Raw genomic sequence first — 54,773 nt, 5'->3', positions numbered from 1 at the left:
CACGCGCGGATGGGCCTGACCGAGGCCGCGTGAGACGGGCACCTGGACGTATGGGAATACGAGGAGAAACGAACCGCCGAAAAGGATAAAAGGCTACAAGCAATATATATACAGCACATCGTATCAAAAACAGCACTTTAATCACTTAATGGAACAAAAGGCCCGCCCGAGATTTCGGGCGGGCCTGGTGTTCGTCCGGCACCGCACACGAGTCGCGGCTCGCGTGATCAGCGGGTCGAACGGAGGTCCCGGGTCAGGGGAGGACGTTCACGTATCGGTGTCACCGTACGGCCACCGGGCGGATCCGCCGGAGACCCCGGGGTCACTCCTCGTCGGACTCGATCTCGTAGATGTAGCGCCACTTGCCGCACAGCGTCTTCTTGGCGTCGTGCCGGTCCCAGTAGCAGACCCTGACCTGCAGGTTGTCGATCTCGTCCGCGACGTAGTGGAAGCGCTGGTAGCCGCTGTTGCCACACTTGCGCGCCCAGGAGTAGTTCTCGTCGCCGTCGTGGGTCTCGAACTTGAACTGGGCGTAGCCGCAGAGCCAGTTCGGCGAGTGCTTGTCGTAGAGCCTGCCCTGGACGTGGAGGCGGTCGTCCTCGTCGGTCCAGACGCTGCCCCTGGCGCTGGCGCGGGAGTCGTCGTAGTACTTGGAGTAGTAGTAGCCCCAGGACTCCTCGTCGTAACCGCTCGAGGCGGCGGCGGGGGCGGCGGCGGTGGCCGCGGAGGCGGGGGAGGCGAGGGCGGGGACACCGATGGCGATGACGGCGGTGGCGGCGGCGAGACCGAGAAGTTTGCTGATCGAGCGGCGCATGGTGGTTCTCTCCTTGAGGGGTGCGGCTCCCGTCTTTCGGAGGAGCCATGGCTCATTGATAGGCGCCTGTGCCTGCATCGCGCTTACAGCGCCTTTATCCATACCTGCAATCCACTGACATGTCGGGCATGGCCGCCCCCGTATGGGGCCATGCCCGACAGCACCCAGCATTGGGCGCAGGACTCAACAGCCGATTGACGTGTAATCAACGTCTCGGCGAACAAGCAAGCCTCTACCTACGGGGTAAGCAAGGGAGGATCTATCATTTGGCCATAAAACTTCCCGTTGGGCGGAGATTCAAGAAATGGCTGTTCAGGGCAGCGGAGACGGATTGCGGTTCGCCGTGCTCGGTCCTGTCCAGGCATGGCGCGACGGTTCCGAGCTCGATCTGGGCACCCCGCTGCAACGTTCCATCCTGGCGATGCTCCTGCTCAGGGAGGGCCGGGCGGTCACGCCGGCCGAGATGATCGACGCGATCTGGGGGGACGACGCCCCTCCCCGCGCGCTCGGTGCCCTGCGCACCTACGTCTCCCGGCTGCGCGCGGTGCTGGAGCCCGGCAGGTCCCCGCGCACCCGCCCCGAGCTGCTCACCTCCGTCGGCAGGGGGTACGCGCTGCGGCTGAACGGCGGCTCCCTCGACCTGCTCCTCTTCGAGCGCGGCACCCAGGAGGCCGAGGCGGCGCGCCGCGAGGGCGACCTGGCGCGGGCCGCGGAGAGCCTGCGCGCGAGCCTGGCGCTGTACACCGGAGAGCCGCTCGCCGGGGCCGTCGGCCCGTACGCCGAGCACCAGCGCGGGCGGCTCGCCGAGCGCCGGATGAGCGTGCTGGAGGTCCTGATGGACCTGGACCTGGAGCTGGGCAGGCACGCCGACGTCCTGTCCGAGCTGATCGCGCTGACCGGCGACCACCCGCTGCGCGAGCGGCTCAGAGCCCAGCTGATGCTGGCCTACTACCGGTGCGGGCGTAAGGCGGAGGCGCTGGCGGCCTTCGCCGACACCCGCGCCACGCTGATCGAGGAGCTGGGCATCGAACCGGGCTCCGACCTGACGAGCATGCACCGGCGCATCCTCACCGGCGACCCGGCCCTCACACCGGCCCCGGCCCGCCCGTCGCCGCGGCCCGCGCCCGCCGAGGTCACCGAGGTCACCGAGGTCGCGGAAAAGGCCGCGCGGGAAGGCTCCGGCGCGAACCTCCCCGACCCGGGCCCGGAGCCCGCGAAGGCGTCGGAGGCGCGGGCGGCGGCGATGACCCCGGAGCTGCCGCGACCGGCGCAGCTTCCCGCCGCCGTGAACGACTTCACCGGCCGCCGCCAGATCATCGCGCGGCTGCGCACGCTGCTGTCGGCCCAGGACGGCTCCGAGGGCGTGCCGGTGGCGGCCATCTCCGGTATCGGCGGCGTGGGCAAGACGGCCCTGGCCGTGCACGTCGCCCACGCCATGCACGACCTGTTCCCCGACGGCCAGCTCTACGCCGACCTGCGCGGGTACGGCGAGGAGCCGACCGCGCCCGAGTCGGTGCTGGCGGCCTTCCTGCGCGGGCTCGGCCTGCCCGCCGACGCCATCCCCGACGGCCTGGCCGAGCGGTCGGCGCTTTTCCGCTCGCTCCTGGCCGACCGGCGGATGCTCGTGCTGCTGGACAACGCCCGCGACGCCGCCCAGGTGGGCCAGCTGCTCCCCGGCTCGGCCGGGTGCGCGGCCATCGTGACCAGCCGGGGCAAGCTCGCCGACCTGGCCTCGGCCAGGCTGATCGACCTGGACGTCATGGAGCCGGACGAGGCCCTCGCGCTGTTCGGCATCGTCGCCGGCATGGAGAGGGTGGAGGCCGAACGCGCCGTCGCCATGGACGTGGTCGCCGCCTGCGGTTTCCTGCCGCTCGCGGTACGGATCGTGGCGGCACGCCTGGCCGCCAGGCCGTCCTGGACGGTCGCCTCCCTGGTGCCCCGCCTGGCCGACGAGCGCCGCCGCCTGGACGAGATGCGCGTGGGCAACCTCGCGGTGGAGGCGACCTTCGCCCTCGGGTACGGCCAGCTCAACCCCGCCCAGGCACGCGCGTTCCGGCTGCTCTCCCTGCCCGGGGGCCCGGACATCTCGATCGGGGCCGCCTCCGCGCTGCTCGCGCTGGACCCGATGGACACCGAGGATCTCCTTGAGTCCCTGGTGGACACCAGCCTGCTCGAAGCTCCGGCCTCCGGCCGCTACCGCTTCCACGACCTGCTCAAACTCTTCGCCCGCCGCGTCGCGGAACGGACCGAGAACGCGGCGCAGGAGAGCTGTGCCGCGGGCGAGGTGAAGCGGGGAGAGCGGCGCGGGTCCGGGGTGAGCGTGACCATCGGCGGGGAGGGCGAGGCGGCGCTGCGCCGGCTGCTCGACTTCTACCTGGCGTCCGCGCGCTCGGCGCACCGCCTCGCCTACGAGGGCAGCACGATGGCCGACCGGCTGGGAGTCACCGGGACCGGTCACGCCTTCGTCTCCGCCGACGAGGCGGTGGCCTGGCTGTCGGTGGAGGCGGAGTCGCTGTTCGCGTCGATCGCCCAGGTGACCTGCGCGGAGGAGGCCGACGAGCTGCTGCCGGGGGCCGACCTGCTGCTCGCCATGGAGCCGCTGCTGGAGTCGGGGAGCCACGTCCGCGAGTTCGAGAGCCGGACGCGGGAGATGCTGGCCGTCGCGCGACGGCTCGGCGCCACCTCCAGCGAGCTGCGCTGCCGCTACGTGCTCGGAAGGGTGCTGTTCGGCGCCAACCGGCTGGCCGAGGCGGAGGAGGAGTTCCGTACGTCGCTGGAGCTGTCGGCCGGAGGCGACCGCGTCGTCACCGGTGAGGCGCTCAACGCGCTGGCCGTCGTGGCCGGGCGCCGTCGCCGTCACACGGAGGCCCTGGCCTGGTTCGGCTCGGCGCGCGAGGCGTTCAGGGAGGTCGGGGCGCGGGGCGGGGAGGCGCTGACGCTCAGTTACTCGGCCCGCGACCACCTGTTCCTGGAGCAGCCGAAGGAGGCGATCGCCGCCGCCGAGCACGGATTGGCACTGTTCATCGAGATGGGCTCCAGCGCGGGCACCGCCAGGGCCCGTTACCACCTGGGGATGATCCTGTCTCGGGTCGGCCGGCTGAACGAGGCTGTCCACCACCACGCCGAGTGCCTCGCCTTCTTCAGGGCCAGCAAGCAGCGGGTCTGGGAGCAGCGGGTCTGCTCCCGGCTGGCCGAGACGTTCATCAACGCGGGCCGCTTCACGGACGCGGCCCGTCACGCGGAGCAGGCGCTCACCGTGAGCCGGGAGATCAGCCACCCGTACGGCGAGGCGCAGGCCCTGTGGGTGTTAGGCAAGGCGCTCAACGGTCTCGGCAGTGCCGAGCGGGGCCGCGACTGCCTCGAACGCGCTCACGACCTGTTCGGCAGGCTCGGGGCGCCCGAGGCCGAGGATCTGCGTCTTCTGCTGGAGCGCGACCAGGTCGACAGCTGATCCCAGCCCGTCGTACAGGTCGTCGTCGAGACGCGTCATCCAGACGTGGTTGATCACCGGCATTCTCCTCGAAGTCAGGTCCCGCGACTCGGGATGGGCGTGGAGGTCCGGCCGGCCGTCTGACCCGGGCGACGCGTAGGGGGCCCGGTCATCCGGTGCGTCGCTCGCGGGTCGGCCGCCTCACTGTGACGGTCGGCCGGACGTGGCACGGACCCTTCACCCCCCGGGTCCGTGCCCCACGACCAGAGCTTCTCCCGTGGCGTTTGCCATCTGATTAACAAGCGATAGCGACGATATCCACAGCCTGTGGACAGTCACCCTGTGGATATGTGGAAAAACCCTTCGGCAATCAGTGGACGGAGGGCGCCGGGAGCCTTTGTCCGCAGGTCGTCGTGGTCCTCACCGGTCAGTTCCGCGATCGCGGCGAGCAGTGGATCCAGTGGATAGTCGCCGTCGCAGACCCCGGCGAGGGCGGCCTCCACCGTCCCGACCACCGCGCTGCGGCGCAGCCCGCCGGTCTGCCTCAGCACGATCCGCGATGGGTCCTCGGCGCCCGGCGGGCCGACCCGCTCCTCCAGCACCCCCTCGGCCACCGCGAGCCTGGAGCCGAGCAGCTCGGCGTCGGTCAGCCGGTGCGCCGTGGTGATCGCGCCGAGCACCTCGTCCACGTATCCGCCGACCGGCAGCTCCACCGGCCGTCCGTACTCCTCCACCCGCACGACCGGGTCGAGGCTCCCGGAGTCGTTCAGCGTGATCCAGCCGAAGCCGATCCCGGTGACGTTCTCGGCCTCGAACCAGCCGAGCCAGTCGTCGTAGAGGTCGCGGTAGCGCGGGGTGCCCTGCTCGGCGGCGTCCCTCAGCCACAGCTCGACGTACTCGGCGGGATCCTGGACGTCGCGCTGCACCACCCAGCCGTCGCAGCCGGTCCCGGTGAGCCAGCCGCCCACCCGGTCGCGCCAGTCCTCTCCGTCGACGTGCAGCCAGTTGGCCAGCAGGTGACAGGTGCCGCCGGGGGCGAGGTGGCGGGGCGCCCGCCGTACGAGGTCGCGGCAGAAGTCGTCGGCGTGGAAACCCGACTCGCGGTAGGTGAACCGGCCGGCCGGGGAGATCACGAACGGCGGGTTGGCGACGATCAGGTCGAAACGGTCGTCCTCGACGGGGTCGAACAGGGAACCCGGCCGGGCGTCGACGCCGGTGATCCCGGACAGTGCCCAGCTGAGACGGGCCAGCTCCAGCGCGCGCGGATTGACGTCGGTGGCCGTGATCTCCTCGGCCCTGCCGTCCAGGTGGAGGACCTGCACCCCGCACCCGGTACCCAGGTCCAGGGCACGCCCGACGGGGCGGCGGGAGGCCAGCTGGGCCAGGTTGGCCGAGGCGCCGCCCGCGCCGACGACGTGGTCCGGGCGCAGGGCCGGGTCGCCGGGCCTGACCTTGCGGTCGGAGACGACGTAACCACCGGCGCCGCCGGTCTCCCAGGGTTGCAGGTGGACCGCCGAGGTGACCCGGCCGCCCTCGACGGTCACCAGGCCCGCGGCGGCGAGTTCCTCCACAGGAAGGCCCGCCGGCACCCCTCGCGTCTCCACGGAGGCGCCGAGCCACCACAGCCGGATCAGGGAGGCGAGCGGGTCGCCGTCGGCGGTGACGCGCAGGGCGGGCACCGTCTCCTCGCGGGAGAGCGCGGTGGCGGCGACGTCGCCGAGACGCTCGCGCACGCCGTCGATGGTGTAGCCGGTGTCGAGCAGGAGCCCCCTGAGCCGGCCAAGCAGATCGTTCACCGGGCAATCCTCGCACCGGGCGCGTCCGAACGCTCCCGGTGATGAGACTGTTACCCATCGGGTAAGCGTTCTGCAAGCGGACTTCAAGTGGAAAGCGGTACTTCTTGGTAGCCGCACCACACGCTCCAAAGGATCCATGATGCTGATCCCCTGTTTCGCCTGCGAGTCCCGTTTTCATCCTGACGAATATTTCCGCGCCTGCCACGACTACCACCGTGGCAAGGATCTGGTCGCCTGGACCTGCCCGCGGTGCGGCAATCAGGATGAGTTACGGGTCTTTCCCGGAGAGCTGGGGTTCGGCTACGCCCGGCGCGGCAGGTTCGACGTCTCCGACCGGGTGCTGGTGCCCGGCCTGCGGCGCCGACGTCAGGACCTGCGGTTGGACATCTCGCTGGCCGAGGACGTCTGGCGGGTGTCGACGCGGACGCGTCAGCTGGTGGGAGCGCACTGAGACCACTCCGGCCCGGAAAAGCCCCCGTGATCCGGGCCGGAGTATCAGTGACGTCGGCCGAACGGGCGACGGTAAGAACGGGCAGGATGGTCAGGGCGGTCGGACGGGGACGACGGCCGAGCGACGATCAGGACGTTCGACGCGTCACAGCGTTCGGTGACGCCGATCAGAGCGGGCGGACCAGGGCGGTCGAGGGCGGCCGATCAGGAGCTCCGCTGCCGCAGGCCCTGCCAGGCCGCCTCGCAGAGGCCGCCGATCTCGTCGGGGGTGGGCTGGTGCGCGCCGGCGAACCACAGACGGCACATCTCGTTGGCCGGTCCCAGCCAGAGCACGTAGCACATCGTCGGGTGGACGGGCTGGAGCAGGCCGTCCTTCATGTGCGGGCGCCACCAGTCGGAGACCTTCCTGAAGAACGCCCTGCGCGACTCCGACACCTCGGTGCCGCCCGGCTCGTCACGCCTGGGCGGCCGCTCGCTGATCAGCAGGTGGGCTCGCTCGCGGTGCTCACCGCACCAGGACATGTGCAGCGCGACGATGGCCTCGATGCCTCCCCGCGCGCTCTCGTGGCGCTGCAGCTCGGCGAGGAACGCGTCTTGGTACATGCGCAGGGTCTCGGCGTACAGGACGCCGAAGACGTGTTCCTTGCTGGCGAAGTGGTGGTAGAAGCTGCCGACGCTGACGCCGCTCTCCTCACGGAGGCTGGCCAGCGTGGTGGCCGAGACCCCGTCCTGGCTGAATCGGCGCAGGGCACCCTCGACGATCCTGGTGCGGCCGTCGCGTCCGTTCTTGGCGGTCTTCACGGATCCCATGGTGGAGCAACAGAACCTTGTTCCGCAAACCGCTCGGGAAACAGCTTGGACCACGTCGATCGTACCGCCTTGCTCACGGGACCGCGTCGCCGCTTCGGACGTCCGGTCCGCACGGCTCCCGCGAGGCGCCGGAGCGGTGCCCGGCACGCCTTCGGCCCGGAGCCTCCACCCGGTGAACCCGGGTACGGCGGCGCGGGAACCGGCCCGGATGTCGTTCAGCGGAGAACCTTCGCGGTCACCTCGACCGTGCCGGAGGAGACGCGCATGGTCGCCTCCGGCCATGCCCTGCGGACCATCGACAGGACCTTGCGGTTGTCCCCGAGCACGTCCATCCCCACCGTCCTCGCCCCCCTGGTCTCCGCGCGGCGCATCAGCGTACGGACGAGCCGGGAGCCGAGGCCCATCCCCTGCCACTCGTCGCCCACCACCACGGCGATCTCGACGTCGGTCTCCTCACCCCGGTAGCTCATCGCGTGCCCGACGAGAAGGTTCCCGTGCACGGCGAGCAGGGCGTCGCGCCGCTCGTCCACCGCGAGCAGCGTCCTGACGAAGCTCGCGCTCGGGCGGCTCATCCCGGCGAAGAACCTCCGCGCCTGCGTGCGAGACGACAGTCCCCCGATGAAGCGACGGATCCCCTCCTCGTCGTCCGGCCGTGCGGGCCGGATCTCGACGGCGGTCCCGGGCACCGCCGCGACGCCCCCGGATACGGCCATGACGTCTCCGGACGCCCCCGAGGCGCCCCCGCACCCGGCCGCGACGTTCCCGTACACGACCGGGACGTTCCCCGGCGCCGGGGCGCCGTCCGGCGACACCAGCTGAGTTCGCATCATGGACTCAGAGTCTCGCAGGACACCTGAGTATGTCAACTAGACTTAGGTGAACGTTGGAGGTGCTGCGATGGCGACTTACGATTCGCACATGAATGAGGCGGCTCCCGGCAACCTGCCCCTACGGCTGGACAACTGCTCCATCGAACGCGCCCTGGGCGTCGTCGGCGAGAAGTGGACGTTCCTGGTGTTGCGCGAGGCGTTCGGCGGCGTGCGGCGCTTCGCCGACATGCAGGCCGCCACGGGAGCGCCCAGACAGGTGCTCAGCGCCCGGCTGACCCGGCTGGTGGAGGAGGGACTGCTGCGCAAGGTCCCCTACCGCGAGCCCGGCCAGCGGCAGCGCGACGAATACCGGCTGACCCAGATGGGCCTCGACCTCTATCCGACCCTGGTGGCCCTGATGCAGTGGGGCGACCGCTATCTCAGCGACCACGAGGGGCCGCCGGTGCGCATCACCCACCGCGGCTGCGGCGCCCCGGTCGAGCAGCACTTCCGCTGCGCCGAAGGGCACGAGGTGTCCGGCCCGAAAGAGGTCACCCCGGTGCCCGGCCCCGGCATGCGCCTGCGCCCTACGGCTCCCGCGTCCTCAGGTCCGGTGTCACCGGCTCCCGGATCTCCGTCCCTCGCGTCTCCAGCCTCCGCAGGCAGTGCCTGAGGCTGAGCACCGAGATCAGCCCCACGCCGCCGAGCAGCACCGCGACCGCGGAGGTGCGCACGAGGAGATAGGTCTCCAGGGTCTGGCTGAGCAGCAACCACAGGCTCAGCGCCCCGTTCAGCAGTTGCGCGCAGCCCCACAGCACCGACTGCGACACGAAGAAGCGGCGCATCCGCGGGTGCTCCATCACCTGGTCGGGCAGCGGAACGAGATCGGCCACCACCCGCCGGATCAGCGGCCTCTGCAGCGGCGCGGTGAGCAGGAAGCCCATGCTCACGCAGAACACCCCGAGGCAGGGCTGCAGGAAGAACACGATGGGGTTGCCCGTCGCCACCGTCAGCACCACCCTGACGGTGATCGTGCCCGCCGCCAGCAGCAGCGTGCCGGGCGCCTCTCCGCCCCTGACCAGCCGCAGGGCGACGCCGCCGTAGACCCAGGCCGCGGCCACCGCCAGCGCGACGTTCGCGTTGGTGAAGATCAGCGCGACGTAGAAGACGAGAACGGGAAGGATCATGCTCTCGAACACCCTGGGGGCGGCGTGCCGCAGCAGGACCCCGAGGCGGGGGAGTACGAGCGGAGCCGGGGGGGCGGGCACGAGCACAGTCATCAGGGGCGGGCTCCGGAGGTGGTGGAACATCCCGGGGTGAATCTCACATGACCGTATGCGACGCCCGGAGTGTCCGGTGAGCTTTTCCATGACATCCGAGGATCGGACGGTCCCGGGCACCTTACTACGCCCGAAGGCGCACCCGGCCACTTCCAAAGGCGCACTCGGAGGACAGGGCGGTGCCCCCGATGCCTACCCTTGAGGACGTGTACCGGTTCCTGCTGACTCCCCGATGGCTGGCTCTCCACGTGGTGGTGCTGCTGGTCATCCCCGCTTTCGTGCTGCTCGGCCAGTGGCAGTTCGGGCGTTTCGAGGAGAGGTCCACCAGTAGCCACCAGATCACCGGCAACCTCGGCGCCGCCCCTGTCGCCGTGGAGAAGCTCACCTCACCCGGCGGCACCGTCTCTACGCAGGACAAATACCGCACCGTCACCGCTAAGGGGACGTATGACGCGAACGTCCAGCTCCTGGTCCGGCGCCGCGTCCAGGACAAGGCGGTCGGCTTCTACGTGCTGACCCCTCTGATCACCGCGAACGGAACCGGCGTGCTGGTGAACCGGGGCTGGGTCAAGGCGGGCAGCACCGCCGACGCCCACCCCGAGGTCCCCGCGCCGTCCTCCGGTGAGGTGACTGTCACCGGCAGGTTACGTCCCAGCGAGACCGAGGAGACCTCCGGCATCCGCGACCGGGCGGGCCTGCCCGCGGGACAGGTCCTGCTGATCAACACCGAGGCGATCGGGCGTCGCCTGCCGTACAAGCTCCTCGGCGGGTACGTCGAGCTGACCGGGCAGTCGCCCGCGGCCGCCACCGCGCCCGCGCCCGTCCCCGCGCCGGACGTCGGCGAGGGAGGCGGCCTCAACCTGGCCTACGGCGTGCAGTGGTGGCTGTTCATCGGGGTCGCGATCGGCGGCTGGGCACTGCTGATCCGCAGGGAGGCCGCCGACCTCAAAGCCGCGACCGCGACCGGCGGCCCGGATCCGGATCCGGATCCGGGCGAGCCCGCCGCGCACGACAAGCCCGGCTCGACGGTCACGCGTTGACCATCGCCATGCCGAAGAGAAGCGCCACCGCGATCGCGAACCCGCGCGTCCCGTCGAGCCTGGCCGGTGCGGGCAGCGCCTCGTACGGATCCCGCCACAGGGGTTTGGGTTCCAGCAGGACGTAGAGCAGCGAGCCGCCGGTGAGGAACATCCAGAACCACGCCCACCGGCTGGCGTAGCGGGGGTTCGGCCGGGCCAGCATGAGCAGCCAGGCCAGGACCTCCGCCGCCACCGCCACCGGGCCGAACGGCTCCCACCACCGCCCGTAGGCGGGCGAACCGGCCAGGGCCCCGAAGCCTCCGGTGCGCACTATCTCCACCGAGGGGTCGGCGGCGGCCCGCACCTGGGCCAGGAAGGCCTCCTGGCGGCGCTCCAGGGCCTCGGGGACCAGCCGGGTGGTCCGGGGGTCCCAGACGTCGTCGGGCTGGTCGAAACGGGCCTGGCTCCAGGAGAGCGGCCCGTGCGACCACGTCAGCGTGCCGTAGGCGGGCCAGTTGCGGTCGTAGACGATCTTCGTCACCTCGCCCGCCCGCAGGTCCGCCACGAGCTCCCCGGCGGGCCGCAGGGGAGGTGCCTGGTTGATGTGGACGATCACCGTGGAGAGCGCCAGCACGAACAGCAGCGCCACACGCACGGCGTACGGAATCTCGTCCCGTGCCGGAATCACCACTCGCATCCCCTGCCCCCATCGTGCGAGACCCACCGCTGGATAGGTTAGAGGGCGTGATCCGGCATATCGAGTTCGCGCGGCTGTACAACTTTCGCGACGTGGGCGGCTACCGGACGGACGGCGGGATGGAGGTGCGCTGGCGGCGGCTCTACCGCTCCGCGTCGCTGCACATGCTCACCGACGACGACCTCGACCGTTTCCACGCGCTCGGCGTACGCACCGTGATCGACCTGCGCCATCCCAGCGAGGTGGCGTACCGCGGCCGCGCCCCGCAGGGGCCGGATTACCACAACCTGCCGGTCGAGCACCGCAGATGGGACACCGCCCGCGACTACCACCCCGACGCCGGGGTCGCCAGGTTCTTCGCCGACCGCTACCTGGAGGTGTCCCAGGACGGGCGCTCCGAGCTCAGGAGCGCGCTGGAGGTGATCGCCGAGGCGGAGAACGCGCCCGTGGTGGTCCACTGCGCGGCGGGCAAGGACCGCACGGGGCTGCTGGTCGCACTGGTCCTGCGGCTGCTGGGGGTGTCCGAGGAGGACGTGATCGCCGACTACGCGCTGACCGGGCTGGCGAGGCCCCAGATGATCGCGTACTGGGAGAAGGAGCATCCGGGTGAGCCGCTCCAGTGGGCGGGGTTCGGCGAGGCGCCGGCCGACGCGATGCGCCTTTTCCTGGGCGAACTAGGTCCGGTACGGGACTATTGCGTACGAACTCTGGGCGTGGATGAAAAGGTCATATCCACCCTCAAGCACCATCTTCTGAAAAATCCTGATATTGAGGCGATCTCTGGGTAGACGCATCCGCAGGGCCCGCCACGGGCAGCACCCTCCGGCGGGCCCGTCCCGGGGCCGCCCCTCCCCCCTCGGGTGGTCCCGGGGCCCGCCCGCCGAAGACGTCACGGGCCGCGCCTCGGAAGACGTCACGGACCGTACCTCGGAAGACGTCACGGGGGGCGTCACGAAAGACCTGGCGGGAGGCGTCACGAAAGACGTGGTGGGGGCATCGCGGGAGACGTCGTGAGAGACAGAGATACCAAGCGGAGACCTTGCAGCTTGATGAGTGTTATTCCAGCGGAATACGGTTGACCGTGTGACTACGCCGCTGCTCCCCGACCCCGAGCCCAGGCGGCGGGACTATGTGATCATTTCAGCCGACGACCACCTGATCGAGCCGCCCGACATGTTCGACGACCGGCTGCCGGAGAAATACGCCGACATGGCGCCCAAGGTGGTCGAGACCGACTCCGGTCACCAGGTCTGGCGTTACGGCGGGGCCACCTACCCCTGTGCCGGGCTCGACGTGGGCGCCGGCCTGCCCCGAGAGCAGTGGACGCTCGACCCGGTGCGGTTCGAGCACATGCGCCCCGGCTGCCACGACGTCGAGGCCCGGATCGAGGACATGGACCGCGCCGGCGTCTGGGCCGCGCTGTGCTTCCCCGGCATGCTGGCCGGGCAGTCGGGCATGGTCTTCGCCAAGACCCGCGACCAGGAGCTGGGCCTGTCGGTCCTGCGCGCGTGGAACGACTGGCACGTGGAGGTCTGGGCGGGCACCTACCCGGAGCGGATCATCGCCCTGCAACTGCCCTGGCTGACCGACCCCGAAGTGGCCGCCAAGGAGATCCGCGACAACGCGGCGCGCGGTTTCAAGGCGGTGCTCTTTCCCGAGTTCCCCACCCGGCTGCGCCTGCCGTCCATCCACAGTGACCACTGGGACCCGTTCTTCCAGGCGTGCGAGGAGACGGGCACCGTCGTCTGCCTGCACGCCGGTGCCGGCTCCTGGGCTCCGGTCCCCTCTCCGGACACGCCGATCGAGGCGATCACCACGCTGATGCCGGCGAGCGCCATGTTCGCCTGCGCCGACTGGCTCTGGTCGGGCATCCCGCTGCGCTTCCCCGCGCTGCGGATCCTGATCGTGGAGGGCGGCGTGGGCTGGCTGCCGATGCTGGCCGAGCGGGCCGACTACGCGCTCGACCACCCGGTGGCGGGGGAGGCCTCGTGGGAGGGCGGCCTGAAGCCCAGCGAGGTGCTCCGGAGAAACTTCTTCTTCGGCACGCTCAACGACCACGCCCTGTCGGGGGTGCGGCTCGCCGTCGGGCTGGAGCACGTGCTGCTGGAGAGCGGCTACCCGCACTCCGACTCCACCTGGCCCGACACCCAGCAGGCCGTCGCGACGAACCTGGGCAGCCTGCCGCCCGCCGACATCGCCCGGGTGGCCTACGGCAACGCCGCCCGCCTGTTCGGCCACCCGCTGCCCTCACGCGCCTGGCTCAGGATGGAGCAGATCTGACCCGCCCGCGCTCCCCGCTCGGGATGGGACGGATCATGATCCGCCCGCGCTTTCCGCTCCGGGTGGAGCGGATCCGACCCGCCCGCGTTTCCCATCGGATCTTCCACGCCCGCGCCCGGCTCAGGGCTGAACGGACCTGACCCGCTCGCGCTCCCAGTCGACGTAGCGACCGCCCTCGCCGAGCAGGGAGCCCATCAACCACAGGAACACGCCGAAGTCGTCGGCCACCCCGATGAGGACCAGGAAGTCGGGGACGATGTCGATCGGCGAGATGATGTAGAGCACGCCGAGGCCCAGCATGGTCAGCTTGCCCTTGCCCATGCCGGGATACTGCCCGCGCATGACCGCGCCGATCATCCGGGGGAGAGCGCTGAGACGGGCGCCGAGACCGGGAGAGCCCGGCTTCGTCACGTCCCTGTACGTCCGCCACGCCTGTGCCGCGCGCGCCGCCTTCACCATGGAATCCTCCTCGGAACCACGTTCGCCTGGCGGCGTACTACCCCGCCGCCTCACGATATAACGCGTGGCGTTCCGGCGAGGTTCCCGAATGCCGCTCGCGGCGGAACGGCTAGCGCATCGCCGCGTGCGTGAAGGGCCGCTCCTCCTCGATCTGAGCGGCCACCCGGACGAGCAGGTCCTCCCGTCCCGCGGCGGCGACCAGCTGCACCCCCACCGGCAGGCCGTCCGCGGTGCGGTGCAGCGGCAGGGAGATCGCGGGCTGCCCGGTGGCGTTGACCGGCGAGGTGAACGACACCGCATGGTTGGTGCGACCCCGCGAGATGCTGACGTCGTCGGGCGGCAGCCAGCCGAGGCGGAAGGGCGCCACCCCCAGGGACGGCATGAGCAGCAGGTCGTGCGACTCCCACCAGGCGGCCATCCGCCGCCTGAACCCGTCGATCCAGTCGCGCGCGGTCACGTAGCCGACCGCGTCGAGCTTCCGGCCGGCCGTTCCCAGGATCCGGTTGCGCGTCTCCAGCTCGTCCGGCTCGACGGGCCTGCCGCGCCAGCGCCCGATGTCCTCCAGGTCGGCGGCCACGTGGGCGGCGACGATCATGCCGAAGTGCGGGGCGAAGCCGTCCTCGGCGAGCGCGGAGGGCCCTCCCGGCTCGACGTCGTGGCCCAGCGCCTCCAGCAGCCCGGCCGCCCCGGTGACCGCGGCCACCAGGTCCGGGTCGGACGGGACGCCCCCGTCCGGGTGCTCGGTGAGGAACCCGATCCGCAGCCGCCCGGGATCCGCCCCGACCTCCTCGGCGAGCGGGCGCTTCCAGGCGGGCGCGCCGTACGGGTCGCCCGGCATCGTCCCGGCGATCACGTCGAGGGTCGCCGCGCTGTCCCTGACCGTACGGCAGAGCAGGCCCGGAGCCGAGAAGCCCGCCCAGGGCTCGCCCCCGGAGGGGCCGGAGCTGACTCTGCCCCTGCCGGGCTTCAGCCCGACCAGCCCGCACATGCTCGCCGGGATCCGGATCGACCCGCCACCGTCGCTCGCCGTGGCGACCGCGACCATTCCCGACGCCACCGCCGCCGCGGACCCGCCACTCGACCCGCCGCTGCTGTAGCGGGGGTCGTACGGATTGCGGGTGGGACCGAACGCCACCGGCTCGGTGGTGATCGCGGTGCCGAACTCCGAGGTGTTGGTCCGGCCCAGGATCGTGAACCCCGCCCGGCGCAGCTTGGTCACCGCGTAGCCGTCACGCTCGGCGAAGATCCCGTCAAGGGTGCGCGACCCCGCGCGGTACGGCTCCCCGGCCATGCCCCAGCCCAGGTCCTTCAACAGCGTCGGCACCCCCGCGAAGGGGGCGTCCGGGTCGACCTCGCCCGCCTCCGCCAGTGCCCGCTCGAACCTGCGGTGGACGACCGCGTTGATCACGCCGTCGCGCGCCTCGATCCACGCGATCGCCGCCTCGGCGAGCTCCCTCGGGGAGATCTCTCCCTTCCTTACGGCGTGCGCCTGCCCGAGCGCGTCGAGCTTCAACAGGTCGTGCAAGGGTCACTCCTCGACGGGGGCCAGATCTCGTACGGCCTGGGCGATCGGGACCTCGCCCCCGGGGATGGGGGCGAGAACCGGGGTGTTCAGGCCGTTGCGCACATACTCCCGGATCCTGGCCCGGCAGGTGGCGGCGTCGCCGTGCACGATGAGCTCGTCCACGACCTCGTCGGGGATGGCCTTGAGCGCCGCCTGCCGGTCTCCGGCCGCCCAGGCCTCGTGCATCGGCCGCAGCGCCTCGCCGCGCCCCAGCCAGTCGTGGAAGGCGGCGTAGACCGGGACGGTCAGATAGCTCGCGAGCATCCAGCGCCCGAGCTCGCGCACCATCTCCGCGTCCTCGCTGACGCACACGAACAGCCGGGCGATCAGCTCGGTCTCCTGGCCCACCTCGGCCCTGACCTTCAGCACGTCCTGCGGCGAGAGCCAGTTGGTGATCGCGCCGTCGGCCTCCTCCGCGGCCAGGTGCAGCATGCGGGGGCGCAGCGCGGCGAGCACGATCTTCGGCGGGATCTTGGGGGCGCGCTCCAGCTTGAAGCCCTTGACCTCGAACGTCTCGTACCGCTCGGTGACCTTCTCGCCCGCGAGGGCCTTGCGCAGGAAGCGCAGGGTGTCTCTGGTCCTGGCGAACGGCTTGACGAACTCCCCGGCGTTCCAGCGTTCCACGATGGCCGGGGAGGAGGCCCCGATGCCCAGGACGAAGCGCTCGGGGGCGAGGTCGGCGAGCGTGGCGGCGGACATGGCGAGCAGGCCGGGACCCCGGGTGGAGACCGGGACGATCGCGCTGCCGAGCCGCAGCCCGGGGGCCCAGTCCGAGGCCATCGCCAGGGGCACGAAGCCGTCGACGCCGTTGACCTCGGCGGACCAGGCGTCGGTGTAGCCGAGTCCGGGAAGCTCGGCGATCAGATCCCTGGAACCGGCCAGTGAGCGGTCGTAGAAGGGGATCGTCATACCCCAGCGTGGGCCCGTGGTCATCGTGCCGCCTCCGTGTCGGTGCTCGCCGCCGGGGACCTTTCCCCAGAACGATATTCTGATGTAGCTTGCCGCACCCGCTCGGGGTGCCGTCAATAGCTCGACCGTACCAACCGGACGGTATGTCTTCAAAGAATGATCTACACCGACCGGCCGCTTACCGTCTCATCACTTTGCGTACGATGCTAGAAACTTTACGTGACGAAGCATCGGCGGAGGAACCAACGACGGAGCCCGCTCGGCGCGGCGGCCCTCGCGACCTGCATGGCGGCTCCCTTTCTGGCCGGGACACCCCTCCTCGCGGCGGAGACCGGCGCGCGACCGCCCGCCCCGCGGGCCGTCCAGCACCTCGGGATGTCGTACGCGGTCCCGAGCCCGGCCGCCGGCCGGTCATCGCTCCCGGAGCCCGAACCGTCGTTCCCGGCCTCCGGGAAGGCCCATCGGCCGAAGCCCGAGACCGGCCGCTCGACCGCGCCATCCTCCGCGCAGAAGCCCGAACCGGACTATCCGACCGCGCCGCCGCCGGGGGCCGGTGACCGGAAGGACTCCTGGTGGCACTGGCTGCACTGGTGGCACTGGTGGGAGCCGAGATCGGGCTACCCGGCGGACGTCCCGGCCAAGCCGAAACCAGAACCGAAACCAGAGCCGAAGCCGAAACCGACGCCCGAACCGAAGCCGGAGCCGGAACCGGTACCGGAGCCGACGCAGACGCCCACGCCTGGGCGGCCGACCCCCACCGTGTCCCCTCCTCCCGCCCCCGAGCCCTCCCCGCCGCCCGAGCTCCGGCCCATCGCCGTCGCCGGGGTCGTCACACCGACACCGACGCCGACGCGGAGCCGCACTCCCCGCCCCAGGGCGACGCCCTCCAGCGCCCATCCCCTCCTGCGGCAGCGACTGGTGCTCGATCGCTATACCGAGCGGCGCAGGGGCACCGACAGGAAGCTGGTCCTCCTGGTGATGTTCACCGGCGTGATCTCGGTCACCGCGGTCACCGCCCTCAACCGCAGGGCCCGCGGATAGGCCGCCGGGAACTCGCCGCACGCCTGTGCGGCGGCACCCGCGAGGCACGCGGCCGGGAGCCACACGCACGACAGCGCATCGTGAGAACGGCGAAGCCCGCCGGTGGGAGATCCACCGGCGGGCTTCCGCATCCCCACACCCGCCGCACCCGCCACGCCAGGCCACGGCGAGACCGGCGGCGAAGGCTACGGTTGCGCGGGGAACCGCCCGTCGATCTGGTCGTACTGCCGCTGCGCGGCCTTGAACGCGTCGGGCTCGACGGCGCCGAGCCCGTTGAACGGGTGGCTGATCAGGATGATGAAGCACACACCGATGGCGACCGCCCCCACCCGGACCAGGTCGGCGATGATCGACAAGGTCGTGGGCCGCACCCCGAGCGTCCAGGGCAGCGCGATCATCAGCAGCCCGGAGAGGATCATCGAGATCACGAAGATGCTCTCCAGGCCGGCGCTCGCGTCGTCACCTCGTACGATGCGGGCGTGGGAGACCTCGGAGATCCGGTCGAGCGTGTCCTGCTGGAGGTTCTTGTTCTCCTCGCCGACCGGGCGGAGCCTGAGCACCGTGGCCCGCATGTCCGCGAGGGTCTGGCCGGGGAGCGGGGACATCTCTCCGGCGGCCATGAGCGGCCAGTCGAGGTCGATGCTCTGCGCGGTGTACTGCCGGATCTGGGACCGGATGGGCGCCGCCTCGGGGATGGGCGCCACCGACCAGTACATCTCGGTGAGGCTCTCCGCCTCGGCCTGGACGTCGGCCTCCGACACCGCGAGCCCGTCCCGGCACAGGACCGCAGCGTAGGCCAGCACCAGCAGGTAGACGGCGAGGGCGAGATTGGCGGAGAAGTCGACGGACGACGAGCCGTGCTCACCGTCGTCGCGTCCCTTCCGCCTGAGGACGCGGAACGCGATCAGCGCGATCGCGACGGACACCACCACCAGCACGGCTACCCAGCCCATGGGACTCCCTTGAATCCGTCATCGAGTTAACTACTCAGGGTAATCAGATCGATACAGTGATTCATGGAGTTCCGCCGGGATTCACTCGCGAAGTTCGTGGATCCCCGCGATGAAGTCACGGGCGACCCCGCGCAGGCCGGGCAGGTGCGAGAGCCCCACCAGCCGGTCCACCAGCGGAACGGTGAGCTCGATGAACCGGTGGGTCCGCCGGCACCCCTCCGACTCGTCGTGCACCCAGAACAGGACGACGCCCATCGACATCAGCCAGAGCAGCTCGGGCAGCTCGGCCCGCAGCTCGCTGTCCATGCGGTCGGAGGACCCCTCCACGACCCGCCGGTAGATCGCGATCGACGCGTCCCTGGAGGGCGAGGACTCGGCGCTGAACGGGTTGAGCGGATTGCTCGGCTCGGCCGCGTGCTTGAAGAACTTCACCGCGAACTCGTGGTACGGCTCGGAGACCCGCACCCACTCCCGCAGCACCCCCGCCAGCCGCGCGGCGAAGCGGTGCTCGGTGGCCAGCAGTTTCTCGCACGCGGCCTCGTGCTCGGTCTGGGCCCGGTCGTAGTACGCCTGGACCAGGATCTCCTTCGAGGCGAAGTAGTAGTAGGCGTTGCCCACCGACACCCCGGCCTCCGCGGCGATGGCCCGCATGGTGGTCGCCTCGTATCCCCGCTCGCGAAAAAGCCGCAGGGCCGTCTCCACGATGACCTCACGGGTCTTGTCCGATCCACGGGGTCTCGGGGTCGGCTCGGTCATAGGGCGCTCGTCACCTGTCGATTGGAGCTGGGAGAACGGGCTCATCTGGTCTTTCTCCACTGGACGAACCCTAGATCATCCGTCCCGCACCACCAGGGATAAGCCCCAGTGAACGACCCTAAGCGCGCCACATTGCCCCCGCCACTCATATCCGTGATTGCTCCATCGCTCTCGCCTCCGCGCCGCCCCTCCCTGCGCTCGGCGAGCCCTCGCGCCGTCCGCCCGGGCCGCGACAATGACGCCGTACGCGATAAATCCAGACATATCAACTATCGGGGGAATCGCCATCTCAGCAGGTCATCGAGCCGCCCGATCATTCCCACTACCGGGCAAAAATCACTCTTCGTGAGGGATCATCCGGGTTCGGGGGTGGGATTGATCCTTTTGGCGGAAGGGCTCCCGCGACAAGGGATACACACCAATGGGGACACGTCCCTGTAGACGGCGGGCTGCCCGGTTTACGGCCGGAGCACTGCTCGCTCTGCAGCTATCTTTCATCGCATCGGCCCCGCACGGCAGCGCGACCGCGGAGAGCGGGAACGCGTCGGCCGGCGCCGTGATCGTGAGCCGGCCCGTCGCGGCCGGCCCGGCGGAAGCACGCCGGTCCACGATCATCGGAGTGTACGACATCGCCACTCTGGAAACCGCCCGGCACTACATTCGGGAGCTGTGTCACCAGCCGGCCGTCCAGGAGGGCCGGAGAACCGCCCCCTTATGGGTGGGAGACGCCACTCCCGCGGACACGCCGCGGCCCTCCGAGAACACCGCGCGAACGCGTACCGCCGCCCTGACGGACGCACCCACCCGGACCCAGGAAGCCGCCCTCCAGAGCCCGGGGAAAGCACGGGCGGTCCATGCCCCGGGAAGCGCGCAGGCCCCGCCTCCGGCCATCGTCGCCTCGGACAAGCAGGCTCCCGCCCTCGAAAAGCCGGTCAAAGCCCGACCCCAGGCACAGCGGGCACAGCAGCCCGTACGACTCCAGCAGACGGACGCCAAGCGGCTCCTGCGGGAAGCGGGCCTGACCTGGACCTCCTCGGGTAAATGCGCGAACCGCGGCGGACCGACCTGCACCTCGCTGGAGGCCGTGCGATCCGCGACCGTCTCCAGCGCCATCGAGCTGAAGCGCCGCAGCGGCTGTCCCCTCGTCGTCACCGGTGGCACCGAGGTGGGCCACGCCCCCGGGCCCTACAGCCACTACGAGGGCTACAAGCTGGATATAAAGCCCAACGCATGCATCGACCGCTACATCACGAAGAACTATCCGCCACAGGGTGTGCGGGGGGACGGAGCCCGCCTGTACGGCCGGTCGGCGACGTCCGGGCCCCTCTTCGCCCGCGAGGCGGACCACTGGGACATTCTCTTCCGCTGACCCGGCTTCCGCGGACCCGGCGGATTCCACGACCGCCCGGATCGCGCCGGTCCCGATTCCACGACCGCGCGGATCCCGCCGGTCCTCGATCCCATGACCGCGCGGATCCCGCCGGTCCTTCGAAGGGACGTGCCCGCCCTCGACGTCCCACCCGGCGTCTCACAGCCGCGCGGATCCCACCTTCCCGGGATCCGCGCCCCGAGGACGCGCCCCCGGGATCGCGAGAGCCGTACGGCGGCATGACGTCATCGGACGCCACGCCGCCGTACGGCCCGGAAGAACTACGCGAACTCGGCCGCGACCAGCTCGGCGATCTCCGCCGCGTTCAGGGCGGCGCCCTTGCGGAGGTTGTCGCCGCAGACGAACAGGTCGAGGGTGTTGGGGAAGTCGAGCGCCTGCCGGACCCGGCCCACGTAGGTGGGGTCGGTTCCGACGACGTCCGCGGGGGTCGGGAAGACGCCGTTGGCCGGGTCGTCCATGACGACCACGGTCGGGGCGGCCTCAAGGATCCGGTGGGCGTCGGCGACGGTGATCTCGCGCTCGAAGGTCGCGTGCACGGCCAGCGAGTGGGTGGTGATCACCGGGACGCGGACGCAGGTCGCGGAGACCTTCAGGTCGTGGATCCCGAGGATCTTCCGCGACTCGTTGCGGAGCTTGATCTCCTCGGAGGCCCAGCCGCCGTCCTTGAGCGAACCCGCCCACGGCACGACGTTGAACGCCACCGGCGCCGGGAACGGCGACTCCTCGTCGCCCAGCTTGTTCTGCAGGGCCTTGCGCACGTCACCGGCGGTCTGCCCGATCGTACGGTCGCCCGCCAGGGCCTCGACCTCGTCGTAGAGGCGGGCCGAGCCCGCCACGCCCGCGCCGGAGACCGCCTGGTAGGAGGCGACCACCAGCGCGCGCAGGCCGTACTCCTCGTGGAGGGCGCCCATCGCGGCCATCATCGACAGGGTCGTGCAGTTGGGGGTGGAGATGATCCCCAGCGGCCGCTCGCGCGCGGCCTCGGGGTTGACCTCCGGCACGACCAGCGGAACCTCGGGGTTCATCCGGAAGGTGCCCGACTTGTCGATGACGACGGCCCCGCGCTCGGCGGCGATCGGCACCCAGGTCGCGGAGACCTCGTCCGGCACGTCGAAGATCGCGATGTCGACCCCGTCGAAGACCTCGGGGGCCAGCTCCTGGACGACGAGGTCCTCGCCGCGGACCCGCAGGATCTTGCCGGCCGAGCGGGCGGAGGCGACGAGCTTGATGTCGCCGTAGACGTCCTCGCGGTTGGAGATGATGTCGCGCATGACGGTGCCGACGGCACCGGTCGCCCCGATCAGGGCGAGGGTGGGCTTGCGGCTCATCGCCCGCTACCTCCGTAGATCACAGCTTCAACCTGGTCCGCGTCGAGATCGAACGCGCGGTGCGCGGCGCTGACCGCCGTGTCCACCTCGTCCTGCCCGACGATCACCGAGATACGGATCTCCGAGGTGGAGATCATCTCGATGTTCACCCCCGCGTCGGCGAGGGCGGCGAAGAACGTCGCGGTGACGCCGGGGTGCGAGCGCATGCCCGCCCCGATCAGCGAGACCTTGCCGATCTGGTCGTCGAAGAGCAGCGACTCGAAGCCGATGCGCTCCTGGATCTTCTTCAGCGCGGTGAGCGCGGCCGAGCCGTCACTCGTGGGCAGCGTGAAGGAGATGTCCGTACGGCCGGTCGTCGCGCCCGACACGTTCTGCACGATCATGTCGATGTTGATCTCGGCGTCGGCGAGTGTTTTGAAGATCGTCGCAGCCTCTCCGACCTTGTCGGGCACCCCGACAACGGTGATCTTGGCCTCGCTCCGGTCGTGCGCGACGCCGGAGATGATCGGCTGCTCCATCTCTGTTCCTTCGCTGTCGGGGTCGGAGACGACCCACGTGCCTTCCTTGGTGCTGAACGAACTTCTGACGTGGATCGGCAGGCTGAAACGGCGAGCGTACTCGACACAGCGCAGGTGCAGGATCTTCGCACCGCACGCCGCCATCTCCATCATCTCGTCGTACGAGATCTTGGGGATCTTACGGGCGGCCGGGACGATGCGGGGGTCGGCGGTGAAGACGCCGTCCACGTCGGTGTAGATCTCGCACACGTCGGCGCTCAGAGCGGCGGCCAGCGCGACCGCCGTGGTGTCGGAGCCGCCCCTGCCGAGCGTGGTGATGTCCTTGGTGTCCTGCGAGACGCCCTGGAACCCGGCCACGATCGCGATCTGGCCGCTGTCGAGCGCCCCGCGGATCCGGCCGGGCGTCACGTCGATGATGCGCGCGCGGCCGTGCGAGGAGTCGGTGATCACGCCGGCCTGGGACCCGGTGAACGAGCGCGCCTCCTGGCCCAGGTTGGCGATCGCCATCGCCAGCAGCGCCATCGAGATGCGCTCGCCCGAGGTGAGCAGCATGTCGAGCTCGCGGCCCGGTGGAAGCGGCGAGACCTGCTGGGCGAGGTCGAGCAGCTCGTCCGTCGTGTCGCCCATGGCCGAGACGATCACCACGACGTCGTTGCCGGCTTTTTTCGTCGCGACGATCCGCTGCGCGACCCGCTTGATGCAGGACGCGTCGGCGACGGACGAACCACCATACTTCTGAACAACGAGCGCCACGAGATGTCTCCGAAGCAATCTAGGGCTGTGGAGCTCACAGTCTACTGGCGCCCCTGCTGAGGGCCTCTGGTTAAGCCCAGCATGTGGACGATCACACCGTTGTGCGCTCCTCGGCGACATCGAGCCGGGTGTGGGCGACAAGCGCCTGAAGTGCCCGCATCGCCGCTCCGGCGTGGTTTCCCCAGGTGTTGAAGTAGGAGTACTGCCACCACCAGAGCGCCTCGAGAGGACGCCCCGCCTTGTGGTGCCGCAGGCCGTGCAGGAGGTCGGCGGCCACCGCCGTCAGGTCGTCCGACAGGCGGTACGGGGTGACCGCGGTGTCCTTGTAGGGGTCGAAGACCTCGGCGTAGTCGTCGACCGGCCCCAGCCTCTCGGCGAGGGCCGTACGGACGGCGTCGACGTCCGGGTCCTCGCCCAGGTGCGGCTCCCAGTTGCCCGACAGGATGACGTCCTGGCTCGCGCCGAGTTGCGCGCCGGCCGAGCTGACCTGCGCGACCTCCACCAGCAGCAGCGGCAGGATGGCGTCGCCGCCCTCACCGCCCGCCAGGCGGGTCAGGCCGTCGATGTAGTTCTTCGCGTGCTCCGCGATCCGCTCCGCGAGCGCGCTCCACGCATCGTCAGACATCAAGGAGCCTTCTTCCTTCGAACGCGCGGCCCAAAGTGACCTCGTCCGCGTACTCGAGGTCACCGCCTACCGGCAGACCGCTGGCCAGTCGTGTCACTTTCAGTCCCATCGGCTTGACCAGACGGGCGAGATAGGTCGCCGTCGCCTCCCCCTCGAGGTTGGGGTCGGTGGCGAGGATCAGCTCGGTGACCTGGCCGTCCGCCAGTCGGGTCATGAGCTCTCTGATGTTCAGGTCGTCGGGGCCGACGCCGTCGATCGGGCTGATCGCCCCGCCGAGCACGTGGTAGCGGCCCCGGAACTCGCGGGTCCTCTCGATGGCCACGACGTCCTTCGACTCCTCGACGACGCAGATCACGTGAAGATCGCGCCTGGTGTCGCGGCAGATCCGGCACTCCTCCTCGGCTGCGACGTTGCCGCAGACCCGGCAGAAGCGGACCTTCTCCTTGACCTCCAGCAGGACGTGCGCGAGCCGCTTCACATCGGCCGGCTCCGCGGCCAGCAGGTGGAACGCGATGCGCTGCGCGCTCTTGGGACCGACTCCGGGAAGCATCCCCAGCTCGTCGATCAGGTTCTGGACGACCCCTTCGTACATGACCTAGAACCCGGGAAGCTGGCCGAGCCCGCCCCCGCCGCCCAGCCCCTGAGCGAGGGGGCCGAGCTTTTCCTGCTGCAGGTCGGCTGCGGCGCGCACGGCGTCGCGGATGGCGGCGATGACCAGGTCGGCGATGGTGTCGGCCGTCTCCTGGGGATCGCCGGGGTCCACGGCCTCTGGACTGATCTTGAGTTCGAGCAGCTCGCCCCCGCCGTTGACCGTGGCCACGACCAGTCCGCCGCCCGCGGAGCCCTCGACTTCCGCGTCGTTCAGCTCCTGCTGGGCGCTCACAAGCTGCTGCTGCATGAGCTGTGCCTGCTCCAGCAGCTGCTGCAGGTTGACATCCCCTGGGTTCACCGTCGTTGTGCTCCTCGTCCGTGACATCGGTCTCACGAGCCTACGGGGTTCGGGCCGGGTGTTGTACTGGAGCGAGCACGCGTTCCCCCAGGATGGGGATTAAACCTCCGTCGGGCCCCGGGCCCCCCTCCAGACGTCCGAGACCCGACGCGACACGCGCCGGAGCGGCCGCACACGGCGGCGTGTGATCGAAAGATAACCCTTCGAAGGTTGCACACACGTTGCGATCGTTCACTCACCCTCCGCACACCCTCTTTGGCCGAACGGGTTGCGGGCGGGGGTCTCGACCACCGATGCTTCGGCCATCGGCTCTATTCCGGGGGGATATGTGCGCGACAGCCACCGGGGAGCTGTCCAGACGGCCGATCTCGACTCCTACTCGTCACGACTGCGTCGCCTGCACGAGGCGCTGATCAGGGGCGAGCGGCCGACGGGCGAGGGACCCAGAAGTGTGATCTCCGCGTCGTGGCGGCGGTCTCTGGACGCCGGGGTCGACCCCGACGCCAGGTCGGCCCCTGTCGCCTTCGCGGGCGAGGACATCCGCGAGGTCCGCTCGGCGCACCCGATGAGCAGGCTTCTGCCGATCATCACCGGGACCCTCCTGGAGGCCGCCGACGCGGACGACCAGATCCTGCTCGTCACCGACGCCCGCGGCAGGGTGCTCTGGCGCGACGGCAACCACCGGACGATGGAGAGCGCCGACGAGGTGGGGCTGGCCGACGGCTTCGACTGGAGCGAGGCCGCGATCGGGACCAACGGCCTGGGCACCGCGCTCACCATCCGGCGGCCCCTGCACGTCTTCTCCGCCGAACACCTGGTCAGGGCGCTCCACCGCTGGTCGTGCTCCGCCGCGCCGGTCGTCGACCCCGACAGCGGTGACCTGCTGGGCTGTGTCGACGTCAGCGGCGCGACGCGCTCCATGCACCCGGCGAGCGTCGCCCTCGTCGAGGCCGCGGCGCGGCTGGCGGAGAACCACCTCACGCTGCGCATGCTCGAACGCGACGAGCGGCTCAGGCGCCGCCACGAGCGGCACCTGAGCGCGCTGCGCGGCGAGCCCGGCGCCCTGGTCACCGCGACCGGGCGGATCATCGCCGGCAACGACGCGCGGCAGTGGGGCCCCCGCGTACGCCTGCCGGAGGCGGGCGACAGGGTGATCCTGTCCGACGGGCGGAGCGCCTTCCTGGAGGTCCTCGGCGAGGACGGCTTCCTGCTCCGCCTCGCGGGCCCGGCCCGGGGCCCGGTGCTCGCCCTGTCCTTCCTCGGCGCCGAGCACCCCTCCGCGCACCTCGACGGGGCCCGCCTGTCGCTCTCCCTGCGCCACGCCGAGATCCTCGCGATGCTGGCCCTCAACCCCCGGGGGATGACCGCCGCCCAGCTCTCCTTCCACCTGTACGGCGACGAGGGGAACCCGGTGACCATCCGCGCCGAGATCCACCGCCTCCGCGCCCAGCTCGGTCCCACGGTCGCCGCCAAGCCGTACCGCCTGACCTGCGTGGTGGAGGCCGACTTCCTGGAGCTCAAGCGGCTGCTCGCGGCCGACGAGGCCGCCCCCGTCGCCCGCGCCTACCGCGGCCCCCTGCTGCCCCGCTCCGAGGCCCCCGCCCTGCGCCTCGAACGCGAGGAGCTGGAGGGACAGGTACGGGCCCGCCTGTTGCGGCGCGGAGGCCCCGAGGACCTGTGGGCCTACGCGGAGACCGAACACGGCAGGAACGACATCCAGATCCTCGAACGCCTCGTCGTCGCGCTGCCCCGCCACGATCACCGCGCGGTGGCCGCCCGGATCCGCCTCAGCGGCGTCGACCTGCCCTGAGCCCGCCGTACCGGTGCGGCGGGGAACCCGCCGGGCGTACCGGAGAGCCGGGCGCGGCCGGAGAACCGGGGATGCCGAAGGGCCGGGCGCGGCCGTTCCCGCTTCGTTCAGGCGAGGTCTTCCTCGGCGGTGCCCCGCGAGGCGAGACCTTCCAGGCGGTGCGGGCCGTCAGGTGTGGTCGATCTCACCGATGACCTGGCCGCCCAGCTCGCGCTGGAGGAGGGCCATGCCGGTGAGCGCGTCGACGTCGGCGTCCTCGTCGTTCAGCGGGTCGACCTCGTCGGCGTCCGGGGCGGTGCCGCGAGCACCGCGGACGGGAACCGCGTCGGGCCAGGCCGCCGCCTTGGCGCCGCCGGTCTTGACCGCGGCCCTGGGACCGGCCTGGGCCGCCGCTCTGGCCGCCGAGCGGGCTGCGGCCAGGCCGGGGCTCGGCACGGCGTTCGGAGGGGGAGGCGAGCCGGGGTCCTCCGGCATCGGGGCGTCCGGCCAGGACTCGTCCGTCGCGGGCGGAGCCTCCCGCGGAGCCGCGGGCGCGGGCGCCTGCCGGGCAGGCGCCTGGGACGGAGCCTGCGGAGCCGGTGCCTGGGCCGGTGGCTGCACCGATGCCTGCGGTGCCTGCGGTGCCTGGTTCTGGGGCGCGGGGCTCTGGGGAGCCGGGGGCTGTCTCGGGGCGGGGGGGCGGCCCCCGCCCGAAGGAGCGGGCCCGCCGCCGACGACGGCCTCGACCTTCCAGTTTCCGCCCAGGACCTCCTGCAGCACCGCCGCGACGACCGCGTCCTTGCCGCCCCCGGTGAAGTTCTTCATCGCGCCGACCTGGGCGAACCCGAGGGTGACGATCTTGCCTTCGACCCCGACGACCTGGGCGTTGGTGTTGACGTTGGCCCACACGACGATGCTGCGCCGCTTGAGCGCCGCGAGCACCTGGGGCCACGCCTGCTGCACGGTCCCGGCCCCGGAACCGGACGCCGCCATGTCGACCGGCGCGGGCGCGCCGTGAGCCTCGGAAGCCTGCTGGACGGGCGCCTGCGCCCGTTGCCCCTGGGCCTGGCCCTGCTGTCCGTGGGCCTGCTGCCCCTGAGCCGGTGCGCCGGGCCTGGCCGCCACGGGCCAGTCGTCGCCCTGACCGGCGGACCGCTCGGCGGGCGCGGCGGCAGGTGCCGTAACGACGGGCGCCTGTGACGGGGGCGCCGCGTGAACCACCGGCGCGGGAGCGGGAGCCTGTTGCGAGAGGGCGACGGGGGCGGGAGCCGCGACGACTCCCCCCTTCTCCAGCCGCTCCAGGCGGGCGAGCAGCGCCGCCTCGCCCTGGGCGGCGCCGGGAAGGAGGATCCTGGCGCACATCAGTTCGAGCAACAGCCGGGGCGAGGCCGCCCCGCGCATCTCGGTCAGGCCCGCGTTGAGGATCTCCGCCGCGCGGGTCAGCTCGGCCGGGCCCATCGAGGCCGCCTGGACCTGGAGCCGCTCCAGCTCGTCGTCGGGCCTGTCGAGCAGCCCGCTGGTGGCCGCCTCCGGCACGTTGGCGAGAATCACCAGGTCTCGGAAGCGCTCCAGCAGATCCATCGCGAACCGCCGGGGGTCGTGGCCGCCCTCGATCACCCGGTTCACGACCTGGAACACCAGCGCGCCGTCACGGCCGGCGAAGGCGGCGACCACGTCGTCGAGCAGGTCGCCGTCGGTGTAGCCGAGGAGGGAGACCGCGCGGGCGTACGTGATGCCCGCCTCGTCCGACCCGGCGAACAGCTGGTCGAGGATCGACAACGAGTCTCGGGCCGAACCCGCGCCCGCCCGGACCACCAGCGGGAGCGCGGCGGGCTCGAACGGGACCTTCTCCGAGGTGAGGATCTCCTCCATGAGCGCGCGCAGCGCGGCCGGGGGGATCAGCCGGAACGGGTAGTGGTGGGTCCGGGACTTGATCGTCCCGATGACCTTCTCCGGCTCGGTGGTGGCGAAGACGAACTTCAGGTGCGGGGGAGGCTCCTCGACGAGCTTGAGCAGCGCGTTGAAACCCTCGCGGGTCACCATGTGCGCCTCGTCGATGATGTAGATCTTGAAGCGCGACGACACCGGGGCGAAGAAGGCCCGCTCGCGCAGGTCGCGGGCGTCGTCCACACCACCGTGCGAGGCGGCGTCGATCTCGATGACGTCGAGGTGGCCGGGGCCGGTGGGCGCCAGCGCCACGCAGGAGTCGCACTCCCCGCACGGGTCGGGGGTCGGGCCCTTCTCACAGTTCAGGGAGCGGGCCAGGATGCGCGCGCTGGACGTCTTGCCGCATCCCCTGGGACCGCTGAACAGATAAGCGTGGTTGATGCGCCCGCTGCGCAGCGCCTGGCGCAGCGGATCGGTGACGTGCTCCTGACCCTTGACCTCGGCGAAGGTCCCGGGCCGGTACTTGCGGTACAGCGCAAGACTCATGCGGCGATCCCACCTGCGAGGGGTCTCAACGAAGAGACCCCTCGCACACCCGCCAGAGCCCGCTTATCCTTGCTGCCTTCCGGCCCTGGGGAGGTTCACAGGATGACGCCGCGCGAGGGGTCGACCCTCAGTCTAGCCTCAGATCCGAGTGGTCGGTATCGGAAAAGATCAGAGTGGTCGGTGTCGGAAATTAGTGGTCCGTGCCGCTCCGAAAGTTGGGTAAGCTTCTCCACGGAGGATTCGCCTAGTTGGCCTAGGGCGCACGCTTGGAAAGCGTGTTGGGGGCAACCCCTCAGGAGTTCGAATCTCCTATCCTCCGCCACCGAGAGGGGCCGGACCGCACACGCGGTCCGGCCCCTTCGTGCTTCTGGGTCTCGGTTCGGGTCTCAGCCGGTGTTCCCTCCACGAGATCCAACCTTGCCCGAGTGCCCTGATAGGCATCATCAGCGCCCTGACCAGCCGGTTACCCGCGTAAGGGCAGCGAAGGGAGAAGTCCGCTCCCCGGTCGCCGGATCGCGGCCCGGTGGACGAGAGGGGACCTGCGGGCGCCCCCGCCCCGGTCACCCGATCACCCGAACCACGGCATCTTCCACGAGGGGGTGTCCCGCCCCGCCGGCATGGCCGGCCCTCCTCTGGGCAGTCGGAGGGTCCCAAGCGGATCGAAGGGACGCCGGCGATGGATTTCAAGGATGACGCCCAGCTGGACAGCTCGCAGGTCGAGAGTCGCGGCGGGGGGAGAATCCCCGGAGGCGGTCTCGCGATCGGCGGCGGCGCGGCGGGAATCGTCGCGCTCATCGTGGCCCTGATATTCGGGATAAATCCCGGGGACATCACCGGCGGCTCCACCCAACCGGCCCCGGTGGGCCCGAGCTCCGACCTCACCGCCCAGTGCAAGACCGGGCAGGACGCCGACCAGAACGAGGAGTGCCGGGTGGTCGGCGTGGTCAACAGCATCCAGGACTACTGGCCGAAGGCGGTCCAGGGGTACGAGCCCGCCAAGACCGTCATGTTCTCCGGCCAGGTCGACACCGCCTGCGGTGCCGCCGACGCCTCCGTCGGCCCGTTCTACTGCCCGGCCGACCGCCAGGTCTACCTGGACCTCAGCTTCTTCAAGGAGCTGGAGAGCAAGTTCGGCGCCAAGGGCGGCCCCTTCGCGCAGGCGTACGTCATCGGCCACGAATACGGGCACCACGTCCAGAACCTTCTCGGCACCAACGCCAAGGCCCAGGAGGGGCCGGAGCAGGGTCCGGAGAGCGGCTCGGTCCGGCTGGAGCTGCAGGCCGACTGCTACTCGGGCGCCTGGGCCAAGAACGCGTACGAGACCGGTCTGTTCGAGAAGCCGTTCACGAAGACGGACATCGAGGAGGCGCTCAGCGCGGCCTCGGCGGTGGGCGACGACAGCATCCAGGAGCGCACCCAGGGCCGGGTCAACCCCGAGGGCTTCACCCACGGGACGTCGGCGCAGCGTGTCAAGTGGTTCACCACGGGTTACGAGAGCGGCGACCCCGGTAGGTGCGACACCTTCGCCGGGAGCATCTAAAACGGCCTGTGAGCTGCGACGAGGGGAACCCGTCCGGCGAAGGGTGGGATTCTCTCCTAAACTACATAGTGTGATCTTCAAGTTGGTCGGCGACGAACGGCCCTATCCCGAACACGGTCTCTCGCATCGCGAGTGGGCGCAGATACCGCCGCGGCAGGTCCGGCTCGACACCCTGATCACCACGAAAGCGGTGCTCGACCTCCACTCCCTGCTCGCCAAGGACTCCACGTTCTACGGCGACCTGTTCCCGCACGTGGTCCAGTGGCGCGGCGACCTCTATCTGGAGGACGGCCTGCACCGGGCACTGCGCTCGGCCCTGCACCAGCGCTCGGTCCTGCACGCACGGGTCCTGGACCTGCCCGCCGAGGGCTGATCCTCTCCCAAGGTCCCCGAGATCCCCGAGGAGGGGCGGGGAGGGCGGCCCTCCGCGACCGCGGCGCGTGATCGCCGGCGTACCGGGTGGCCGGCTCGACGGACTCGGCCGCGGCGACGTGCGGCCGCGACCTCCGGCACGAGGTGGGGATGCGATGGGATCCGGCATCGGGGGACTGCGTCTCGGAGCCTGCCTCTCCCTGTCGGGGGAGTACGCCCGGTTCGGCGCGCAGGCCCGGCTCGGCCTTGAGATCTGGCACTCCTCGAACGACACCGTGAAACTGATCGTCGAAGACGACCGGAGCCGCACCGAGGTCCTGGACGCGGCCGTCCGCCATCTGGCAGCACGATGCGATCTTCTGCTCGGCCCCTACTCGACGCACCTGACGCGCAGGGCGGGACACGTGGCAGCCGTCCTCGACCGGCTGATCTGGAACCACGGCGGATCCGGCGACGACGTCGAGGCGGCCCACCCCGGCCACGTCGTCTCCGTGCCGACGCCCGCGAGCCGGTACGCCGAGCCCTTCATCCGGCACCTGGCCGGCGCCGCCGGACCTCTCGCCCCGTCCCGCCTGTGGATCGTCCAGGGCAGGGGCGGTTTCGGCCGGCAGGTGGCGTCCGGAGCCGAGGCGACGGCGCACTCGCTCGGCGTCCGCACCGTCCGTCTCGGTCCCGGAGAGCCGTTGCCGTCGGCGCCCCCCGAGGCGTGGGCCCTCTTCTGCACGGGATCGTTCGAGGAGGACGTCGAGACGATCAGGCGGGCCAGGGCCCTGCCGACGCCCCCGCGGACGGTGTGCGCGGTGGCGGCGGGCGTTCGTGAGTTCGGCGAGGCGATCGACGACCCTCACGGGATCTACGGCGTCGGGCAGTGGTTCCCCGGCGGCGGACGCGAGGCCGAGCTCGGTCCCGCCGAGCCCGGCTTCCTGGCCGCCTACAGGGGTCACGCGGGAGTGCTCCCCGACTATCCGGCGGCGCAGGCGGCGGCCACCGCCGCCATCGCGACGCACTGCGCGCGGCTGGCCGGCGGCACGGGGCGCGACGCCCTGTGGGCGGCGGCCTCGGGGCTGGAGACGACCACCCTGTTCGGCGACTTCAAGATCGACCCCGGCACCGGGGTCCAGGTCGGCCACCGGGCGACGCTGACCAGATGGGGAACCGGCGGACCCGCGGCGATCTGAGATCCCCGGACCTGGCCGACCCGCGAGGATCTCAGATCTCCAAGGCCGGCCGACCCGTGGCGATCCGAGATCGTCGGGCCCGGAACGCCGCGCCCCGGCCGTGTCGTCCCGGCCGCGCGGACCGCGTTCTTCGAGATCAGGGCCGGGGTCGCCTCGGCGTGGCGGTGATACGCGAAGAGCCCCTGAGCCGCTTACGCGGACCAGAGGCTCTTTCCGTGGCGGTGGAGGTGGGATTTGAACCCACGGATAGGTTGCCCCATCACACGCTTTCGAGGCGTGCGCCCTCGGCCACTAGGCGACTCCACCGCGGAGCAGCTTACCGGATAACCGCTATTGCTCGCGCATCCGGCGAGCGGTGAAGAACCCGGTGAGAACCGCCGCGCATTCGTCGGCCAGGACTCCCCCCAGGACCTCGGGCCGGTGGTTGAGGCGGCGGTCCCTGAGCACGTCCCACAGTGACCCGGCGGCGCCGCCCTTGGGGTCCTCGGCTCCGTAGACGACGCGGTCGACCCGGGCGAGCACGGCGGCCCCCGCGCACATGGTGCAGGGTTCCAGGGTGACCACCAGCGTGCAGCCGCTCAACCGCCACTGACCGAGCGCCCTCGCGGCCTGCCGCAGGACGAGCGTCTCGGCGTGCGCGGTGGGATCGGCCGAGGCCTCCCTGTCGTTTCCCGCGCGTGCCAGCACGGAACCGTCGGGGCCGAGGACGACCGCGCCGACGGGCACCTCTCCGCGGGCTCCGGCCTCGGCGGCCTCCGCCAGGGCGAGCCTCATCTCCCGGACGTAGCCCTCCGGCGCCAAGCTGATCACCGTACGCCCACCCGCGCCAAGCCGATCACCGTACGGCCACCGGCGCCGAGCCGGTACGGTGCGCCCACCGGCGCCAGGCCGGTCACGGCGCGTCCGTCACCGCAGCCGGTCGAGCTCGTCGGCGAAGGCCAGCCGCTCGGCGATCACCGAGAGCGTGTCCGCGGGGAGCGCGCCCTCCTCCATGCTGAGCTCGACGAGCTCCTCGGAGCTCAGCCCGAGGTCCTCGAGCAACTCGAAGTCGCCCGCCGGCCGCACGCCCAGGTCGGGGGTGTCCTTGTCCACCGCCACCCCGGCGAGCTCGGTGAAGAGCTCGCCCAGGTCGTCGGAGAGACCCGCGTGGGCGTCGGACAGGAACGTGCGCGGCTCCAGGTCGCCCTGGTATCGGACGATCGCGAACCACTCGTCCTCCACCTCCACGCACAGCAGGGCGAGCTCGTCGCCGGTGAGCCCCAAATGCTCCTGGACGGCGTCGCCGAGGTCGTCGGCGATCTCCGCCTCGCTGAGATCGATCTCCGCACCGTTCCAACCGTCCGTCGTACGGACGAAGGCGGCGGAGAACACGCTGTTGGATGGTCTGGAGGGCATGGCCGATCTCCCGAGGTCAGCCGAAAACAGAGTCGATGGCGCGTTCGAACGGCTCGGAGAACCCCAGCCGCGCGGCGATGCTTGACAGGACGTCCTCGGGGAGGAGGTCGATATCCCCTGACAGGATGCCGAGTTCCATCTCGTCGAGGCCGAGGTCCGCGAAGATCGACAGGTCCCCCGCGGGGAGCGCCGTCTCCTCGTCCTGGAGGATCGCGTCGAGTTCGTCCTCGTCGGGAACCGGCACGTCCAGGTATTCCAGCGCCTGCTGCGCGAGCGGGAAATCCCAGGACGCGGCGATGTCGGAGAGGAAGACCTCGACCCTCTCGCCGAACACCCGTAGTGCCACGAAGAACTCATCCCCAACGGCGACGAGGCCAATCGTGCCGCTCATGCTGGGCTGCTGGCGCAGGGCGTGGATGAGCCCCTCAAGGTCGGAGGTGAGCGACACCGGGAGCATCTCCGCCTCCCAGCGGTCGTCTTCCCGGTAGATCACGATGGCAAAGTCGAGCGAGTCTTCGTCTGACATGGCCATCCCCACCGAATGCTTTCTCTACGGAGGTCAATGCTTTCAGAAGCGAAGCACTGACGTGGGCCTCTCCGACCAAATTGTGATCAAATCCGAGTGAGCGGGCGATGTCGAGAGTGTGACCCGTCATCCCCCCGGCTTATCGCCGCCCGCCTGCCCAGGATACCTTTGACCACCATGGAAACCCTGGTCGTCGACCATCCCCTGGTGGCCCACAAGCTGACCGCGCTGCGGGATGTGAACACCGACTCCCCCACGTTCCGGCGTCTCGCCGACGAGCTGGTGACCTTGCTGGCCTACGAGGCGACCAGGCAGGTCCGCGTCACCGACTGGTCGGTGGAGACCCCGGTGGCCCCCGCCAGGGGCGTGCGGCTGGCGCACCCGTACCCGCTGGTGGTCCCCATCCTGCGCGCGGGGCTGGGGATGCTGGAGGGCATGACCCGCCTGCTGCCGACGGCCGAGGTGGGCTTCCTCGGCATGATCCGCAACGAGTCCACGCTGGAGGCGGAGACCTACGCCACCCGTCTGCCCGAGGACCTCTCGGGCCGCCAGGTCTACGTGGTCGACCCGATGCTGGCCACCGGCGGCACCCTCGCGGCCGCGATCAAGTTCCTCTTCGACCGGGGCGCCGACGACGTGACCGCGCTGTGCCTGCTGGCCGCGCCCGAGGGGATCGCCCACCTCGACGACGCCTTCGCCGGCTCCGGCAAGCCGATCCGCCTGGTGACCGCGGCCCTGGACGAGCGGCTGAACGAGAACGGCTACATCGTCCCCGGGCTGGGCGACGCGGGAGACCGCCTCTACGGCGTCGTCTGAGGCGCCCCCGGCACTTCCCGCACGGCGCCCGCCCGCACGCTCCGGGTTTCGGTTCCGAGATTCCAGCACCAACCTTTTCCCTTAAAGGATGGTTCCTCTACCCGCCGACCGTTACATAATGTGGTTCCCCGGGTACGAAGCGTGGCGAAGACATCTCTTCTGTGTCCCCGGTCCGCCGAGGCCGCGGGCGCACACCAGGGAGAACCATGAGCGAGCGAATCATCCCGGACACCGAGCCGGACCCGTACGCGGACTTCAGCGCCGCGCTCAGGGACGAGTTCTCGGAGATCCATCCGGCGGCCACGGTGACCCGCTGCATAGAGGCGGCCCACTACGGAGCGCTGGAGGTCGTCGGCCACGCCCATCCGGCGCTGGTCGAGCGGATCGCCCGCAAGCACCTCGAGGTCCTCGCGCTGGTCGCGAGCGAGCGCGGGTGACGCGGGTTACGGGCGATGGCGGGACGTGCCCCGCGAGGGCCTCGGACAGGGTCCTCGCGACGCGCACGAGACCGAATCAGTCGATGCGCTTTACCTCGGCATGACCCTGGGTAATGTATATGGCGGGTGCAGTGGGTGAGCGGTAGTAGGAGGCCAAGATGCAGGTCAAGAAGGTCCTAACGTACGGTGCTGTCGGATTTGTGGCGTTTTTCCTGTTCACACGACCAGGTGACGCGGCCAATGCTGTGAGGGGTGCCATGGACACGGTTTACACGGCGGCCGATTCTCTGGCCCAATTCGTCTCACATCTGTCATGAGGCTAGTGACCCACGGGGACTCCGCTCCCTCGTCGGTCAACCGCTATCTGCTCCCCCACGAACACCAGGTCATCATGGTGCGGCGCCACCCGGCCGTGCTGCTTCGCGCGGTCGCCGAGGTCTTCGGCGGCCTGATCCTCGCCGGACTGCTGAGCAAGTGGTTCGGCGACCAGGGCGGAGGCGGCGTGCTCGTCGTCGTCTGGTGGGCCTGGCTGCTGTTGCTGATCCGTTTCGTCTGGAAGGTCGCCGAGTGGTCCGTCGACTACTTCGTCGTCACCTCCAAGCGAATGCTGCTCACCACCGGGCTGATCACCCGCAAGGTCGACATGATGCCTCTCGGCAAGGTCACCGACATGAGCTTCCAGCGCTCGATCCTCGGCCGCATGCTGGGCTATGGCGAGTTCGTTCTGGAATCGGCCGGTCAGGACCAGGCGCTGTCGAGGGTCAACTACATCCCTTACCCGGAGACCCTCTATCTGGAGGTCTGCCAAATGCTCTTTCCCGGGGGCAACGACTCAGACGATTAGTGCCCCGCGTCGCGGGATCCGAGGGCCGTTGACACTTTCCGGTGAGGATTTTTCACTCGGGGTTACCTGATTCGACCGCTTCATGCAATCATGGCGAGAACATTGACCACCCCCCGCCCTGAGAGATCAGATGCCGAGTCAGGGAACCATCGGTGACCGCGTCCGCGGACTGCGCCTGAGCAGGCGCATGTCCCAGGCCCAGCTCGCAGGGCCGGACCTTTCCGACAGCTACGTCTCCCTCATCGAGTCCGGCAAGCGGACGCCGACCCCCGTGGTCGCCCGCCTGCTCGCCGAGCGACTGGGATGCACCACCGAATTCCTGCTGCACGGGATCGAGCCGCGCCAGCGCATCGACACCGAACTCGGCCTGCGCCACGCGGAGCTTGAGCTCCTCCACGGCGATCCGTCCGTCGCGGCCGACCGCTTCGGCGAGATCGTCAAGGTCGCCGGCGAGGAGAACGTCATGCTGGCCGCGCACGCGCGGTTCGGCCGCGCACGCGCGCTGGAGGTCCAGGGCAAGGTCGACCTGGCGGTGAAGGCGTTCGAGCGGCTCCGCCGCGAGGCGGCCGCCCACCCCGAGCGTCTGGCGGACCTGCCGCTGGCTGTGGCGCTGAGCCGCTGTTACCAGCGCGCCGGAGACACCCTTCGCGCCCACGACCTGGCCGTCCACGCGCTCGGCGAGGTCAACCGGCTGCCCCTGTCGCAGGGGGAGATCGCCGTCGAGCTGGCCGCCTCTCTGATGGAGACCAAGGGCACCCGCGAATCCGGCTCGCCGAGCGTGTCCTACGTCCGGAACGTCCTGTCGGTCAACGGCGTCCCCACCGCGGTCAACCGCACCGCGGAGATCCACGCCCTCTGGCAGGCGAGCGTCACCGCCGCCGACGGTGAGGACTCGGCGCTGGCCGTCCGCCTCGCCGACGACGCGATCGCGACCGGGCGCCCGGCGCGGATGGCCTCGCAACTCGCCCTCATCGCGCTGGGCTGGGCCCGTCTCGCCGCCTCCACCGGTGACGAGCCGCTCGACGAGGCCCGCGAGCTCGCCGCCGCCGCGAGCGAGGTCCTCGCCGTGTTCCCCGAGCACGTCCAGGAGTACGTCAAGAGCCTTGTCGTGCGCGCCCACGTCCAGCTGGAGACCGGCGACGCGCAGGGTGCGATCACCCTGGCGCGAACCGCCCTCGACATGCTGGACGGCCAGGCGAGCGCCACCGGGGCGACCGCGCAGCTGGTTCTCGCCCGTGCCATGCTCACCCACGGCCAGGGCGGCGACGTCACGACGGCGCTGAACGCCGCCAAGCAGATGCTGAGCGATGCCCGGCACGAGCCTTCCGGTCCCGACCGGGAGAGCGCGCGGGTCTGGCGTGACCTCGGAGACCTGTACGGCCAGGTCGGTGTGGTCGACGAGCAGACCAGTGCGTATCGTAAGGCTCTTGAGGCTGCCGGAGTGCGCGATGCGATGGTGGGCGTGACGGTCGATTCGGCCCTGGTCCGATAAGACGCTCCCACATCTGGAGTTCCAGATTTGTTTTTGCACCTCCGGAATAACTAGGGTCTACCAGTCATTGATTCGTAGGATGATTGGTTTCTCCGGAGGAGGCGGACGGTGAGTCTGCGTACGGCGCAGCGAGCATCCCTCGTCGATCAAGTGATCGATCAACTCAAGGAGCAGATCACCTCTAACTCCTGGCAGATGCACGCGAAGATTCCTACCGAGACTGTGCTCGCCGAACAGCTCGGGGTCGGGCGCAACACCGTGCGCGAGGCGGTGCGCGCCCTCACCCACGCCGGGCTGTTGGAGTGCCGCCAGGGCGACGGGACGTACGTCCGTGCCACGAGCGAGCTCTCCGGGGCCATGCTGCGGCGGCTGCGCACGGCCGAGCAGCTCGAAATCCTGGAGGTGCGGCGTGCGCTGGAGGTGGAGGCCGCCAGACTGGCCGCCACCAGGCGCACCGACACCGACATCGCCGGGATCGAGGCGGCGCTGGCCGAGCGGGAGCGGGCCTGGGAGCGGGGAGAGCCCGACGCGTTCGTCGAGGCCGACCTCGCCTTCCACATGGCGGTCGTCCGCGCCACCCACAACCTCGTGCTGATCGATCTCTACGAGGACTTCTCGGCGGCGCTGCGCGCCAGCATCACCGCCGCTGGCACCTCGCTGAACAGCACCCTGAACAGCACGTACATCCCGCACGAGGCGATCGCGCGCGCCATCGCCGTCGGTGACGCCGCCGCCGCCGAGCGCGCGGGCCACGCGTGCATGGAGCACATCCTGATCGCCCTGACGGAGGAGCAGGAACTCTCCCTCTGACCCCGCCCTCCTTCGCCTTCTCATGAGCATGGGCCCCCTCACCAGATGGTGAGGGGGCCCATGCTCATGAGAGCGCCGTCCCGGGCCTGGAGCGGCATGGGCCTGGGGCGCGGGACGGCTGGGTCACGCGGTGCGGCGTAAGCCTGGGGCATGGGGCGGTCGGGTCACGCGGTGCGGCGGGCCTGGCGCCGGGGCGGTCAGGTCAGGCGCAGGGACATCACGAGGTAGCGGAAAGAGGGGTCGGCGTCGCCGGGGACCTCCGTGATAAGGGCCGGGCGGCTCGGCGACTCCATGTTGAGCCGGACGAGCTCGGTCTCGACCCCGCTCAGGCCGTCGAGCAGGAACTGGGACTGGAAGGCGATCTGGATGTCGCCACCGGTCAGCTCGGCGTCGACGACCTCGGTGCCCCGGCCGATGTCACCGCCGCCCGCCTGGATCAGGACCTGCCCCTGCGCGAAGGAGAGCCGGACCGCGGTGTTGCGCTCGGCGACCAGCGTGACCCGCTTGATCGCGTCGATGAACGGCGCCACCGGCAGGTCGGCCCGGATCGACCAGTCGTCGGTCAGCCGCGAGCGGTAGTCGATGAACTGCTCGTCGAGCAGGCGGACCGTGGTGACCCGGCCGACGCTCTCGAAACCGGCCACGCCGTCGCCCAGCGCCACCGACACCTCGCCACCGCGCAGCGATTTGGCCACGTCGACGAGCACCCGCGCGGGCACCATCGCGGCGGCCGTGGCACCGGCCACCTCGGGGCGCCAGCCGAACTCCCTGGCCGCGATGCGGTAGCGGTCGGTGGCGGCCATGGTCACGTCGTCGCCGGAGATGTCGACCCGGATGCCGGTCAGCATGGGCAGGCTCTCGTCGCGACTGGCCGCCGGAGCCACCTGGCCGACCGCGCTCGCGAAGACGACTCCGCCGACCGCGCCGATCTTCGGCGGCATCTCGGGGAGGGAGGGAAAGTCCTCGACCGGCATGGTCAGCAGGCCGAACTCCGCACTGCCGCAGGTCAGAACCGCTTCGGAACCGCTGGTGAGGACCTCCACCACCTCGCCGGGCAGGCTGCGGGTGATCTCGGCGAGGATCCGGCCCGGGATCAGCACCCGGCCGGGCTCCGCCACGACCGCCTCGATCGAGACACGGGCGGAGACGTCGTAGTCGAAGGCCGACAGCACGAGATCGCCGTCGTCGGCCTCCAGGAGCAGGCCGGAGAGGACGGGAATGGCCGGCCGGTTCGGCAGCACCCGGGCCACCCAGGCCACCGCGTCGGCCAGGACATCACGGTTAACCCGGAACTTCACCTGATCATCCCTTCGTCCTGAACGGCACCCCATGCGCGGAAGCCGTACTCCAACAGCACGTTATCCGCTGAGACCGACAGAACCGCTACCCGGCCGGGGAAAAAGGGGGAAGGGAGGCGTCAGCCGCGGGCGGCGTTGAGGTAGGTCAGGACAGCGAGCACGCGGCGGTTGTCGTCGTCGGAGGGAGCGAGGTCGAGCTTGGCGAAGATGCTGGCCGTGTGCTTGCCGACCGCGCTCTCGCTGAGGAACAGGCGCTGGGAGATGGCCGCGTTGGAGCGGCCCTCGGCCATCAGCTCCAGCACCTCGCGCTCGCGCGGGGTCAGCGCGCCGAGCGGCTGGTGACGGGCGGTGCTGGCCAGCAGCTTGGCGATCACCTCGGGGTCCATCGCGGTGCCCCCCGCGGCGACCCGGCGGACCGCGTCGACGAACTGCTCGGCGTTGAAGACCCGGTCCTTGAGGAGATAGCCGATCGCCCCCGTGCCGTCGGCCAGGAGCTCGCGCGCGTACAGCTGCTCGACGTGCTGGGACAGCACGAGCACCGGCAGGCCGGGGACGGCCCGGCGCGCCGCCAGCGCGGCCTGGAGCCCCTCGTCGGTGAACGTGGGCGGGAGGCGCACGTCGACCACCGCCACGTCGGGCCGTAGCCCGGTCAGCGCCTCCAGCAGCTCCGGCCCCGACTCGACGGCGGCCACCACCTCGAAGTCGTGTGCCTGGAGGAGATGAACCAGGCCGTCCCGCAGGAGGTACAGGTCTTCGGCGATGACGACTCTCAGGCTCACCGGCCCAACCATAGGCGGGTCGGCAGGACCTCCGCCAGCCGCTGCTGGCGGGCGTGCATGACGGGGATGAGCATGCCCGCGGCGTACATGGACAGGCCCAGGAGGATGTTGAAGACGATCAGCGGCCACTGCAGCAGCTCGGGCAGGTAGAGGGCGAGGAACCAGCTGCGGTGCTCGGCGCCGAAGATCTTCATGAACATCGTCACCAGTCCCTGCGGGAAGAGCGGGAGCCAGCCGAGGCCCCAGCAGATCCCGACGATGGTGGCCTTACCGCGGGGCAGGGACGGCTTGCAGTCGGGGCCCTTCTCCCTCAGGGCGTTGGGCAGGTCGAACGTGGCGGTGGTCGGGCCGCCCCGCGGGCTGCTGACCGCGAGCACCCCGTCGAAGGCCGCCAGCCTGCGCTCGATGCCGCGCAGGCCGCTGCCCAGGGACGGGTCGGCGCCCCCCGAGCCGTCGTCGGCGACCACCACGCGCAGGGCGTGGTCGTTGCTGCTGATGTCGATCCACACCCGCTCGGCGCCGCCGTGACGGGCCGCGTTGGCGAGGAGTTCGCTGATCGAGAAGTAGGCGGCCGACTCCACGGGCGAGTCGGGGCGGGTTTCCAGGTCCACGGTGACCGTGACCTTCAGCGGACTGTCCAGCGCCAGGGCGCGCACGGCGTCGCCGAGGCCGCGCTCGGCCAGGACCGGCGGGTGGATGCCCTTGACGAGGTCGCGCAGCTCGACGAGTGCCGTGGAGGAGGCCTCCCTGACCTTGCCGAGCAGGGCCTTGGCCGCCGCGGGGTCCTTGTCCATCAGCTCCTCGACCGCGCCGAGCGTCATGCCCATCGCGACGAGCCTCGCCTGCGCCCCGTCGTGCAGGTCGCGCTCGATCCGCCGCAGCTCGGAGGCCTGGGAGTCGACCGTCGCCAGGCGCGCCTGGTCGAGCCGCTGGACCCGCGCCGCGAGCACGGACTTGGCCGTGGGAGACAGCAGCAGGTGGTTCCACCAGGCGTACCCCCGCAGGAAGCCGGGCGTCGCGAGCAGGGCGAGGACCGCGGCGAGGCCCAGGAGCGGCGAGGCGAACGCCGGGAGATCGGACCGGGGCGTCAGGACGGCGTACCCGGCCAGGAGGAGGGGCAGCAGCAGGAGAACGCCGGCCAGCGGGTTGAGGAACACCCAGAGCCCGTCCCGCCAGGTGGCCGGGTCGCCGAACATCCACTTCCAGCGGTTGTTCCAGTTGGGCCACCACGGCGTCTTGTAGAGCTGGCGCTCGTGGCGGTACCAGCCGTCGGGCTGGGGCCGCGCGGGCAGCGGGGGCGGCAGGTAGGGGACCGGCACCGCGGTCCCGAGCCACGTGCCGGTCAGCTTCCTGGCCATCGCCGTGCGAGCCCTGAGCAGCCGGGCCGCCGGAGGAAAACAGAAGATCATTCCCAGCCCGAACGCCAGCACGAACGTGACCAGGGTCACGGCGATCAGGACCGTGTCCAGCAGCGCCATCGCTCCCAGCGCCAGTGCCCTGCCGACCGTCACCGCGTACGTCTTCATGGGTCAAGTGTCGGCGATCCGGCCGGGCGTGCCCAGTGGTGGCGGATGCCGCGGAGGGGTGGAGGTAGCCACACCCCCCGCGGGTGCCTGGCCCGCCTCCACCGGGGATGTAGACGGATTCTCCGGGCGCGGCGCGACTCGTAGCGTCGGTGAGCATGAAGGTCATCGAGGTCAGCAACCTCCGCAAGCAGTACCGCGACCAGCTGGTGGTGGACGACGTCTCGTTCACCGTCGAAGAGGGCGAGATCTTCGGCGTTCTCGGCCCCAACGGCGCCGGCAAGACGACCACCGTGGAGTGCGTCGCCGGCCTGCGCGTCCCCGACTCCGGCACCGTCAGCGTGCTCGGAGGTCTGCACCGCGCCGAGCTCAGGGAGCAGCTGGGAGTCCAGCTGCAGAGCTCCACGCTGCCGGAGAAGCTCAAGGTGTGGGAGGCGCTCGACCTGTACGCGTCCTTCTACCGGACCCCGGCGAACTGGATGGAGCTGCTGGAGCGCGTCGGGCTCGCCGGCAAGCGCGACACCCCCTACGGCAAGCTCTCCGGCGGCCAGCAGCAGCGGCTCTCGATCGCGCTGGCCCTGGTCGGCAACCCCCGCGTGGCGATCCTGGACGAGCTGACCACCGGCCTGGACCCCCAGGCTCGCAGGGACACCTGGGAGCTCATCGAGCGGATCCGCGAGGACGGCGTGACGATCCTGCTGGTCACCCACTTCATGGAGGAGGCCGAGCGGCTCTGTGACCGGCTCGCGCTGATCGACTCGGGCCGGGTGGTCGCGATGGACAGCCCGTCGGGCCTGATCGCCAAGGTCGGCGGGCGGCAGACCGTCAGGTTCCGGCCGTCCGGGCCGCTCGACGACTCCCGGCTCGAAGCCCTGCCCGAGGTCACCGGGGTGAGCCGCAGCGGCGGGCAGGTCACGGTCACCGGCACCGGCAACCTGCTCCTCGCGGTCACGACCGTCCTTTCCGCCGCGAGTGTCGTACCCACCGACCTGCGCGTGGAGCAGGCCACCCTCGACGACGCCTTCCTCAGCCTCACCGGAAAGAAGATCTCCTCATGAACAAGATGCTCCTGACCGAGGCCAAGCTCTTCCTGCGGGACCCGGCCGGTCCGATCTTCGCGGTGATGCTGCCCCTCGTCCTCCTGCTCGCGCTGGGGCAGATCCCCAGCTACCAGAAGGCGGTTCCCGAGCTGGGCGGAGAGCGGGTCGTCGACACCCAGCTGCCCGGCATGATGGTGATCCTGGCGGTGGTGACGATGGCGCTGACCGTCCTGCCCGCGACGCTGGTGACCTACCGGGAGAGCGGCGTGCTGCGCCGGATGTCCACCACCCCGGTCAACCCGATCCGGCTGCTGGTCGCCCAGGTCGCCAACAACCTCGCGGTGGCGATCGTCGCCACCGTCCTCCTGATCGGCCTGGGCTATCTCGTCCTCGGCTCGGTCCCGCCCAAGAGCCCGCTGGCCTTCGCGGGGGTGTTCGTGCTCGGCACGGCCTCGATGCTGAGCCTGGGGCTGCTGATCGCCGCGGTGGCGCCCAACGCGAAGGTGGCGCCGGGCATCGGCTCGCTGCTGATGTTCCCGCTCATGTTCATGGCGGGGATGTGGATCCCCCGGGAACTGATGCCCGACCTGGTGCGGCGCATCGGGGACTTTCTGCCGATGGCGCCGTTCGCCGACGCGCTCCGCGACACGTGGGCCGGGCACGCGCCGCAGCCGCTGCACCTGGTGGTGATGGTGGTGACCGTGCTGGTCACGGGTGGGCTGGCCGCGCGGTTCTTCCGCTGGGAGTAGCGGGTACGACCTCCGGTCCGCTGGGGCCCGTCCCTTACGAGGGGCAGGGACGGGCCCCAGCTTATTTGACTGATCGTTCTAGTTTGTTTTACGTTTTCCCCATGGTGAGGACGAAGGAGTTCGACCCGGACGCCGCCCTCCAGGCGGCGCTCGACCTGTTCTGGGAGCGCGGCTACGAGGCGACGTCGGTGAGCGACCTGGTCGGCCACCTGGGGATCGGCCGGGCCAGCCTGTACGCCACGTTCGGCGGCAAGCACGAGCTCTATCTCCGGGCGCTGCGGCGCTACCGGGAGATCCGCCGCCCGCTGTACATGGAGACGCTCTCGCGTCCAGGACCCGCGCTTCCGGCCGTACGGGATCTGGTGGAGGGCTACGTCCGCGACTCCGTCGGGGAGGCGGGGCGGCGGGGCTGCATGATCGGAAACGCGGCGGCGGAGATGCTCCCCGGCGACGAGCAGGTGGCCCGGTGCGTGGACGGCGAGTGGACCGCGCTGGAGACCGCGCTGGCGTCGGCGCTCATCAGGGCGCGGGCCCAGGGGGAGCTGCCCGCGGACCGCGACCCGCGGGCGCTGGCGGGCTTCCTACTGGTCTTCCTCCAGGGGTTGCGGCTGACGGCCAAGGGGACGCAGGACCCGGCACGGCTGCGCGACGCCGCCGCCCAGGCGCTCACCATTCTGGACTGATCAATCTACTTTGGAGGCGTCATGAAATTTCAGGACAAAGTGGTTTTGGTGACCGGGGGCGGGACGGGCATCGGCAGGGCCGTGGCACGCGGGTTCGCCCGCGAGGGCGCCCGCGTCGTGGTGGCCGCGCGGGGCCCGGAGGCGCTGGAGCAGACCGTGAAGCTGATCGGGTCGGACGGCGGCCGGGCCTCCGCCCTCGTCGCGGACGTCTCCGACTCCGCCTCGGTCGCCGGACTGGTCGAGCGGATCGTGGAGCGGCACGGCGGGCTGGACATCGCGATCAACAACGCCGGGGTGTTCGCCATGGGCGAGGTCGCCGACCTGCCCGAGGAGGACTTCACCCGGGTCGTCGACGTCAACCTGACCGGCACCTTCCTGGCGATGAAGCACGAGATCCCGGCGATGCTTGCCGGTGGCGGCGGGGTTATCGTCAACGTCGCCTCTCAGGTGGGGACGCACAAGCGCATACCGGGCCTCGGTGCCTACGCCGCCTCCAAGGCCGGGGTGACGGCGCTGACGCGCACCGCCGCCCTGGAGTACATCGGCCGGGGCGTCAGGATCAACGCGCTCAGTCCGGGCCCGCACGACACCTCGATGTCCATGCGGCCGGGCGAGACGGAGACCGACCGGGCCGCGCGGGTCAGCCGGCAGCTTCCGATCGGCAGGGTCGGCTCCCTCGACGAGATCACCGGCACCGTCCTGTGGCTGGCCTCCGAGGACGCGGGCTTCGTGGTCGGCGCCGACATCGTGGTGGACGGCGGCTCCACCGCCTGACCCGGCGTCACCCCCACCGCCCCGGCCCTCCCCGCCACGTCCCCCGCGCGGCTCCGAGCTCACAGCGCGCCTCGTCGTCCGGTGCGTTTCCGCCCTCCGCACCGGATGCCCGGCGACGGGAAGCCGGATATGTCACTCTTGATTGATGCTGATCCTGGCGCACGTAAGTGACGTCCATATCGACGGTTCTCCCCGCAGCATCGACAGGACCCGATCCGTCATGCGACACCTGGAGAACCTGCCCGGTCCCCTGGACGCGGTCGTGGTGACCGGCGACATCGCCGACAACGGCCTGATCGAGGAGTACGAGATCGCGCGCGAGCTGCTGACCACGCGCTATCCGACGATCATCTGTCCCGGTAACCACGACGTCCGTCCGGCGTTCCGCAAGGCGCTGCTCGACCTCGACGAGGACGGCGACGGGCCGATCAACCAGGTCCTCAGGCTCGACGGGCTCACCGTCGCCCTGTGCGACTCCAGCGTCCCCGGGCGGCCGGAGGGCTTCCTGGAGGACGAGACGGTCACCTGGTTGAACGGCGTGCTCGCCGAGACCCCTGACACCCCGGCCATCGTCGGCATGCACCACCCGCCGGTGTCGCTGGGCATCCCGTACGTGGACGCGATCCGGCTGCGCAACCCGGAGCGGCTGGAGGCGGTCGTGCGGAGGCACCCGCAGGTGGTGGCCGTCATCACCGGTCACGCCCACACCGCGGCGAGCACCACCTTCGCGGGCCTGCCGCTGTCGGTCGCCCCGGGGGTCGTCTCCACGCTGCGGCTCACCCAGGAGCTCGACGTCCCGGTCCCCGTCGACTACGACCTGCCTCCGCAGATCGCCATGCACGTCTTCGACGGCGGCCGCCTCATCACCCACATCCGCCCGGTCCTGTGACATCGCCGCGGCCCGCCCTCACGGCGTGCCGCGGCCCGAGCGAGACCATCGAACCGGGTGGCCATACGGCCCCACGAGACCGGCCCCGCCCTCCCTGCGCCCGCCCAGGGCCGCCCTGGTGACACCGGCTCGGACAGATTTCCCTTGCCCGGAATTAACCTGATTTCCCCCTCATGGGAAGATAGCTGGGCTAATAATTTGAAATTGACATGATCTGTTGAACCCTCAGGGATCCGGCGCCGTACTGCCTGCCGACACCGGAAATCGTCCGGCGGCCGAACCCGGGAGGGCACAGCGTGATCGTGGACGCCCCGCGGCGGCCCGCTCCAGCGGGCACCGCCGTGATCGCGGAACCGCCGCCCGGCACCCGCGGCCACGAAGAGGCGGGCGACACCGCCCCACGCACCGGTCACGACCGTCCGATGCGGACCGCGGGACGCGCGTGGTGACGCGGCAAGGCGCCTGCCCCTCCCTGCCGGCCGATTCCCCCGGAGAAGACCTCGACGTGAAAGCCTCTTCCTGGCCAGGTGACCGGCGAAACCGGTCCCGCCGCCTGAGACCGGTCGACGCCCCCGACGACGAGCTGATCGTCGCGGAGCTGTACCGGACCTACCACCGGCCGCTGCTCTCCTTCGTCGTACGGCTCACCCACGGCGACGTGCAGTGGGCCGAGGACGTGGTGCAGGAGACCATGGTGCGTGCGTGGCGCAGCGCGGACCGGTTCGACACCGGCGCGTCGTCCCTGATGCCTTGGCTCGCCACCGTCGCCCGGCATATCGTGATTGACGACCAACGCCGTAAGGACGCGCGTCCCCACGAGGCGGGTGAGGGACCACTGGAGAGTGTGCCCATGCCCGATCAGATGGAAGATCTTTTGCGACAGGTCGTCGTGTCGGACGCGCTCAACGCGCTGTCCTCCGCCCACCGCGAGATCCTGAACGAGACGGTCCTGCGCGACCGGTCGGTGAACGACGCCGCCGAGGTGCTCGGCATCCCCGTCGGCACGGTGAAGTCGAGGGCGTACTACGCCCTCCGCGCGCTGCGCGTCGCCCTTGAGGAGAGAGGGGTGACGGCATGACCTCGCAGGTGGAGCACACCGACGTGGGCGCGTACGCCCTGGGCATCCTCGAAGAGCCCGACCGGACGGCTTTCTCGCACCACCTGGCCACCTGCCGGTCGTGCACCGCGGAGCTCCGGGAGTTGTCCGGGGTGGCGGACGCGCTCGCCGGCATCGGGCCCCTGGGAGACGCGGGCCACGACGCCGGTACCGGTGACCCGGGTCCCACCGAGGTGGTCGACCTGCTGCGCCGCCGCAAGGCGGCCGACCGGCGTGCCCGCAGGGGAACGTTCGTGATCGGCGCCGCCGCCGCCGTCACCCTGGTCGCCGGCGGGATCGCGGTGGGCAGCACGATCTCCGGCGAGAGCGGGAGCGGGAGCGTTCCCGTCGGCCACTCCGCGCACGGCCCCGCGGAAGACGCCTACCGGGCCGGCACGCCGCTCGCGGGCAAGGGCGCCTCCGGCGTCACCGGCGGCCTGGTGCTGGAGACGAAAGGCTGGGGCACCCACGCCGCCCTGGAGCTCAGGGGCGTGAAGGGCCCGCTGGAGTGCGAGCTGATCGCCGTCTCCCGGAAGGGCGAGCGGCGCGTGGTCACCGGATGGGCGGTGCCCGAGCGGGGCTACGGGGTTCCCGGCTCTCCCGAACCGCTCTACGTGCACGGCGGGGTCGCCTGGGGGCCGACCGGGATAGACCACTTCGAGGTGCGCACGAACGGCGGGGACACGCTGCTCACCGTCACGGTCTGACCGGGCATCCTATCTTCCCCCCGGAGCGGGAGAGCCGTTTCGGGGCCGCTTCGCTGTGTGCATTTTTACGTATTTGAAGATTGAACCTTACCTGGCCGCGGCGCCGTACAACCGGCTGTAGAACGCAGCAGCCCCCTTACCGCACAGCTATGAGAGGTTCACGATGTCCAAGCGCTCCCTCACCGTCTCCGGCGTGGCCATCGCCGCGTCCCTGCTCTCCGCGGCCCTCGCCCCGGTCGCGCAGGCCGGCACAACCGCGGCCACGCAGTCCGATACGGCCGGCACAGCCGACGCCTACTTCGCGGGCACACTGATCGGGAAGAACGAGGTGCCGACCAGCGGCGGCCCCGCCGTCGGCGACAAGGACGGCAGGGCCCTCGCCGTCGTCCGCATCCGCGGCAACGAGGTCTCCTACGCCGTACGGTGGGAGGGAACGGCCACCCCCACCGCGTTCCACATCCACCAGGGCAAGGCCGGTAAGAACGGCGACGTGAAGGTCGGCTTCTTCATGGAGGCCCTGCCCGGCGGCAGCAAGGCCATCCTCGGCAGCGTCAAGATCAACGACGGCGGCCTGCTGTCCGGGATCAAGAAGAACCCGAAGAACTGGTACCTCAACCTGCACACCGCCGAGTTCCCGGGTGGCGCGGTGCGCGCCCAGATGCACCGGATCAGCCCGACCAACCTGGCCAACGTGCTGGCCAGCGGCGTGCACCCCATCTACCACTCCAACGCCGACGGCCGCCAGGAGGTCCCGGCCCCCGGCAAGAAGGTCGGCGACCCGAACGGCCGCGCCGAGTGGCTCGTCGGCATCAAGGGCTCGAAGGTCTACTACGCCACCATCTGGGAGAAGCTCGCCGCCCCCACCAACGGGCACATCCACCGTGGCAAGAAGGGCAAGAACGGCGATGTCGTGATCGATTTCTTCGCCGACACGAACGGCCTGCCCAAGGGCGTCACCGGGATCGCCGGCACCGCGTCGGTGAAGTCCGACATCGCCCGGGGCATCAAGAAGAACCCGAAGAACTGGTACACCAACCTGCACACCACCGAGTTCGGCGGCGGCGCGGTGCGCGGCCAGCTCTACAGGTCCGGCAGCGGCTGGTAGGACGACGTCCGGGGATCACGCGGCGGCTGTGAGTCCGGACGCGGAGGGGATCCACGGTGACCACAAGCCATCCGTGACCCCGGAGACGACGGCGCCCGCCCCACGGAACACGACTCCGTGGGGCGGGCGCCGTCGCGCGTGACGACCGGTGACGCGCCCGGGTCCGTTCTGTCGAGGTCAGGTGGCATAGGGGCGGGCGGCCCTGCCCTCGCGCAGCGTCCGCGCCCACCAGGTGAGCTGTTCGAGCAGGATCTTGGCCGCGCCGTCGCAGCTCTGCGGGCTGGTCGGCGCCCCCTTGTCATCGAAGTGCTTCCAGGCGCCGTGGAAGCTGACGGTGTCGCGGACGGTGACCGCGTGCAGCTCGGCGAAGACCAGGCGGAGCTGCTCGACCGCCCGCAGACCGCCGGAGATGCCGCCGTAGGAGATGAAACCGACCGGTTTGGCGTGCCACTGCCGGTCGTGCCAGTCGATGGCGTTCTTCAACGAGGCGGGAAAGCTGTGGTTGTACTCGGGCGTCACGACGGCGAACGCGTCGGCCCTGGCCAGCCGCGGGGTCAGGGCCGCCAGAGCCCGCCCCGCCTCCGCGCCGGGCGCGGCCCCGAAGCGGGGCAACACCATCGGCAGGGAAACCTCCGCCAGGTCGACGACGTCGACGTCCAGATCCTCGTGCCCCCGGGCCCGGCCCGCGAACCAGTCCGCGACGGTCAGGCCGAGCCGACCTTCCCGGACACTGCCGACGATCACCGCTAGCCGGATCGGCTCTTCGGGCATGACGGTCCTCCGCTGGTCGCACTGGTCACAGTGGGCTTGTCCGCGCCCTTGCGGCGCCGTGTGAACAGGGTCGTACCTCAACCTTGGTTCACGTCAAGTCGGGCCAGCGCGGAGACCTGCTTGGACAGGGCCGAGTCGCTGGTGTCGACCGCGTCGCGCAGGAAGCCGGAGTCCACCCAGCCGGCCGGCGCCGGCGGCGCCACGATCGACAGCCGAGCCAGGACGTGCAGGAACTCGTCGAAGGACGGGTCCATCAACCTTGCCCGTCCCGCCGCTGCATGATCGACTTGGTGGTCCCGCGGAGCAGCGGCGTGGCCGCGACGTACGTCAGGGCCGTGACGGCCGCGGCGAGCGTGTCCTTCGCGGACAGGCCGAGGGCCTCGGCCGCCCACTCGGACGCGAGGAAGAGCAGCAGGGGCCGGCCGCCCAGCTCAGGTGGAACAGCAACTCCAGGCGGTCGGACAGCCCCCGCCTAGGCTTTGCGGGCGAGCAGCTGGATCTCCTTGAACTGCCGCCGGTCGGTGGGCTGAGGCTCGCGAACCATCCGGGCCACCTCGACCAACCCGGACTTGAGCAGCATCGCGGCGAGGTGATCAGGCCACCAGCGATAGGCCGGCGCGACCGTGTGGTCGAAGACCTGCGTCGGGCGAGACGGATCATCGCTTGCCGAAAAGCCGACCAGAAGGTGGCCGCCAGGTGCCAGCACACGGTGGAACTCCGCCAGGATGACGGGGAGTTCCCGCGGCGGAGTGTGGATGATGGACCAGCGTGAGAGTACGCCGCCCAGCGCGCCGTCGGCGATGTCCAACGCGGCCATCGAGCCCACGTCGAACCGCAGGCCCGGATAGGCCTGTCGAGCCAACTTGATCATCGCAGGAGAGGCATCAACACCGAACGCCGCCACCCCCAGCTCGTCCAGATAAGCGGTGATATGGCCAGGCCCACACCCCAGGTCTGCGATCTGACCGTCCCCACTCGCACTTACGACCTCGGCGAAGGCACCCAAGATCGCACGGTCCAGGGGACTGTCACGCAGCGTGTCGCGGAACAGCTGCGCATAGGTGAGGGCAGCAGCGTCGTAAGCCTCGCGGGTGACACTGAGGACATCGTGTTCGACCATGCTCGCGACAGTAGTTCCCGGCGCTGAGGCGAGTCGAGAGAATCACGATCGCCCTGAGCGGGCGGTGGCCGCAAGCCCTCGCCGAACTGATCAACCAGTGCGCGCAAGTTGCGCGACCGGCCGGCGTCGTGCCACTCGGCCACGTCGCCCCCGGTGGCGACGGCGGCCGCACCGCTGGAGGGGTCATCCCGAGGAGTCGAGGTGGCACTTGAGGGCCTCCATGATCTCGGCGAGCGCCTCCAGTTGCGGGACGGTGAGCACGTCGGCGAAGTGGGTTCGGACCGCCCGCGAATGCCCCTTGGCCGCACGGAGAAAGGCGGCGCGGCCTTCATCGGTCAAGTGGACCTCGGCAACCCGGTTGTCGGCTTGGTGGCGGCTGCGTCGGATCAGCCCGCGGCGTTCCATGCGGGCGAGATGGTGCGACAGGCGACTCTGCTCCCAGCCGATCAGGTCGGCCAACTCGGTCGAGCGGACCGTCCGCTCACCCCGCTCGTGCAGGGTCACCAGGACGGGGTAGTCGCTGCCGGAAAGCCCGGAGTCCGCCATCAGCAGCTGATCCAGACGTTGCCGCAGCAGCGGTGTGATCTCGATGAGCCCGCGCCAGGCCCTGAGCTCGACCGGGTTCAGGCTCCCGGGTTCTGCCGCCTCGTCCGTCACTGTCTGAACCTAGCAATCGCTCGACGAGCCCCGATCACGCGGTTTTCTTGACGTGTCATATATCGTACTGAAAGTCCGTGCCCGAGCCGGGCGCGACCATGGTGAGGAGTACGCGATGGCAACGATCGAGCAGCTCATGCACGCGAACCTACTGGAGGTCTTCAACGAGCGCGACAGTGAGCGGCGCCGGGCGGCGATTGTCCGGGTATACGCCCCCGGGGTCCGGTTCTCCGACCCGGAGGAGACGGTGGAGGGCCACGACGCACTCGATGCCAAGGCCCAGAAGATCCTCGACGACGCGCCGGGCTTCGTCTTCACGCCCGGCGGCCCGGTCCAGGTCAGCCAGGACCTCGGCTACCTTCCGTGGAACTTCGGACCGGCGGGACAGCCGCCCGTGGTGCACGGCGTCGACATCGCACTGGTCGCGGACGGCCTGATCACCACCGTGCACACACTGCTGCTCACCGACTGATGGCCGAAGAATACGGAGTCCTGGGCGCCACCGGCCGGCAGGGCGGCGCGGTGGTACGGGCCCTACGAGACCGCGGCCTCGCCGTCCGGGCACTGGTCCGCCGCATCGACGACCCCGGCAGCCGGGCAATGGCAGCGCGGGGAGTACGGGTGGTCCGCGCCGACACCGACGATCCGACGAGCCTGCCCGCGGCATTCGCCGAGCTGGCCGGGCTGTTCGCCATGACGGTGTTCGCCGGCCACGGTACGGCGGGAGAGGTCGTCCAGGGCCGGGCGGTCGCCGACGCGGCGGTCGCGGCCGGGGTGCCGCACGTGGTCTACAGCTCCGTGGGGGGCGCCGACCGCGGCTCCGGCGTGCCGCACTTCGAAAGCAAGTGGGCGGTGGAGCGGTACCTGCGCGACCGCGGCCTGCGGACCACTGTCGTGCGGCCGGTGTTCTTCATGGACAACTTTGTCACCGCCATGGCGCCGGTACGGGAGCCGGAAGCACTGGTGATCCGCAGTCCCCTGCTGCCCGATGTACCGCTACAGATGATCGCCGTGCGCGACATCGGCGCGGTGGTCGCCGCCGTGCTCACCGACCCGCGGCTCGTGCCCTCGGGCGCGGTGGAGGTCGCCGGCGACGAGCTGACACCCGAGCAGATCGCCGAGGCGTTCGGACGGCGGACCCGAACGGCCGTCCGGTTCGAGACCGTCCCGATCGCCACGGTCGACGACGACGACAGCCGGGCGATGTTCACCTGGCTGGGCCGGACGCCCGCGTACCAGGCCGACTTCGCTCTGACGAGGAAGTTGCAACCTGCGGTGCGGACCTTCGACACGTTCCTTGCCGGGTCGGCCGAGCGCTGGTGAGGGTCGCCAACGGCGGCCTCGTCGTCCGGTCGCCGGAGCGACAAGCCGGCTGCGGTGGGCCGCCACGGCGGCCAGTCGCGACGCTACGGGAGGGTTCTGGTCGCGATTGGGGTCGGTACTGATGGTCAAGGAGGCGGTCATGCAGGCGGCACCGGTGCGACGGGCGGCGGGGAAAACCCGGTGACGGAGATCCTCACCGCGGACGGCGTCGCGAGGAGGTCTCCCGCCGGTCCGGCCGGGGCGCGCCCGTCGACGTGCTGCTGCTGGACGTCTTCTACATGGCCGCACTGTCCTACACCCGCACCGACGGCCCATCCCGGGCCTTCTACCAGCGCAAGCGAGCCGAGAACAAGATCTATACCCAGGCCCTACTCGCCTTGGCCCGACGCCTGGTCGACGTGCTCCGGGCACTGCCACGCGACAACCGGACCTTCTCGCCGATCGTGCCGCAGCAGGTCACCGCAGTGGCCGCTTGACATGGTCATTGATATTCCCTTCGCCGAACCTGGTCATTGCGTGCCCAGAACGCCCGCGAGGAAGGCGATGCCCTGGCTGATCGCGCCCTGAGCGGCGAAGGTGTGCCGCAGGGGATTGAGACCGACGAAGTCGTGGATGATGCCCCCGTAGCGCACCGTGGTCACCGGGACGCCGGCCGCGCGGAGCTTCGCCGCGTACGCCTCGCCCTCGTCGCGCAGGACGTCGGCCTCGGCGACGACCACGAGAGCCTGGGGCAGTCCGGCGAGATCCTCGAGGGAGGCCCGCAGCGGAGAGGCGGTGATCTCGGCGCGTTCGGCGGGGTCGGTGGTGTACTGGTCCCAGAACCACTTCATGCCCTCGCGGGTGAGGAAGTAGCCCTCGCTGAACTGCTGGTAGGAACCGGTGTCGAAGGCGGCGTCGGTCACGGGGTAATACAGGAGCTGACCCCTGAACTCGATTCCGCCGCGCTGCTTGGCCAGCAGCGTGGTGACCGTCGCCATGTTGCCGCCGACGGAGTCACCGGCCACCGCAACGCGTGAGGGGTCCAGCGACTCCTCCGGACCGTGGTCGCGGATCCATGTGGCGACGGCGTAGACCTGCTCGATCTGCGTCGGATATTTCGCTTCGGGGGCCAGGTCGTAGTCGGGGAACACCACCGCGGCACCCACGCCCACCGCCAGTTCGCGCACAAGACGGTCGTGGGTCTGCGGTCCCCCGAACACCCAGCCGAGCCCGTGCACGTAGAGGATCACCGGCAGGACCCCGGTCGCGTTCTTCGGCCGCACGATGCGTACCCGCACCGTGCCCGTAGGGCCACCCTCGACCACCACGTCCGATACGTCGGCCTCCGGCACCGTTGGAGACGGGTCGGTCTGCACCCGGACGGCGATGCGTCGGCCCTCTTGCGGCGGCAGCTGGTAGAGGAACGGCGGAGTGGCGTTGGCGTCGGCGAACGCCTTCGCGACCTTCTCCAGGACAGGCTTGATCTCAGTCATCGAACACCTCACGATTCGGCTGCACCCTGCGCGTGCGATCGCCTCGAATGGAACCTACATGACACGTCATGCAAACCCAAGGCGATCTTCCCTCGCCGCGGCAGGTTCACGCTGGGGACCGTACGGTTTTCGGCTCCTGCGGAAACACCAAAAATCCGGGGAACGTGAGCACCCGGATGTCCCCGGCCGATGAGCAATCGGCCTGGTTCGAGCTTCGACTCCGGTTACTCGGCGTTTGCTTCCAGGAGCCTTGGAAGGTGTCGTGCTTCGCTAGGAAAAGCGTGCCCGGCCTCGGTAGGCGCCAAGGGTTGAGCGCGGTTGATGATGGCGAAGCCGGACAAGCCGTATTTGTAAATCTTTTCACCAGGATGTTCGGCTGGTGAGAAGATCGGGGGTGCTCCGAATAGCAAACGCAGTACTCGCACGATTACCGGAACCGATGCACGCACTTGCGCTGAAGCACCGTGAACCGCTGAAGTTCGCGGTGGTGGGTGGAACAGCGTTCTTAGTGGACAACACGGTGTT

56 protein-coding genes, 2 tRNA genes, 1 other RNA gene and 1 pseudogene (1 of these 60 running past the window's edge) are annotated in these 54,773 nt (G+C 70.5%); 30 read left to right on the top strand and 30 right to left on the bottom strand.

Annotated features, from left to right (window positions below; translation table 11 throughout):
* Window positions 1-33: the end of a GNAT family N-acetyltransferase gene (locus tag ACSDR0_RS26425; protein WP_435291569.1), read on the top strand. The gene continues 612 nt to the left of window position 1, outside the view; 33 of the gene's 645 nt are visible here — the last part of the coding sequence; the start codon falls outside the window, past its left edge; its stop codon occupies window positions 31-33.
* A gap of 289 nt (window positions 34-322) precedes the next feature.
* Here ACSDR0_RS26425 and ACSDR0_RS26420 read toward each other — a convergent pair whose 3' ends face one another.
* Window positions 323-814: a hypothetical protein gene (locus ACSDR0_RS26420; RefSeq protein WP_435291568.1), complete on the bottom strand. Its 492-nt coding sequence runs from the start codon at window positions 812-814 to the stop codon at window positions 323-325.
* A 304-nt stretch (window positions 815-1,118) separates the two neighbouring features.
* Between ACSDR0_RS26420 and ACSDR0_RS26415 the strand changes: the two genes are divergently transcribed.
* The gene (locus ACSDR0_RS26415) at window positions 1,119-4,265 is read left to right on the top strand and encodes an AfsR/SARP family transcriptional regulator (protein WP_435291567.1); all 3,147 of its coding nucleotides are present in this window, start codon (window positions 1,119-1,121) and stop codon (window positions 4,263-4,265) included.
* 314 nt (window positions 4,266-4,579) lie between these two features.
* On the opposite strand, the gene ACSDR0_RS26410 is transcribed toward ACSDR0_RS26415, so the two are convergent.
* Window positions 4,580-6,040, bottom strand: coding sequence for a DUF7059 domain-containing protein (locus ACSDR0_RS26410; RefSeq protein ID WP_435291566.1), 1,461 nt, complete (start codon window positions 6,038-6,040; stop codon window positions 4,580-4,582).
* Between the two features lie 139 nt (window positions 6,041-6,179).
* On the opposite strand from ACSDR0_RS26410, the gene ACSDR0_RS26405 reads away from it, so the two are divergent.
* Entirely contained in the window at window positions 6,180-6,491 is a 312-nt protein-coding gene (locus ACSDR0_RS26405) for a hypothetical protein (protein WP_435291565.1), read from the top strand.
* Between the two features lie 203 nt (window positions 6,492-6,694).
* Here ACSDR0_RS26405 and ACSDR0_RS26400 read toward each other — a convergent pair whose 3' ends face one another.
* The gene (locus tag ACSDR0_RS26400; RefSeq protein WP_435291564.1) at window positions 6,695-7,300 is read right to left on the bottom strand and encodes a TetR/AcrR family transcriptional regulator; all 606 of its coding nucleotides are present in this window, start codon (window positions 7,298-7,300) and stop codon (window positions 6,695-6,697) included.
* A 215-nt stretch (window positions 7,301-7,515) separates the two neighbouring features.
* A complete protein-coding gene (locus ACSDR0_RS26395) occupies window positions 7,516-8,130 on the bottom strand; it encodes a GNAT family N-acetyltransferase (protein WP_435291563.1) in 615 nt (204 codons plus the stop codon).
* An 88-nt stretch (window positions 8,131-8,218) separates the two neighbouring features.
* On the opposite strand from ACSDR0_RS26395, the gene ACSDR0_RS26390 reads away from it, so the two are divergent.
* Entirely contained in the window at window positions 8,219-8,782 is a 564-nt protein-coding gene (locus tag ACSDR0_RS26390; RefSeq protein WP_435291562.1) for a winged helix-turn-helix transcriptional regulator, read from the top strand.
* On the opposite strand, the gene ACSDR0_RS26385 is transcribed toward ACSDR0_RS26390, so the two are convergent.
* Entirely contained in the window at window positions 8,697-9,389 is a 693-nt protein-coding gene (locus ACSDR0_RS26385) for a VC0807 family protein (protein ID WP_435291561.1), read from the bottom strand. The genes ACSDR0_RS26390 and ACSDR0_RS26385 overlap by 86 nt on opposite strands.
* Window positions 9,390-9,577: 188 nt before the next feature.
* Here ACSDR0_RS26385 and ACSDR0_RS26380 point away from each other — a divergent pair, with 188 nt between their 5' ends.
* Window positions 9,578-10,429 (top strand): SURF1 family cytochrome oxidase biogenesis protein, encoded by an 852-nt coding sequence (locus ACSDR0_RS26380; protein ID WP_435291560.1) that lies wholly within the window; start codon window positions 9,578-9,580, stop codon window positions 10,427-10,429.
* Here ACSDR0_RS26380 and ACSDR0_RS26375 read toward each other — a convergent pair.
* A complete protein-coding gene (locus tag ACSDR0_RS26375) occupies window positions 10,419-11,105 on the bottom strand; it encodes a hypothetical protein (RefSeq protein ID WP_435291559.1) in 687 nt (228 codons plus the stop codon). The genes ACSDR0_RS26380 and ACSDR0_RS26375 overlap by 11 nt on opposite strands.
* Before the next feature lie 47 nt (window positions 11,106-11,152).
* On the opposite strand from ACSDR0_RS26375, the gene ACSDR0_RS26370 reads away from it, so the two are divergent.
* Window positions 11,153-11,893: a tyrosine-protein phosphatase gene (locus tag ACSDR0_RS26370; RefSeq protein WP_435291558.1), complete on the top strand. Its 741-nt coding sequence runs from the start codon at window positions 11,153-11,155 to the stop codon at window positions 11,891-11,893.
* A gap of 295 nt (window positions 11,894-12,188) precedes the next feature.
* The gene (locus ACSDR0_RS26365; protein WP_329087897.1) at window positions 12,189-13,385 is read left to right on the top strand and encodes an amidohydrolase family protein; all 1,197 of its coding nucleotides are present in this window, start codon (window positions 12,189-12,191) and stop codon (window positions 13,383-13,385) included.
* A gap of 120 nt (window positions 13,386-13,505) precedes the next feature.
* Here ACSDR0_RS26365 and ACSDR0_RS26360 read toward each other — a convergent pair whose 3' ends face one another.
* From ACSDR0_RS26360 to ACSDR0_RS26350, 3 genes are all read right to left on the bottom strand, one after another.
* Complete coding sequence (locus ACSDR0_RS26360) at window positions 13,506-13,844, bottom strand: YkvA family protein (protein WP_435291557.1); 339 nt, start codon at window positions 13,842-13,844, stop codon at window positions 13,506-13,508.
* A 109-nt stretch (window positions 13,845-13,953) separates the two neighbouring features.
* Window positions 13,954-15,369 (bottom strand): amidase, encoded by a 1,416-nt coding sequence (locus tag ACSDR0_RS26355; protein WP_435291556.1) that lies wholly within the window; start codon window positions 15,367-15,369, stop codon window positions 13,954-13,956.
* A 3-nt stretch (window positions 15,370-15,372) separates the two neighbouring features.
* Entirely contained in the window at window positions 15,373-16,341 is a 969-nt protein-coding gene (locus ACSDR0_RS26350; RefSeq protein WP_435291555.1) for an LLM class F420-dependent oxidoreductase, read from the bottom strand.
* Between the two features lie 195 nt (window positions 16,342-16,536).
* On the opposite strand from ACSDR0_RS26350, the gene ACSDR0_RS26345 reads away from it, so the two are divergent.
* A complete protein-coding gene (locus tag ACSDR0_RS26345; RefSeq protein ID WP_435291554.1) occupies window positions 16,537-17,358 on the top strand; it encodes a hypothetical protein in 822 nt (273 codons plus the stop codon).
* A gap of 185 nt (window positions 17,359-17,543) precedes the next feature.
* Here the strand turns inward: ACSDR0_RS26345 and ACSDR0_RS26340 are convergent, their stop codons facing one another.
* Window positions 17,544-18,311 carry a hypothetical protein gene (locus ACSDR0_RS26340; RefSeq protein WP_435291553.1) on the bottom strand — a complete coding sequence of 256 codons (768 nt, stop codon included), beginning with the start codon at window positions 18,309-18,311 and terminating at the stop codon, window positions 17,544-17,546.
* 81 nt (window positions 18,312-18,392) lie between these two features.
* On the bottom strand, window positions 18,393-19,067 hold the full coding sequence (locus tag ACSDR0_RS26335) for a TetR/AcrR family transcriptional regulator (RefSeq protein WP_435291552.1): 675 nt from the start codon (window positions 19,065-19,067) through the stop codon (window positions 18,393-18,395).
* Between the two features lie 619 nt (window positions 19,068-19,686).
* Between ACSDR0_RS26335 and ACSDR0_RS26330 the strand changes: the two genes are divergently transcribed.
* Window positions 19,687-20,436 carry a hypothetical protein gene (locus tag ACSDR0_RS26330; RefSeq protein ID WP_435291551.1) on the top strand — a complete coding sequence of 250 codons (750 nt, stop codon included), beginning with the start codon at window positions 19,687-19,689 and terminating at the stop codon, window positions 20,434-20,436.
* A 281-nt stretch (window positions 20,437-20,717) separates the two neighbouring features.
* Here the strand turns inward: ACSDR0_RS26330 and ACSDR0_RS26325 are convergent, their stop codons facing one another.
* The 5 genes from ACSDR0_RS26325 to ACSDR0_RS26305 form a co-directional block, all read right to left on the bottom strand.
* A complete protein-coding gene (locus tag ACSDR0_RS26325; RefSeq protein ID WP_435291550.1) occupies window positions 20,718-21,785 on the bottom strand; it encodes an aspartate-semialdehyde dehydrogenase in 1,068 nt (355 codons plus the stop codon).
* On the bottom strand, window positions 21,782-23,056 hold the full coding sequence (locus tag ACSDR0_RS26320; protein ID WP_435291549.1) for an aspartate kinase: 1,275 nt from the start codon (window positions 23,054-23,056) through the stop codon (window positions 21,782-21,784). The genes ACSDR0_RS26325 and ACSDR0_RS26320 overlap by 4 nt, the downstream gene beginning before the upstream one ends.
* 91 nt (window positions 23,057-23,147) lie before the next feature.
* Window positions 23,148-23,681 carry a DUF5063 domain-containing protein gene (locus ACSDR0_RS26315; RefSeq protein WP_435291548.1) on the bottom strand — a complete coding sequence of 178 codons (534 nt, stop codon included), beginning with the start codon at window positions 23,679-23,681 and terminating at the stop codon, window positions 23,148-23,150.
* Entirely contained in the window at window positions 23,674-24,273 is a 600-nt protein-coding gene (gene recR / locus ACSDR0_RS26310) for a recombination mediator RecR (RefSeq protein WP_435291547.1), read from the bottom strand. Before recR ends, ACSDR0_RS26315 begins: the two co-directional genes overlap by 8 nt.
* A 3-nt stretch (window positions 24,274-24,276) precedes the next feature.
* Window positions 24,277-24,630, bottom strand: coding sequence for a YbaB/EbfC family nucleoid-associated protein (locus ACSDR0_RS26305; protein WP_329087916.1), 354 nt, complete (start codon window positions 24,628-24,630; stop codon window positions 24,277-24,279).
* Between the two features lie 328 nt (window positions 24,631-24,958).
* On the opposite strand from ACSDR0_RS26305, the gene ACSDR0_RS26300 reads away from it, so the two are divergent.
* Window positions 24,959-26,440, top strand: a complete 1,482-nt coding sequence (locus ACSDR0_RS26300; RefSeq protein WP_435291546.1) for a GAF domain-containing protein — start codon at window positions 24,959-24,961, stop codon at window positions 26,438-26,440.
* 168 nt (window positions 26,441-26,608) lie between these two features.
* Here the strand turns inward: ACSDR0_RS26300 and ACSDR0_RS26295 are convergent, their stop codons facing one another.
* Complete coding sequence (locus tag ACSDR0_RS26295; protein ID WP_435291545.1) at window positions 26,609-28,852, bottom strand: DNA polymerase III subunit gamma and tau; 2,244 nt, start codon at window positions 28,850-28,852, stop codon at window positions 26,609-26,611.
* Between the two features lie 29 nt (window positions 28,853-28,881).
* Window positions 28,882-28,977: signal recognition particle sRNA small type (ffs, locus tag ACSDR0_RS26290), an RNA gene on the bottom strand.
* 108 nt (window positions 28,978-29,085) lie between these two features.
* Between ffs and ACSDR0_RS26285 the strand changes: the two genes are divergently transcribed.
* The 4 genes from ACSDR0_RS26285 to ACSDR0_RS26270 all read left to right on the top strand — a co-directional run bounded on the left by ACSDR0_RS26285 (window position 29,086) and on the right by ACSDR0_RS26270 (window position 31,942).
* Window positions 29,086-29,174 (top strand) — tRNA-Ser (locus tag ACSDR0_RS26285).
* A gap of 354 nt (window positions 29,175-29,528) precedes the next feature.
* Complete coding sequence (ypfJ, locus tag ACSDR0_RS26280) at window positions 29,529-30,392, top strand: KPN_02809 family neutral zinc metallopeptidase (protein WP_435291544.1); 864 nt, start codon at window positions 29,529-29,531, stop codon at window positions 30,390-30,392.
* Between the two features lie 70 nt (window positions 30,393-30,462).
* Window positions 30,463-30,765, top strand: coding sequence for a type II toxin-antitoxin system VapB family antitoxin (locus tag ACSDR0_RS26275; RefSeq protein WP_435291543.1), 303 nt, complete (start codon window positions 30,463-30,465; stop codon window positions 30,763-30,765).
* Window positions 30,766-30,919: 154 nt separating this feature from the next.
* A complete protein-coding gene (locus ACSDR0_RS26270) occupies window positions 30,920-31,942 on the top strand; it encodes an ABC transporter substrate-binding protein (RefSeq protein ID WP_435291542.1) in 1,023 nt (340 codons plus the stop codon).
* Between the two features lie 216 nt (window positions 31,943-32,158).
* On the opposite strand, the gene ACSDR0_RS26265 is transcribed toward ACSDR0_RS26270, so the two are convergent.
* The 4 genes from ACSDR0_RS26265 to ACSDR0_RS26250 all read right to left on the bottom strand — a co-directional run bounded on the left by ACSDR0_RS26265 (window position 32,159) and on the right by ACSDR0_RS26250 (window position 33,869).
* Window positions 32,159-32,248 (bottom strand) — tRNA-Ser (locus ACSDR0_RS26265).
* 24 nt (window positions 32,249-32,272) lie between these two features.
* Complete coding sequence (gene tadA, locus ACSDR0_RS26260) at window positions 32,273-32,716, bottom strand: tRNA adenosine(34) deaminase TadA (protein ID WP_435291611.1); 444 nt, start codon at window positions 32,714-32,716, stop codon at window positions 32,273-32,275.
* 132 nt (window positions 32,717-32,848) lie between these two features.
* Complete coding sequence (locus tag ACSDR0_RS26255; RefSeq protein WP_435291541.1) at window positions 32,849-33,337, bottom strand: tRNA adenosine deaminase-associated protein; 489 nt, start codon at window positions 33,335-33,337, stop codon at window positions 32,849-32,851.
* A gap of 16 nt (window positions 33,338-33,353) precedes the next feature.
* The gene (locus ACSDR0_RS26250) at window positions 33,354-33,869 is read right to left on the bottom strand and encodes a tRNA adenosine deaminase-associated protein (RefSeq protein ID WP_435291610.1); all 516 of its coding nucleotides are present in this window, start codon (window positions 33,867-33,869) and stop codon (window positions 33,354-33,356) included.
* Window positions 33,870-34,040: 171 nt separating this feature from the next.
* Between ACSDR0_RS26250 and upp the strand changes: the two genes are divergently transcribed.
* The 5 genes from upp to ACSDR0_RS26225 all read left to right on the top strand — a co-directional run bounded on the left by upp (window position 34,041) and on the right by ACSDR0_RS26225 (window position 38,262).
* Window positions 34,041-34,679, top strand: a complete 639-nt coding sequence (gene upp, locus ACSDR0_RS26245) for a uracil phosphoribosyltransferase (protein WP_435291540.1) — start codon at window positions 34,041-34,043, stop codon at window positions 34,677-34,679.
* 206 nt (window positions 34,680-34,885) lie between these two features.
* Window positions 34,886-35,116 carry a hypothetical protein gene (locus ACSDR0_RS26240; RefSeq protein WP_350941801.1) on the top strand — a complete coding sequence of 77 codons (231 nt, stop codon included), beginning with the start codon at window positions 34,886-34,888 and terminating at the stop codon, window positions 35,114-35,116.
* A 313-nt stretch (window positions 35,117-35,429) separates the two neighbouring features.
* A complete protein-coding gene (locus tag ACSDR0_RS26235; protein WP_344742919.1) occupies window positions 35,430-35,960 on the top strand; it encodes a PH domain-containing protein in 531 nt (176 codons plus the stop codon).
* A 130-nt stretch (window positions 35,961-36,090) separates the two neighbouring features.
* Window positions 36,091-37,452, top strand: a complete 1,362-nt coding sequence (locus tag ACSDR0_RS26230) for a helix-turn-helix domain-containing protein (RefSeq protein ID WP_435291539.1) — start codon at window positions 36,091-36,093, stop codon at window positions 37,450-37,452.
* A gap of 108 nt (window positions 37,453-37,560) precedes the next feature.
* Window positions 37,561-38,262: a FadR/GntR family transcriptional regulator gene (locus ACSDR0_RS26225; protein ID WP_435291538.1), complete on the top strand. Its 702-nt coding sequence runs from the start codon at window positions 37,561-37,563 to the stop codon at window positions 38,260-38,262.
* Window positions 38,263-38,459: 197 nt separating this feature from the next.
* On the opposite strand, the gene dnaN is transcribed toward ACSDR0_RS26225, so the two are convergent.
* The 3 genes from dnaN to ACSDR0_RS26210 all read right to left on the bottom strand — a co-directional run bounded on the left by dnaN (window position 38,460) and on the right by ACSDR0_RS26210 (window position 41,865).
* A complete protein-coding gene (gene dnaN / locus ACSDR0_RS26220; protein WP_435291537.1) occupies window positions 38,460-39,560 on the bottom strand; it encodes a DNA polymerase III subunit beta in 1,101 nt (366 codons plus the stop codon).
* Between the two features lie 119 nt (window positions 39,561-39,679).
* Window positions 39,680-40,333, bottom strand: a complete 654-nt coding sequence (locus ACSDR0_RS26215; protein WP_435291609.1) for a response regulator — start codon at window positions 40,331-40,333, stop codon at window positions 39,680-39,682.
* 2 nt (window positions 40,334-40,335) lie between these two features.
* Entirely contained in the window at window positions 40,336-41,865 is a 1,530-nt protein-coding gene (locus ACSDR0_RS26210; protein ID WP_435291536.1) for a sensor histidine kinase, read from the bottom strand.
* 155 nt (window positions 41,866-42,020) lie between these two features.
* On the opposite strand from ACSDR0_RS26210, the gene ACSDR0_RS26205 reads away from it, so the two are divergent.
* From ACSDR0_RS26205 to ACSDR0_RS26170, 8 genes are all read left to right on the top strand, one after another.
* A complete protein-coding gene (locus ACSDR0_RS26205; protein WP_435291535.1) occupies window positions 42,021-42,920 on the top strand; it encodes an ABC transporter ATP-binding protein in 900 nt (299 codons plus the stop codon).
* Window positions 42,917-43,651, top strand: coding sequence for an ABC transporter permease (locus tag ACSDR0_RS26200; protein WP_435291534.1), 735 nt, complete (start codon window positions 42,917-42,919; stop codon window positions 43,649-43,651). Before ACSDR0_RS26205 ends, ACSDR0_RS26200 begins: the two co-directional genes overlap by 4 nt.
* A 101-nt stretch (window positions 43,652-43,752) precedes the next feature.
* On the top strand, window positions 43,753-44,334 hold the full coding sequence (locus tag ACSDR0_RS26195; protein WP_435291533.1) for a TetR/AcrR family transcriptional regulator: 582 nt from the start codon (window positions 43,753-43,755) through the stop codon (window positions 44,332-44,334).
* 21 nt (window positions 44,335-44,355) lie between these two features.
* Window positions 44,356-45,108: an SDR family NAD(P)-dependent oxidoreductase gene (locus ACSDR0_RS26190; RefSeq protein WP_435291532.1), complete on the top strand. Its 753-nt coding sequence runs from the start codon at window positions 44,356-44,358 to the stop codon at window positions 45,106-45,108.
* 145 nt (window positions 45,109-45,253) lie between these two features.
* Complete coding sequence (locus ACSDR0_RS26185; RefSeq protein ID WP_435291531.1) at window positions 45,254-45,997, top strand: phosphodiesterase; 744 nt, start codon at window positions 45,254-45,256, stop codon at window positions 45,995-45,997.
* Between the two features lie 505 nt (window positions 45,998-46,502).
* Window positions 46,503-47,075: a sigma-70 family RNA polymerase sigma factor gene (locus ACSDR0_RS26180; protein ID WP_435291530.1), complete on the top strand. Its 573-nt coding sequence runs from the start codon at window positions 46,503-46,505 to the stop codon at window positions 47,073-47,075.
* Entirely contained in the window at window positions 47,072-47,800 is a 729-nt protein-coding gene (locus ACSDR0_RS26175; protein ID WP_435291529.1) for an anti-sigma factor family protein, read from the top strand. The genes ACSDR0_RS26180 and ACSDR0_RS26175 overlap by 4 nt, the downstream gene beginning before the upstream one ends.
* Before the next feature lie 163 nt (window positions 47,801-47,963).
* Window positions 47,964-48,905 (top strand): CHRD domain-containing protein, encoded by a 942-nt coding sequence (locus ACSDR0_RS26170; RefSeq protein WP_435291528.1) that lies wholly within the window; start codon window positions 47,964-47,966, stop codon window positions 48,903-48,905.
* Window positions 48,906-49,082: 177 nt separating this feature from the next.
* Here the strand turns inward: ACSDR0_RS26170 and ACSDR0_RS26165 are convergent, their stop codons facing one another.
* The 4 genes from ACSDR0_RS26165 to ACSDR0_RS26150 all read right to left on the bottom strand — a co-directional run bounded on the left by ACSDR0_RS26165 (window position 49,083) and on the right by ACSDR0_RS26150 (window position 51,453).
* Window positions 49,083-49,676 (bottom strand): NADPH-dependent FMN reductase, encoded by a 594-nt coding sequence (locus ACSDR0_RS26165; protein ID WP_435291527.1) that lies wholly within the window; start codon window positions 49,674-49,676, stop codon window positions 49,083-49,085.
* A gap of 77 nt (window positions 49,677-49,753) precedes the next feature.
* Window positions 49,754-49,930 carry a hypothetical protein gene (locus ACSDR0_RS26160; RefSeq protein WP_435291526.1) on the bottom strand — a complete coding sequence of 59 codons (177 nt, stop codon included), beginning with the start codon at window positions 49,928-49,930 and terminating at the stop codon, window positions 49,754-49,756.
* Between the two features lie 218 nt (window positions 49,931-50,148).
* Entirely contained in the window at window positions 50,149-50,796 is a 648-nt protein-coding gene (locus tag ACSDR0_RS26155; protein WP_435291525.1) for a class I SAM-dependent methyltransferase, read from the bottom strand.
* 183 nt (window positions 50,797-50,979) lie between these two features.
* On the bottom strand, window positions 50,980-51,453 hold the full coding sequence (locus tag ACSDR0_RS26150; protein WP_435291524.1) for a MarR family winged helix-turn-helix transcriptional regulator: 474 nt from the start codon (window positions 51,451-51,453) through the stop codon (window positions 50,980-50,982).
* Between the two features lie 115 nt (window positions 51,454-51,568).
* Here ACSDR0_RS26150 and ACSDR0_RS26145 point away from each other — a divergent pair, with 115 nt between their 5' ends.
* The 3 genes and pseudogenes from ACSDR0_RS26145 to ACSDR0_RS26135 form a co-directional block, all read left to right on the top strand.
* Window positions 51,569-51,925 (top strand): nuclear transport factor 2 family protein, encoded by a 357-nt coding sequence (locus ACSDR0_RS26145; RefSeq protein WP_435291523.1) that lies wholly within the window; start codon window positions 51,569-51,571, stop codon window positions 51,923-51,925.
* The gene (locus tag ACSDR0_RS26140) at window positions 51,925-52,776 is read left to right on the top strand and encodes an NmrA/HSCARG family protein (RefSeq protein WP_435291522.1); all 852 of its coding nucleotides are present in this window, start codon (window positions 51,925-51,927) and stop codon (window positions 52,774-52,776) included. The genes ACSDR0_RS26145 and ACSDR0_RS26140 overlap by 1 nt, the downstream gene beginning before the upstream one ends.
* A 185-nt stretch (window positions 52,777-52,961) precedes the next feature.
* A pseudogene (locus tag ACSDR0_RS26135) lies at window positions 52,962-53,252 on the top strand (hypothetical protein); the annotation flags it as partial.
* A 33-nt stretch (window positions 53,253-53,285) separates the two neighbouring features.
* Here the strand turns inward: ACSDR0_RS26135 and ACSDR0_RS26130 are convergent.
* Window positions 53,286-54,248, bottom strand: coding sequence for an alpha/beta hydrolase (locus tag ACSDR0_RS26130; protein WP_435291521.1), 963 nt, complete (start codon window positions 54,246-54,248; stop codon window positions 53,286-53,288).
* Window positions 54,249-54,773: the final 525 nt, after the last annotated feature.

Origin of the sequence: Streptosporangium sp. G11, from assembly GCF_051192615.1 — a bacterium.
In the GTDB taxonomy this organism is placed as follows: domain Bacteria; phylum Actinomycetota; class Actinomycetes; order Streptosporangiales; family Streptosporangiaceae; genus Streptosporangium.
Note: the sequence above shows the minus strand (reverse complement) of the source record. Positions and strands in the feature narration are given on the sequence as shown.

Excerpts from the sequence above, each read along its gene's own strand:
- ACSDR0_RS26185 (WP_435291531.1), top strand. The coding sequence starts at position 45,254 with ATGCTGATCCTGGCGCACGTAAGTGACGTCCATATCGACGGTTCTCCC.
- ACSDR0_RS26145 (WP_435291523.1), top strand. The coding sequence starts at position 51,569 with ATGGCAACGATCGAGCAGCTCATGCACGCGAACCTACTGGAGGTCTTC.
- ACSDR0_RS26200 (WP_435291534.1), top strand. The coding sequence starts at position 42,917 with ATGAACAAGATGCTCCTGACCGAGGCCAAGCTCTTCCTGCGGGACCCG.
- ACSDR0_RS26375 (WP_435291559.1), bottom strand. The coding sequence starts at position 11,105 with ATGCGAGTGGTGATTCCGGCACGGGACGAGATTCCGTACGCCGTGCGT.
- ACSDR0_RS26380 (WP_435291560.1), top strand. The coding sequence starts at position 9,578 with ATGCCTACCCTTGAGGACGTGTACCGGTTCCTGCTGACTCCCCGATGG.
- ACSDR0_RS26140 (WP_435291522.1), top strand. The coding sequence starts at position 51,925 with ATGGCCGAAGAATACGGAGTCCTGGGCGCCACCGGCCGGCAGGGCGGC.
- ACSDR0_RS26230 (WP_435291539.1), top strand. The coding sequence starts at position 36,091 with ATGCCGAGTCAGGGAACCATCGGTGACCGCGTCCGCGGACTGCGCCTG.
- ACSDR0_RS26340 (WP_435291553.1), bottom strand. The coding sequence starts at position 18,311 with ATGGGCTGGGTAGCCGTGCTGGTGGTGGTGTCCGTCGCGATCGCGCTG.
- ACSDR0_RS26160 (WP_435291526.1), bottom strand. The coding sequence starts at position 49,930 with ATGGACCCGTCCTTCGACGAGTTCCTGCACGTCCTGGCTCGGCTGTCG.
- upp (WP_435291540.1), top strand. The coding sequence starts at position 34,041 with ATGGAAACCCTGGTCGTCGACCATCCCCTGGTGGCCCACAAGCTGACC.
- ACSDR0_RS26270 (WP_435291542.1), top strand. The coding sequence starts at position 30,920 with ATGGGATCCGGCATCGGGGGACTGCGTCTCGGAGCCTGCCTCTCCCTG.
- ACSDR0_RS26155 (WP_435291525.1), bottom strand. The coding sequence starts at position 50,796 with ATGGTCGAACACGATGTCCTCAGTGTCACCCGCGAGGCTTACGACGCT.
- ypfJ (WP_435291544.1), top strand. The coding sequence starts at position 29,529 with ATGGATTTCAAGGATGACGCCCAGCTGGACAGCTCGCAGGTCGAGAGT.
- ACSDR0_RS26255 (WP_435291541.1), bottom strand. The coding sequence starts at position 33,337 with ATGCCCTCCAGACCATCCAACAGCGTGTTCTCCGCCGCCTTCGTCCGT.
- ACSDR0_RS26325 (WP_435291550.1), bottom strand. The coding sequence starts at position 21,785 with ATGAGCCGCAAGCCCACCCTCGCCCTGATCGGGGCGACCGGTGCCGTC.
- ACSDR0_RS26130 (WP_435291521.1), bottom strand. The coding sequence starts at position 54,248 with ATGACTGAGATCAAGCCTGTCCTGGAGAAGGTCGCGAAGGCGTTCGCC.
- ACSDR0_RS26395 (WP_435291563.1), bottom strand. The coding sequence starts at position 8,130 with ATGATGCGAACTCAGCTGGTGTCGCCGGACGGCGCCCCGGCGCCGGGG.
- ACSDR0_RS26400 (WP_435291564.1), bottom strand. The coding sequence starts at position 7,300 with ATGGGATCCGTGAAGACCGCCAAGAACGGACGCGACGGCCGCACCAGG.
- ACSDR0_RS26390 (WP_435291562.1), top strand. The coding sequence starts at position 8,219 with ATGAATGAGGCGGCTCCCGGCAACCTGCCCCTACGGCTGGACAACTGC.
- ACSDR0_RS26240 (WP_350941801.1), top strand. The coding sequence starts at position 34,886 with ATGAGCGAGCGAATCATCCCGGACACCGAGCCGGACCCGTACGCGGAC.
- ACSDR0_RS26170 (WP_435291528.1), top strand. The coding sequence starts at position 47,964 with ATGTCCAAGCGCTCCCTCACCGTCTCCGGCGTGGCCATCGCCGCGTCC.
- ACSDR0_RS26415 (WP_435291567.1), top strand. The coding sequence starts at position 1,119 with ATGGCTGTTCAGGGCAGCGGAGACGGATTGCGGTTCGCCGTGCTCGGT.
- recR (WP_435291547.1), bottom strand. The coding sequence starts at position 24,273 with ATGTACGAAGGGGTCGTCCAGAACCTGATCGACGAGCTGGGGATGCTT.
- ACSDR0_RS26205 (WP_435291535.1), top strand. The coding sequence starts at position 42,021 with ATGAAGGTCATCGAGGTCAGCAACCTCCGCAAGCAGTACCGCGACCAG.
- ACSDR0_RS26385 (WP_435291561.1), bottom strand. The coding sequence starts at position 9,389 with ATGACTGTGCTCGTGCCCGCCCCCCCGGCTCCGCTCGTACTCCCCCGC.
- ACSDR0_RS26350 (WP_435291555.1), bottom strand. The coding sequence starts at position 16,341 with ATGACCACGGGCCCACGCTGGGGTATGACGATCCCCTTCTACGACCGC.
- ACSDR0_RS26235 (WP_344742919.1), top strand. The coding sequence starts at position 35,430 with ATGAGGCTAGTGACCCACGGGGACTCCGCTCCCTCGTCGGTCAACCGC.
- tadA (WP_435291611.1), bottom strand. The coding sequence starts at position 32,716 with ATGAGGCTCGCCCTGGCGGAGGCCGCCGAGGCCGGAGCCCGCGGAGAG.
- ACSDR0_RS26420 (WP_435291568.1), bottom strand. The coding sequence starts at position 814 with ATGCGCCGCTCGATCAGCAAACTTCTCGGTCTCGCCGCCGCCACCGCC.
- ACSDR0_RS26360 (WP_435291557.1), bottom strand. The coding sequence starts at position 13,844 with ATGGTGAAGGCGGCGCGCGCGGCACAGGCGTGGCGGACGTACAGGGAC.
- ACSDR0_RS26315 (WP_435291548.1), bottom strand. The coding sequence starts at position 23,681 with ATGTCTGACGATGCGTGGAGCGCGCTCGCGGAGCGGATCGCGGAGCAC.
- ACSDR0_RS26405 (WP_435291565.1), top strand. The coding sequence starts at position 6,180 with ATGCTGATCCCCTGTTTCGCCTGCGAGTCCCGTTTTCATCCTGACGAA.
- ACSDR0_RS26175 (WP_435291529.1), top strand. The coding sequence starts at position 47,072 with ATGACCTCGCAGGTGGAGCACACCGACGTGGGCGCGTACGCCCTGGGC.
- ACSDR0_RS26165 (WP_435291527.1), bottom strand. The coding sequence starts at position 49,676 with ATGCCCGAAGAGCCGATCCGGCTAGCGGTGATCGTCGGCAGTGTCCGG.
- ACSDR0_RS26250 (WP_435291610.1), bottom strand. The coding sequence starts at position 33,869 with ATGGCCATGTCAGACGAAGACTCGCTCGACTTTGCCATCGTGATCTAC.
- ACSDR0_RS26335 (WP_435291552.1), bottom strand. The coding sequence starts at position 19,067 with ATGACCGAGCCGACCCCGAGACCCCGTGGATCGGACAAGACCCGTGAG.
- ACSDR0_RS26190 (WP_435291532.1), top strand. The coding sequence starts at position 44,356 with ATGAAATTTCAGGACAAAGTGGTTTTGGTGACCGGGGGCGGGACGGGC.
- ACSDR0_RS26210 (WP_435291536.1), bottom strand. The coding sequence starts at position 41,865 with ATGAAGACGTACGCGGTGACGGTCGGCAGGGCACTGGCGCTGGGAGCG.
- ACSDR0_RS26195 (WP_435291533.1), top strand. The coding sequence starts at position 43,753 with ATGGTGAGGACGAAGGAGTTCGACCCGGACGCCGCCCTCCAGGCGGCG.
- ACSDR0_RS26295 (WP_435291545.1), bottom strand. The coding sequence starts at position 28,852 with ATGAGTCTTGCGCTGTACCGCAAGTACCGGCCCGGGACCTTCGCCGAG.